Raw genomic sequence first — 54,616 nt, forward strand, 5'->3', positions numbered from 1 at the left:
GTTACATTCCGAACCCGGAAGCTAAGCCTTTCAGCGCCGATGGTACTGCAGGGGGGACCCTGTGGGAGAGTAGGACGCCGCCGAACAATTTTTAGCCTCGGTCCTGGGTATCGAAAGATACCCAGGACCGAGGCATTTTTGCGTTGGGCTCAATCTTCAACCCGTCAGGCCGAAACCAACGATGCGTGCGCGAACCGTACAGCGATGGACAGGCCGCCTTCGGGCCGTGTGCTGGTGGTGAGAGTGGCGTGGTGAGCTTGGGTGACGGCGTTGACGATGGCGAGGCCGAGACCGTAGCCGTCGCGGCGGCCGTTACGGTCGGGCGCTAGCTTCTGGAAGGGCTGAAAGAGGCGTTGGACCTGGTCGTTGGGGATGGCCGGCCCGCTGTTGGTGATCGTAAGGGTCACCTGCGCGCCGGAGGTCTGAGTGGTGATCTCTACGTGCCCGTCCGGGTGGTTGTGGCGGATGGCGTTGTCGATGAGGTTGGCGACGAGGCTTTCGATCAGCCTCGGGTCCCCGGCCGTCATTGCGGGCGTCAGGTGTTCGGCGAGCTCAATACCTCGCTCCGTTGCCTGGCCGCGGCGGGAGGCGAGCACTCCTTCGACGATATGGGCGAGGTCGAGGGTGTCCCGGTGGGAGATTCCGCGCTCGCTGGTGGCGAGGGCGAGCAGTGCCTTGACGAGCCGTTCTTGGTGTCCGCCGAGGGCGAGGGCTTCTTGGCAGGTCGAGCGCAGGGTGTCGGCGTCGGCGTCGGGGTCGGCGAGGGCGACTTCGAGGAGGGTGCGCAGGCCGGCGAGGGGGGTGCGCAGCTCGTGGGAGGCGTTGGCGACGAAGTGGCGTTGGGCGTCGAAGGAGGCTTGAAGGCGGGCGAACAGGTCGTCGAGGGTGTGGCCGAGCTCGGTCAGCTCGTCCGTGGGCTCGCCGAGGTCGAGGCGCCGGTGTAGGTCGCCGGCGGAGATGATCTTGGCGGTGGCGGTGATGGCGCGCAGCGGGCGCAGGAACCGGCCGGCGACGAACCAGCCGAGAGCCAGGGCGACGGGAATCAGAATGACCAGGGCGACGGCGGACCCCGTGAGGAGTTGGGGCAGGCTGATCCCGTTCCCGGTTCCGGTGATCGCACCCGCTGACGGGTGGTCTTTGGGCTTGGTCGACTGGACGCCGGCCAGCGGGACGGCGACGCATACGAGCACGAAGACCCCGGCGGCGTACACGCCTGCCGCGTAGGCGAGCGCCAGCCGCGTCTGCAAGGGCCTTCCGGTGAGCTGCTGGGGGGAGGTCATGACGTTCCGATTCGATAGCCGCCCTCGCGGATGGTCTCGATCACGGGCGGTTCACCGAGCTTGGCCCGCAACCGGTGCATGGTGTGCTTGACGGCGCTGCTGAACGGGTCGGCGGCCTCGTCCCAGACGCGTTCCAGCAACTCCTCGGCGGAGATGACCAGGCCGGGTGTGGCGAGCAGGCATTCGAGGAGGGCGAACTCCTTGGGGCTCAGCTCAAGTCGCCGGCCGGCCCGGAACGCGGTACGGCGGGCCGGATCGAGGGTGATGTCCCCGCAGGCCAGGGTGGGCGGTAGCGGCGGGGTGGCGCGGCGGGCCAGCGCACGGACGCGGGCGACCAGTTCGGCGAACGCGAACGGCTTGGGCAGGTAGTCGTCGGCGCCGAGGCTGAGCCCGTCGACACGGTCCTCGATCGTGTCGGATGCAGTGAGCATCAGTACGCGGGTCTCGCAGCGGCCGTGGGCGAGTTGCCGGCAGATCTCGTCCCCGTGGACGCCGGGCAGGTCGCGGTCGAGGATCACCACCTCGTAGCGGGTGACGGCCAGGCGGTCGAGGGCGGTGGTTCCGTCCAGGACGACGTCGACGGCCATGCCCTCGCGGCGCAGTCCGGTTCCGATGGAGCGGGCGAGGATTTCGAAGTCCTCGGCGACGAGGACCCTCACCGCCACTCACCGCAGGTCGTCGCGTGAGCGGGGCGAACGGAGCGAACAGGGTGAACGGGGCGGACAGGGCTGCTGAACCGGCCGCCGGGTCGAGATGCCATGCGTCGACGATGCCAGATCCCCGGTTGCAGCCAGGTCGCAGCCGCTGCGACCGGGCCGGAACCGGGTGCCGCGTACAACCGTCGGCATGAGTCGATTTCGAACCATGAGTTCGCCGCGATGAGCGCCCCAGGGATCGTCGTCGCCGGACTGCGCAAGCGGTACGGGGCGACCCTGGCCCTCGACGGCATGTCCTTCACTGTCCGACCGGGGCTGGTGACCGGCTTCTTGGGGCCGAACGGGGCCGGGAAGTCCACCACCATGCGGGTGATCCTCGGCCTGGACGCGGTCGAGGCGGGCACCGCGCTCATCGAGGGGAAGCCGTACCACAGCCTTCGGCACCCGCTGAACCATGTCGGTTCTCTGCTGGACGCGGCGGCACTGCACCCCAGCCGCAGCGGGCGTAACCATCTGCTGTGGCTGGCGCACTCGCAGGGCCTGGCCGCGCGACGGGTGGACCAGGTGATCGAGCAGGTCGGCCTGGTCTCGGCGGCCCGGCGCAAGGCCGGCGGCTACTCGCTCGGCATGCGGCAGCGTCTCGGGATCGCCGCGGCCCTGCTGGGCGACCCGCCGATCGTCATGCTCGATGAGCCGTTCAACGGCATGGACCCCGACGGCATCATCTGGATGCGCGGCTTCCTGCGGTCGCTGGCCGCACAGGGCCGCGCCGTGCTGGTCTCCAGCCACCTGATGGGCGAGGTGCAGGACACGGCCGATCATCTCGTCGTGGTCGGGCGCGGCAAGGCCATCGCCGACGCAGGCGTGGCCGAGCTGATCGCGGCCGCGTCCGGGAACCGGGTGGCCCTGCGGACCACGGCCGGGACACACGCGATGACGGTGCTCAGGCATGCCGGCGCGACCGTGGCGGCCACCGGCCGCGACACCATCACGGTCTCCGGCCTGCCGGCGGACCGGATCGTGACGCTGCTCGGCGAGAGCGCGGTGCCGTTCTCCGAGGTATCGGCACACCGCGCCACCCTTGAGGACGTCTACCTGGAACTCACCCGTGACGCCGTCGAGTTCCGCGCCGCGACGCCCACGGAGGTCTCGCGGTGACGCCCACCGTTACGCCGTACCGGTCCGGCCTGCGGGTCGGGCGGGACGGCTTCGTACAGTCGCTGCACGCGGAGTGGACCAAGTTCCGGACGGTCCTGGGCTGGGTGACCGGCGTGGTGGTGGCAGCTCTGATGGTGGTGCTGTTCGCCCTGCTCGCCGGGGTCAGCAGCGATCAGAAGGGCTCACCGCCCGTTCCGATCGGACCGGGCGGTGAGCCGGTCACCGACAGCTTCTACTTCGTGCACCAGCCGCTGGCGGGAAACGGCAGCATCACTGTCTCCGTTTCCGCGCTCAGGAGCCGCATCCCCAAGCGCCCCGGTGACCTGCGGCCCGGCATCGTGCCGTGGGCGAAGGCCGGGATCGTCATCAAGGAGAGCACCCGCCAGGGATCGCCTTACGCAGCGATTATGGTCACCAGCAGCCACGGCGTACGGATGCAGGACAGCTACGTCAACGACACGGCCGGCCTCCCCGGCCCCGTCTCCGCCGGGTCCGTCCGCCGACTGCGGCTGGACCGTTCGGGCGATGCGGTCACCGGCTATGCCTCCGCCGACGGCACGCACTGGACCAAGGTGGGCACCGTGCATGTGAGGGGGCTCGGACCGACCGCGCAAGGCGGGTTGTTCGTCGCCTCGCCGCCTTCCGCGGACGGAATGGGCACGCGCGGCAGTGTGTCCACGGCCGTCTTCGGGGATCTCCGTACCCAGGGGCGCTGGGCCGGTGGCAACTGGACAGGCGACCAGGTGGGGCCCGAATCCCCCAGCTTCTCCGGCTACCCGAAGAACACGTCGGGGTCGTTCACGGAAGCGGGATCCGACGGCAGCTTCACGGTGACCGGCGCCGGCGACATAGCGCCCGCCGTTCGCGACACTCTGCCAACCGGCGGCACTCTCGGAGAAATCCTCACCGGCACGTTCGCCGCGCTGATCGTGGTGATCGTCGTGGGGGCGCTGTTCATCACCACGGAATACCGGAAGAACCTGATCCACGTAACCCTGGCCGCAGGCCCGAGACGCAGCCGGGTGCTGGTGGCCAAGGCGATGGTGCTGGGGGGCGTCACCTTCGTCGCCGGGTTGGCGGGAGCGGTCGTCGCGGTTCCGCTCGGCGAGCGGCTCGCCCGGGCCAACGGCGTGTACATCTTCCCGGTGGCGTCTTCAACCGAACTACGGGTGGAGCTCGGGATCGCGGCGCTGCTCGCGACCGCCTCGGTCCTGGCCCTCTCCGTCGGCGCCATTTTCCGGCACAGTGCCGGCGCGGTCACCACCGTCATCGTGGCCATCGTGCTGCCCTACATCCTGATCGCCATCCCGTTCATACCCGCGAGCGTGTCGAACTGGCTGGCCCGGGTGACGCCGGGTGCGGCCTTCGCCGTCCAGCAGACGCTTGTGCAGTATCACCAGGTCGCCAGCAATTACACGCCCTACTACGGCTATTACCCGCTGGCGCCGTGGGCCGGGTTCGCCGTCCTGGCCGGCTACGCGGTGGCAAGCCTGGCCGTAGCCGCCCTCCTTCTCCGCAGGAGGGACGCATGAGACCGGCCCTGCACGCGGAATGGACGAAGGTACGGACCGTCGCCAGCCCTCTCTGGCTGCTGCTCGGCATGATCGCGGCGACCGTGGCCCTGAGCGCCGCCGCGACCTCGGTGGTGACCTGCGGGTCCGCCGGCTGCGGCGATATGACCAAGCTCAGCCTCATCGGCGTTCAGCTGGGCCAGGCGCTGGTCGTCATCCTGGCCGTACTGGTCATCGCGGGCGAGTACGGCACGGGCATGATCCGCACCACCCTGGCGGCGATGCCGCATCGGACCACCGTCCTCGCGGCCAAAGCCGTCACCCTCACCGGGATCGTGGCCGCGGCCGGGACCGTCGCGGTTCTCGGGTCGCTGGTGGCTGGCCGGCTCCTCCTGCCCGGCCGCGCCTTCACGACCACCCGCGGCCACCCGCCCCTGTCCCTGACCGACGGGCCCACGCTGCGAGCGGCCCTCGGGTCGATCCTCTACCTGACCCTGATCGCCCTGCTCAGCCTCGGTGTCGCCGCCGTCGTGCGGGACTCCGCGGCCAGTATCGGGATCGTCCTCGGTCTGCTCTACCTGGTTCCCGTCCTCTCCCAGATGATCGGCAATCCGCACTGGCAGCGCCTGCTCCAGCGGATCGGCCCGATGAGTGCCGGGCTCGCCATCCAGGCCACCACCGACATCCGCAGCCTGCCCATTGGCCCCTGGGCCGGTCTGGGCGTCACGGCGGGGTGGGCCGCCGCGGCGCTCTTGGCCGGCGGCCTGCTGCTGCGCATGCGCGACACGTAGTACGTCGTCGACGACGACTTGGCCGCGTACGCCCGCAGCCCGCAGCCCTCAGCCGGTCAGGGTGCGGTGCGGCCAGCGTGCGCGGGCCTGCTCCTGGGAGCGCATCAGCGCCAGGGTGGGCAGGCCCTGTGCCGCGCCCTGGGTCACCAGGTCCGGCAGCTGGGGCAGCGGGGCCACGGCCGCGACATCGTCCAGGACGAGGGTGAGTGGTGGGTCGAGCCGACCGGAGGATGACCGTTCGGCCATGCGCCGGCCGTGCTCGACCACGTATGAGGCGAGTGCGGTCAACAAGGGCATCGCACCCGGATGGGTCCGCGGATCCTCAATGGATTCGCCCATCACATACAGCGTTCCCCCTTCGCCGATGAATGACTCCAACGCGAGGGTGTCGGAACGGCCAGGGTTGCAGGCGTCCCTGATGTGGATCGAGGACAGCGCGGCGAGCGCACGGGCCGTCAGTTCCTGGGCCAGGTCCCGGCGTTCGGGGTGCGCGGTGAGCGTGGCCTCCAGCTCGCCGGCCGCGCCCCCCGCCGCCTTGGCATGGGTCCGCAGGATCCGTACCGGCTCATGCGCCGAGTTGCCCTGCGCCCAGCGGTGCACCTGGCGGAACGGGCGGCCGTCCACCGCGGCCGCGTGCAGCCAGCAGCGGAGCATGGTCTCCGCGGCCTCCGCCATGGGCCGGTCCACGGCGTGCAGGGGGCGTACGGGGGCGAGGAGCGCGGTGGCCCGGGCGGCCGCGGCATCGCGGGACTCACAGCCCGCCGCGGGGTTCCAGCGCAGCCGGGCCGGGGTGTCGAGGAGATGGGACGGGTCGAAGACATGGGTCGGGCCGAACTTCGCGCGCGCGTCCTTGGTCGTCGTCCACAGCGCGGCGTCGCTGGTGACGACCAGGACCGGGCCGTCGGCATCCAGAACGGCCTGGGACGCGGCGTCGCCGCGCTGCGAGCCGTAGAGGACGCGGGGGTGCGTCACCTCGGCCCCGGGGAACCCCGGGCCGCCGCCCGGGCCGCCGCCCGGGCCGCCGCCCGGGGTCGGCACCGGCTGGGCCGACGCGGCTGTGGGCTCCGCGGGCGGCTCCGCACGCGCGCCGGCCCATGCGTCTGCCCGCTGCTCGGCGATGTGGTGGGGTGCGGCGGCACGGGCACCAGGCGGCCCGGTGACGGCCGTTGCCTGGTCCGGCTGCCAGTTGGTCTGTCGGTCGGTCTGCCGGTCGGTCTGCGGTTCGGTGGGGACGGGAGCCCCGGATGTCCGCTCGCCGGTGCCCGCTGCGTCGCTGTGGACGCCTCGCTGTGCGGCCTGGACCGTATCGGCGCCATGGCCCGTATCGGCGGCATGGCCCGGGACTCGGCCGTGCGTGGCGTTCCAGGTCGGCGGGGAGCCCGCTGGGGCACCCGCTTCGGGGCTGGGGGCGCCGTACGCGTACGCCGCGGCGCCCGTGGGCAGCGCGCCGGGCAGGCCGTGTTGCGGCGAGCCCGCCGCCGCTCCGAGGGCCGCGGCGTCCTGCCCCGGTCTTCCCTCCGGTGCTTGCGCGGACTGTCGCCCGGTGGGGGCGTCGTCGTGGGCGGTCCGCCGCTTTGCCGCGGCGGCCTCCTGGCGGTTCGCGCGGCGCTGGGCGCGTACGGCGCGGTAGCGGGTGAACGTGCCGATGACGAACACCGTCAGCACGATCAGCACCATCAGCTCGCTTATGAACAGGCCCCAGAACAGCCCGTATCCCGACAGCTGCTCCTTCGGCGTGTCGGGCCATGCCGCGCCGAGGTTGTGGGGTTCCTGGGCGAGCGTGCGCATGGCCAGGGGCGTACGGAGGAAGCGCACGCCGTCCGGCCAGGCTCCGTGGGCGAAGAGCCCGGCCAGCCCGGTCGCGGTCCACACCAGTCCCGTCAGTCCCAGCAGGAAGAGCATGGAGCCGATCAGCAGCCCGTCCGGGATGCCGCCCTGTGAGGCGGCCGGGGGTCTGTCCGGCTCTCCTGCCCCGCCGTGGCCGCCCTGGCCTCCCTGGGCCCGCCCCGCCGCCATGTCAGGCCACCGTCGACCCGTACGAGGGCCCGGCGTACGGGTCCGCCTCGGCGGCCTCGTGGGCGAGCTGCTGCTCCACCGCCATGGCGGCCCGCTCCTCGGCCTCCGCCTCGGCTTCGGCCGCCAGCTGGACGGCCAGCGCGTCCTCCGTCATGGCGCGGTCGGTGTAGACGAGCGGCCGCTCGGCCTCGGTGATCAGGTGCTTGACGACCTGGACATTGCCGTTGACGTCCCAGACCGCGATGCCAGGCGACAGGGTCGGGATGATCTCGACCGCCCAGCGCGGCAGGCCCAGCACCCGTCCCGTTGCCCGGGCCTCGTCGGCCTTCTGGGCGTAGATGGTCCGGGTCGACGCCATTTTGAGTATCGCCGCGGCCTCGCGCGCCGCCGCGCCGTCGACCACGTCGGACAGGTGGTGGACGACGGCGACGAAGGACAGGCCGAGGCGGCGCCCGAACTTGAGCAGCCGCTGGAAGAGCTGCGCGACGAAGGGCGAGTTGATGATGTGCCAGGCTTCTTCGACGAGGAAGATGCGCTTCTTGCGGTCCGGCCGGATCCAGGTGTGCTCCAGCCATACGCCGACGATCGCCATGAGGATGGGCATGGCGATCGAGTTGCGGTCGATGTGGGACAGGTCGAAGACGATGAGGGGCGCGCTCAGGTCGATGCCCGCCGTCGTCGGGCCGTCGAACATGCCGCGCAGGTCGCCGTCCACGAGCCGGTCGAGCACCAGGGCGACGTCCAGGCCCCAGGCCCGTACGTCGTCTATGTCGACGTTCATGGCCTCCGCCGAGTCCGCCTCGGGGTGGCGCAGCTGCTCGACGATGTCGGTCAGCACCGGCTGGCGCTCGACGATGGTCTGGTTGACGTACGCGTGGGCGACCTTGAGGGCGAATCCGGAGCGCTCGTCGAGCCCGTGGCCCATCGCGACCTCGATGATCGTACGGAGCAGGGCCAGCTGCCCCGTCGTGGTGATCGAGGGGTCCAGGGGGTTGAGGCGGATACCGCCGTCCAGGGCGGCCATCGGATCGAGCCGGATGGGGGTGATGCCCAGCTCCTCGGCGATCAGGTTCCACTCGCCGACGCCGTCCTCGCCCTGGGCGTCGAGCACCACGACCTGGCGGTCGCGGAACCGCAGCTGCCGCAAGACATAGGTCTTCTCCAGGGCCGACTTGCCGTTTCCGGACTCGCCGAGCACCAGCCAGTGCGGGGCGGGCAGCTGCTGTCCGTACAGCTGGAACGGGTCGTAGATGTACCCCTTGCCGGAGTACACCTCGCGCCCGATGATCACGCCCGAGTCGCCCAGGCCCGGTGCGGCGGTGGGCAGATAGACGGCCTGTGCCTGCCCCGTGGACGTGCGGACCGGCATCCGGGTCGTCTCCACCTTCCCGAACAGGAAGCTGGTGAACGTCTCGGTGATGGCGCCAATCGGATCGGCCACGGCAGAGCCCCTATCGTCCCAGTCTTCTCTATTGCGCTACCGCGCTACCGCGCTATCGCACTCGCGCTGTCGCTCTATCGCCGGATGCCGGTCGCGAACGGCAATGTGTTCACAAAGGCACGGTGGTGCTCGCGGTCGCACCACTCGAGCTTGAGATAGCTCTTGCCCGCCGAGGCTCTGATGGTCCGCTTGTCGCGGGCGAGCGCCTCGGGGGAGCGGGAGGAGACGGTGATGTAGCCGACGAGGTTGACGCCCGCGGCGCCGCTCGCCAGATCCTCGCCGCGCTGGTCGAGCCGTCCGTGCGCGGCGATATCGCGCGGGTCCACGGTGCGGTTCATCTTGGCGGCGCGGCTGGCCTCCGCCTCGTCGTTGGTCTTCTCCGTCAGCATCCGCTCGATCGCGATCTCGGTCGGCTCCAGGTCCATGCAGACGGCGACCGTACGGATGACATCGGGGGTGTGGACCAGGAGCGGGGCGAGGAAGTTGACCCCGACCGGGGTCATCGGCCACTCCTTCACCCAGGCCGTGGAGTGGCACCAGGGCTCGCGGGTGCTCGACTCGCGGGTCTTGGCTTGCAGGTACGTGGGCTCCATCGCGTCCAGCTCGGCCGGCCAGGCGTTCCGCTGGGTCATGGCCTGGATGTGGTCGATGGGGTGGTCCGGGTCGTACATGGAGTGGATCAGCGAGGCCAGCCGCCCCTGGCCGAGCGGCTGGCGCACCCGGATATCGGCCTCGGCGAGCCGGGCGCAGATGTCGGTCAGCTCGCGCGCCATGACCACGGCCAGGCCCGCGTCCTTGTCGAGCTTGCGGCCGCCGGCGCTGTGGCGGGCGGCGCGCGCGATGGCCTGGGCCTCGGCCGCCAGATCGCGGGTGTAGTGCATACAGGCGACCAGGTAGGCGCGGTGCTGCTCGGAGGAGGTGGAGACCATCGACTGGAGCTGCTCGTAGGAGTCCTTGAGCCAGCCGGGGGCCTCGTCGTCGCCGCGCCGCTCCACGTCCTTGGCGTGGGCGTCGGGGTCGGCGGGGAGGGTGCGGGCCAGCATCTGGATGCGGGTCACGAAGCCGTCGCCGTTGGCCACATGCTTGAGCAGCGTGCCGAACCGGTCGACCAGCGCCTCCTGGTCCTCGCTGTCCCGCAGCCCGACGCCCGGGCCCTCGATCTCGATGGCGGCGGTGACGGTGCGGCGGTCGGCGTGCAGGAGCACCGCGATCTCGTCCGGCCCGAACGGGGCCGCCAGCCAGTTGATCCGGCCGATACCGGGCGGCGGGCCGACCTCGACCTCACGGCCGTCGAAGCGGGTGCCGGCCTCGGCGGCGGCGGAGCGGTAGGTGGCGTTGTTGCGCACGGTGCGCTTGTAGGAGCGGTTGACCTCGAACCACTTGTAGAAGGTGCGGCCGTTGTACGGGACGTAGACGGCGGCCAGCGCGAGCGTCGGGAAGCCCACCAGGGCGCCGATGCGCAGCGTCAGCACGGGGACCAGCAGTCCGCACATCATCCCGATGAACGCACCCCCGATGATCAACGCGATCTCGCCGGTCTCGCGGTTCTTGCCGACAATCGCGCTGGGGCGGGGGCGCCCGATCAGATATGTGCGGCGAGGCGCGATGGGAGACTGGGCCTCGATCGTCACCGCCGGTCACCTCCGGGGTTGTTGCTGGAACCGCGGTCCTGTGCGCGGGCCGCGGAGGCGGCCCCGCCGCCCCCGCCCCCGCCGCTGCTGGGGCGTGCGGCGCCGCCCCCTCCGCCTCCGCCGCCTTGGCCGCCGCCGCGGGAGCTGTGCGCGGCGACGCCGCCGGAGACGGGGTTGGCGGGCTTCGCCTGCGCGGGGCCGGTCGAGCCGCCCCCGCCGCCGTCGCCGCGGGCGCTGTGGGTGTTGATGCCCTGCTTCACCAGGGCGGCCGGGGAGCTGATGATCGCGGCGGCCTGGCGGGACGCCGGGTCCGCGCTGGCACTGCGGGCCTTGACGATCTCGTCGCCGAAGCCGGGCACGAAGCGGTAGATCATCGCGCTCGCGAAGATGGCGAGGATGATGATCGCGAGCCCGGAGACGACGGCTGAGAAGGCGTCAGGTCCCTTGTCGGACGTCGACAGCGCCCCGGCCAGGGCGAGCACTATCACCACCACCGGCTTGACGAGAATCACCGCGATCATGATCCCCGCCCAGCGCCGCACATGCCCCCACATGTTCTTGTCGACCAGGCCCGAGTAGACGGCGGTGCCCAGCAGCGCGCCGACGTAGAGAAGGGCGGCCCGGATGACGAGCTCGAGACAGAGCACGCCCGCGGCGAGGATGGTCACCAGCGATACGACGATGAGCATGATCGGCCCGCCGCCGATGTCCTCGTCCTTCTTCAGGGCCTGGGCGAACGAGCCGAAGAAGGCGTCATGATCCGCGCCGGTGCCCGAGGCGATGGCCTCGGTGACGGCGTCGGTGGCCGTGACGACCGTATAGAGGATCAGCGGCGTGAAGGCGGAGGCCAGAACCGTCAGCCACAGGAAACCTATGGCCTCGGACAGCGCCTCACCGAGCGGCGCCCCGCGGATGGCGCGCTTGGCGACGGCGAGCAGCCAGAGGATGAGGGTGAGGACGGTCGAGGCGGCGAAGACGACGGCGTACTGGCGGAGGAATGCCTCGTTGGTGAAGTCGACGGTCGCGGTCTCTTTGACCAGGTCGGAGAGTTTGCCGACGAGCCAGGAGGCGGCGTTGGCGCAGCCGCGGGCGAGGGAGGCGGCGGGGTCGAGGGGGGAGGTGGGGTCGGATGGATCGGGGCCGGTCTGCTCACGGCCGCAGTTGCCTTTGTTCGGACCGACGATGAGGTCGCAGTTGCCCTTGTCCGACGGACTTGGCGAGGGGCCGGGAGCAGCGGCTGCTCGCGTGGCCAGGAGCACAGCGGCCGTTTGCACGGCTGCCAGGGCACCGGTGACCGTGAGAGCACGGCGGCGCGGGCTAGCGGGCATAGGTGAACCCTCCGTACTCCTCGACCGCCTTGGCGATCTCATCGGCCGTGGAAGCAGTGCGGTCGCTGTTGACGGGCGCCGGGCCGTTCTGCTGGGAGTAGCTCTCGGCCTTCCAGTCGTTGCTTGACCAGCGCAGCTTGAGTGTCATGGTGAACCAGTCGTTGGTGACCGGGTTCTTCGAGCCTTCTCCCGCCGTGCCGAACACACCTGTGCACCAGACCGCGACGGTCGCAGTGCTTTCCGAATACTTAGTCACCTTGGTGCCGATAGGGACGGCGCGTGAGATGTAGGTCAGGCCATCGGCGGCCTTGCCGTTCTCATCAAGCCCGAGCTTCTGCAGAAAATCCGTGGAATAGGCCTTGTCGAGCTTGGTCTGCAGCGGCCCTGCCGCCGCGCCCGTGAAGATCTGCGGCACGATCCCATGGCGTTGTTCCCGGCTGAGCATGTCAGCCGACCCCAGCGCCACCGCGTAATTCGCCGCCGCACTCTGCGCCCCCTGCTCCGTCTTCGCGAACCCCGACGCGATCCCCGTAGCCGCGTCCTTCCCCTCCACCGGTCGCTGCCCCGTCGGGGCCGTCGTCTGGCTCTTCGCGCTGGTGCCGGAGGAGTCGTGGTTGGTGTCGCTGTCCGAGGAGGTCTTGTCGCCGCCGCGGTTGGCGAAGGCGATGGCCGCGATGAGGAGCACGACGACGCCCACCACGGTGACCAGGTTGCGGCTGGGCTTGCCGGGGCGGGTGGTGCCTCGGCGGGGTGGGGCGAAGGGGTCGTCGTCGCCTTCGGGGAGGCGGGTGCGCGTCAGGTGGCCTCTGGGGGACACGCCGCCCGTACGGTTCGGGTCCTGGCCGTAGTCCCCGCCGTATCCGTCATCTCCGCCCAGACTCATCGCACCTACGCCCCTTCAAACGTGACAACTGTGTCAACCCTGTCAACCGAGACAGCCCTGCCCCTATACGACGGTAGCGGCGCGGACTGACGCTGGGGCGCGGCGGTGTGAGTGGACATCAAGCTGACACGACCTCAAGGGGCGATGCGGGCATCAGGAAGCAGCCTCAGTGGGGGAGGTGGACCGGTGGGGGGCTCGGGGGCGGAGGCTTGGGGAACGGGGGGTGCGCCGCGTGTGGGGGGTCGGCTGGGTGAGCGGGTGGTGCGCTAGACGGCCATGCCGTACACGATCGTGAAGACTGTGCCCAGTGAACCGATGATGAACACACCGGTCAGCCCGGCGACGATCAGACCCTTGCCCTGTTCGGCGCTGAAGGTGTCGCGCAGCGCGGTCGCGCCGATCCGCTGCTTGGCCGCGCCCCAGATGGCGATGCCGAAGCAGAGCAGCAGGGCTACGGCCATGACCACCTCGATCATGACGCGGGCCTCGCTGCCCAGGTCGCCGAACGGGCCCCAGTCTGGGGCGATTCCGCCGATGATGGTGTCGATGTCGCCCTTGTCGGCTGCTAGGAACATTTAGAACTCACCGCCCCTTGTGGGTAGTTGTGTGCCGCCGTGCGGCTGGCACATGCCAGGCTCTATCTTCGCTGACGATTCCGCTTCCGCATGTCGACTTGGCGGCATTTCTTGGCGGATCTCGTACGTGTTGTGGGCCACGATGGCCTGACTGGCGTACAAAAGCGTCAACCTAGGGTTCTCTGATCACTGTGTGTATCACGCACATGGGCGCTGGGCAACGATCAGTGGCAGGGCCGGAGCTCGGCGAGCCCCGCGGTTCGCTCCTCCGCTCGCTCCTCCGCTCACTCCTCCGCGAAGTCGTCGAACTCCCCGGCCTTGACCCCCTTGATGAACGCCTCCCACTTCGCCTGGGTCGTCACCACGATGTTGTCGGGGTCGTTGCTCTCGCGCATGTAGATCCGGCCATCGGGGCCCGCGGCCACCTCCAGGTAGGCCTCCTGCTCCCCGTCCTCCGGGGTCGTGGCCCGCTGCCAGTCGAGCTGTGTCATCGCATGGTCCTTAAAGGGGTGTGAGAAGGGGGTGTGAGAAAGGAGTGTGAGGTGCCCGGACGCGCCGGACTTTACGCGCTTCGCGTCCGCACGGGAGGCGGTCCGGGGGCGGGGTCGGCCACGCGGCGGAGCCGCATATAGACGTCTGCCGGGGGCAGGGGCGGGGCGCAGAGGTGGGGGGGCATACGGTGCGGCGGCCCGGCCGCGCCCGTATGGTTTCGGCTGGCGGGCGGCGGATTTTCGCCGTACGTGCGGAAACACGTTCGTATGACGGGCAGATGGGGGAGGATGGGCGGGTGCGTAAGGTCTGGCTGGGCGTCAGTGTCGGTCTCGGGATCTCCTTCTCCTTCGTCGCGCTCCTCGTCGTCGGTACGTACATGGTCGCCGCGGACCTCGCGGGCGGTAACAGCGGTACGACGGTCGGGCTCGCCAGAGGTGCCGTCCCCGCCGCGTATCAGCCACTGGTCCAGAAGTGGGGGAATCTGTGCCCCGCGATCAACCCCGCCCTGCTCGCCGCGCAGCTCTATCAGGAGAGTGGCTGGAACCCGAAGGCGGAGAGCCCGGCGAACGCCAAGGGGATCGCGCAGTTCATCCCGGGCACCTGGGCCAGCCATGGTGTGGACGGCGACAAGGACGGGGACCGGGACATCTGGGACCCGCAGGACGCGATCCCGTCGGCGGCCGCGTACGACTGCTCGCTCGCGAAGTATGTCGAGGACGTCCCGGGCGATCTGACGCACAACATGCTGGCCTCCTACAACGCGGGCGCGTACGCGGTGATCAAGTACTCCGGCGTGCCGCCCTACCGCGAGACCCAGAACTATGTGAAGACCATCACCACCCTGGCCAAGAGCTTCGCGGCGCCCGTCCAGAAGGTGCGGCCCTCGCAGCAGTCGGCCGCGGCGATCTACTTCGCGCAGAAGCAGCTCGGCAAGCCGTATCTGTGGGGCGGTAACGGGACTCCGGAGGACGACGGGCGGTTCGACTGCTCCGGGCTGACGAAGGCGGCGTACAAGACCGTCGGCATCGACCTGCCGCGTGTCGCCAACGATCAGTGGAACGCCGGACCGCACCCCAAGAGGGATGAGCTGCTCCCGGGCGACCTGGTCTTCTTCGCGTACGACCTCAACGATCCGAGATCCATCCACCACGTCGGGATCTACGTCGGGGGCGGGCAGATGATCAACGCCCCGTACACTGGGGCCGTGATCCGGTTCGACAAGATCGACACGCCGGACTACATCGGTGCGACGCGGGTGACCAAAGATGGCGCAAAAGCGTTGCCGACGGCGAACCCCGCATAAAGTCTCCGCGCTGAACTGCGACGATGGGTCACCCTTCGATAACGTCCTGGTGATCGTTGGGTAGACAGCGGAACGCCCCGCTCGATGTGGGCGTTTCCTGGAAGTGGATCGGCAGCGGACACCATCGGCATCGATCGCGTTCACCAACGGGGGCCGGCAGCCGCATGTAGCGACAGGCAAGAGATAAGGGGCCACGGCACATGGCTGGACTCGCACTGGACGGGTCGAACCCTGATGTCAGCCTGCTCTACGACATCAATGGACTCGCCAAGGACGCTCCCCACTGGTTCGACCGCGTCATGGAGTTCGTCGGCGAGTACGGGATCATCATCGGGCTGGGCCTGGTCCTGCTCGGCGCCTGGTGGAGCGTGCGCAAGCGGCCGCAGGACGCGCCGTCCGCCGTCGCCGGGCTGATCTGGGCGCCGCTGGCCGCCGGTCTCGCGCTGCTCGCCAACATCCCGATCCGGGAGTTCGTGCAACGGCCCCGGCCCTTCAAGGACCATCAGGGTCTTGACGTCCTGGTGGCGGGCAAGACCGACTTCTCGTTCGTCAGCGACCACGCGACGCTGACCATGGCGATCGCCGTCGGCGTGTTCATGGCCAGCCGGACCTACGGAGCGGCCGCGATCGGCCTCGCGCTGCTCGAAGGGTTCTGCCGCGTCTACATGGGCGTGCACTACCCGACGGACGTCATCGGCGGGTTCGCGCTCGGCACGGCGGTCGCGCTGCTGCTGGCTCCCCTCGCGATGATGCTGCTGACCCCGCTGACGACCGCCATCGCGGGCTCGCGGGCGGGCCGGCTGGTGCGGGCGGGCACCTCCCCCACGGCCGGGGAGGCCGCGGAGGAGGACGTGCCGGAGTTCCCCGGGTCCCGCTCCTCGGGCAGTGGCAGCGGCGGCGAGCGCCGCAACAAGGACCTGGCGGCCTGAGGGACCCGAGGGCTCCTTACAGCGCCTGCGGGAAGTTGAACAGCCGGTCCGGGTCGTATCGTTTCTTCAGCTTGGTCAGCCGGTCCGCCGCCGACCCGTAATACGCGGTACGCCAGTCCTTGAGGGACGCGTCCGTGTAGTTCTGGTACGCCGCCCCCGACGCATGGCGCCGCATCGCCGTATGTACGCCGTCGAGCCAGGAGAGCTGTGCCGTCCCGGCCCCGCCGGCCGCCCAGGAGGCGCTGTACTGGGCCAGGAAGCGCGAGCGGCGGTGGACGAAGGCGGTGGCCGTGGGCGCGACGCGGTTGACGGCCCCGCCGAGCGCGGTGAGCGCGATGCTGACCGCGCCCCCGCCGCTCGTACGGCGCCCGTACGCCTCCACCTGGCCGAGCATCGCGCGCAGGCCCGCCTCGCTCAGCGAGCGGGCGTAGAAGTCGGAGCGCGCCGCGTATGTCTCGCGCTTGAGGACGCCGGACGAGCTGCGGCCCGGTGTGTCGCCCGGGAGGTGGCACTGGGTGGTGCCGGTGTCGGCGCATCCGGCGTACGCCCGCATCGCCTCCACATAGCCGCGGCGGCGCAGCAGGACTCTCGAGGCGGGGCCGGGCCCGCCCGGGCCGTCGGCGAGCCGGTCGACGGCGTTCTGCAACTCGCCGTAGGTGCCGAGCGAGAAGCAGCTGACCGAGACGGTCGGGGTGCGGCCGGGGGAGGCCTCCAGGTGGAGCGCCGACCAGATCTCGTCCGGCTGGTCCGGGCCCCACTTCTGCCAGGCCCGCAGCACCGTCGCGACCTTGGACCACGGCCAGGTCATATAGCAGGTGACGCCGTCGGCGGCCCGGTGGGTGCGGAAGCGGAGTTCGGTGACGACGCCGAAGTTGCCGTTGCCGGCGCCGCGCAGGGCCCAGAACAGATCGGCCTCGCGGTCCTTGGACACCTGGAGGGTCCGGCCGTCGGCGGTGACGATGCTGGCACCGGTGAGGTTGTCGGAGGTGAGTCCGTACGCCCGGGAGACGACGCCGTGGCCGCCGCCGAGGGTCAGGCCGGAGATGCCCACGGTGGGGCAGGAGCCGCCGGGGACTGTCACGCCCGATGCGCCCAGGGTGGTGTAGACGTCGATGAGCTTGGCGCCCCCGCCGATCCGGGCCTCGCCGGAGGAGGTACGGATCGACTTGAGCGCGGAGACGTCGATGACGAGGCGGCCGTCGCCGCTGGACCAACCGGCGTAGCTGTGGCCGCCGTTGCGAATGGCGACCGGGGTGCCGTGGCGGCGGGCGAAGTCCAGGCACTCGGATATGTCCGAGGTGTTGGCTATATAAGCGACGGCGGCGGGCCGCAGCCGGTCGAAGCGGGTGTTGTAGAGCTGACGGGCGGTGGTGTAGTCGGCGTCGCCGGGGCGTATCAGATCGCCTTGCAGACCCTTGCCCAGCGCGGTCCAGTCCGCGGCCCGCGGCTTGCCGTCGGTGCCGCCGGCGGAGGCCGAGGCGGAAGCGGAGGACGAACGGGCATCGGAGGCGGAAGAGGCGGCGCGGGCGGACGGATCGCCGTCCCCCGCCGCCTGTCCCCCGTTCTTGTCGCACGCCGCGGCCCACGTCCCCGTGGTCCCCAGTGCCGTGCCCGCTGCCAGTAGTGTCCGCCGCTTCATGGCGGCCTCCCGTCCCACTTGACGCTGCTGCCCCACTAGTTGGCCGGGCGGTCGCGCGCAGGCCCGGTCCCCTACTCAGAGGGCGAGGCGGCGCATCCGGTTCCGCCGGCGTGGCCGGCCGCGTCGGTGCGGGCCTTGTCCCGCGAACGGCGGGCGGGGCCGCGCCAGCCGCAGGAGCAGCGGGCGCTGCAGAAGGAGCCCTTTTCCACGGTGGTGGTGCGGTGTTGGTCGGGATCCGAAACGCCAGAGTCGAGCACATGACCACGCTACCCGGCCGTGACGAGCCCTAGGGGCGAGTCGTTAAACGAACAAGTACCAAGGGCGTGGACGAGCGTGGCCAGGGGGTCGACGGTCGATGGAAATCCAGCGGCGTACGGGCGGTGCCCGGACGAGGCGCATGGCGGCCGCTGTGGCGGGCGCACTGCTGGCCGGGCTGATGGCGACCACGACCACGGCGACCCTGACCGGCTGTTCCTCCGAGACGGTCGCCGACGAGCGCCCCGGCGGTGAATCGCACGCCGCCGCGGTCGCCGCGCTGCACCGCGCCGCCGATGTGCTGATCCGGTCGGGCAGTTCACGGGTCCGTACGACGATGGAGACGGCGACGGGCGGCACGCGCGTGTCGATCCGGGGCAGCGGCGCGTACGACTTCGTCAGGCGGTTGGGGCGGCTGCGCCTGGTGCTGCCCAGGGACGCGATGGGGGCCGTCGAGCATGAGCCGATCACCGAACTGCTGGCCTCGGGCGCGCTGTTCATGCGGAACCGGGGCGCGGGCATTCCGCCGGACAAGTGGGTCCGGGTGGATACGACCGGTATCCCGGACGGGAATCTGGTCACCGGCGGGGCGACCGATCCGCTGGCCGCCGCCGAGCTGCTGCGCGGGGCGCGGGCCGTGAGCCTGGTGGGCGAGGAGGGGCTGGACGGGACGGTGGTGCGGCACTATCGCGGGACGACGGACATCGGGCGGGCCGCGCGGGTCGCGTCGCCGGGCGTACGCGGCCCGTTGGCGGCCGCCGCGCGGGGGTTCACCGAGCACGCGGTGCCCTTCGACGCCTATATCGACCGGCAGGGGCGGCTGCGCGAGGTGCGGCACCAGTTCACGGTGACCAGCGGCGAGGTCGGCGGGCAGGACGGGCAGTCTGACCAAGATGGCCAAGGCAGTCAGGGCGGCCAGTCCGGTCAGGGTGGCCAGTCCGGTCAGGGCGATGGAACCGGAACCGGAGGCGGAACCGCGAGCGGAGGCGGGAGTGGCGCCGGGCAACCGGGGCAGGGCGGCGACGCCGCCCAGGGTGCGCCGGGCGGTCGGAGCACCCCCGGCCCCCAGAGCGTACGGCGGACGCTGGGGGTGGCCTCCACCATCGAGCTGTACGACTTCGGAGCACCGGCCGCCGTAACGCTCCCCAAATCATCGGATATTTACACAGGAAGGGTTGGATCCCCCCAGACCTAGCCAGCGCATGCCGTTCAGCCCCGTGAAATGGTCCATCCGTGCCATGCGCGGAGTGTGTACCGATCCCTACGCTGGGAAGCCGCTGCTCGGAAGTGCTCGCAGATGCTCGCAGGAGGAGGTGAAACACGTGGTTGCGCGTCGCGGCTCGTCGGGCCCGGACCCCGTGGCCCTCGTCGAGATCGATCTCTACGGTGAGTTGATGATCGCTGCGTCGAGCGCGGACGAGGAAAGGCTCAGTCCGGACCGTATCGACGAGGTGCTCCAGGTGGCGGAGGACCGATCAAATCCAGCCGAGGGCGAAGGCGAGGGCGCCCGGCCATAGCGCCGGAAGGCCGAGCGGGGGCGGCGGCGCCGTCGGGCCCGCACGTCGGGCCCGCACGTCGGGTCCGCGCGTCAGGTCCGCAGCAGGCGGGCGATGGCGGCGGTGGCCTCGGCGACCTTGGCGTCGACCTCTTCGCCGCCCTTGACGGCGGCCGCCGCCACGCAGTGGCGCAGATGCTCCTCCAGGAGTTGCAGCGCGAAGGACTGGAGCGCCTTGGTGCTCGCCGAGACCTGGGTGAGTATGTCGATGCAGTAGACGTCCTCCTCGACCATCCGCTGCAGGCCCCGGATCTGGCCCTCGATCCGGCGCAGTCGCTTGAGGTGCTGGTCCTTCTGCTTGGCGTAGCCGTGGCCGGTGTGCTCGGCGATGGTGGCCTCCGTCCCGGCCGCCGTCTCGGGCTCGGGCGCCTGGCTCCGCTGCTCGCCCTCGGTGGGGGCGGTGTTGTCGGCTGCCGTGGTGGTCATGGCGCCCTCCCGTTGTTCGCAAATGTCCTGTATACCCCGGCTGGGTATATGGTACCGGGTCTGCCTGGTTGGGCCGGGTCCCTGTGATAAGCACTCTGCCCTATGGGTCACACTGGGGAACGCCGGTTACCGTGGCCGGATGATGCACCTAGCATCAACGAGACAGACCCCGATGCATTCCGAGGATCCCCAGTGCGCTTTCGTCTGACCCCCAGGGAGACGAGCTTCTACGACATGTTCGCCGCTTCCGCGGACAACATCGTTACCGGCTCGAAACTCCTGATGGAACTGCTCGGGGCGGACTCCTCCGCGCGCACCGAGCTCGCCGAACGCATGCGGGCCGCGGAGCACGCGGGGGACGACGCGACCCACGCGATCTTCCACCAGCTGAACTCCTCCTTCATCACGCCGTTCGACCGCGAGGACATCTACTCCCTCGCCTCCTCCCTCGACGACATCATGGACTTCATGGAGGAGGCCGTCGACCTGGTCGTCCTCTACCAGATAGAGGAGCTGCCCAAGGGGGTCGAGCAGCAGATCGAGGTACTGGCGCGGGCCGCGGAGCTGACCGCCGAGGCGATGCCGAACCTGCGCACCATGACGAACCTCACCGAGTACTGGATCGAGGTCAACCGTCTCGAGAACCAGGCGGACCAGATCCACCGCAAGCTGCTGGCGCATCTGTTCAACGGCAAGTACGACGCCATCGAGGTGCTCAAGCTCAAGCAGATCGTGGATGTGCTCGAGGAGGCGGCCGACGCCTTCGAGCACGTGGCCAACACGGTCGAGACCATCGCCGTCAAGGAGTCCTGAGCCTCGGCATGGACACCTTCGCGCTTGTCGTGACCATTGCGGTCGCGCTCTTCTTCACGTACACCAACGGCTTCCATGATTCGGCGAACGCCATCGCCACCTCCGTCTCCACCCGGGCGCTGACCCCGCGGGCGGCGCTCGCGATGGCCGCGGTGATGAATCTCGCGGGCGCCTTCCTGGGCAGCGGGGTCGCCAAGACCGTCAGCGAGGGCCTGATCGCCACCCCGACCGGCGGACAAGGCATGATGATCTTGTTCGCCGCGCTGGTGGGCGCGATCACCTGGAACATGGTGACCTGGTATTTCGGCCTCCCGTCCTCCTCCTCGCACGCCCTGTTCGGCGGTCTGGTGGGCGCGGCACTCGCCGGGTCCAGCACGGTCCACTGGAGCGGGGTGGTGGAGAAGGTCGTCATCCCGATGTTCCTGTCGCCCGTCGTCGGACTGGTGCTGGGCTACTTCGTGATGGTGGCCATCCTGTGGATGTTCCGGAAGGCCAACCCGCACAAGGCAAAGCGCGGCTTCCGGATAGCCCAGACCGTCTCGGCTGCGGCCATGGCGCTCGGCCACGGTCTGCAGGACGCCCAGAAGACCATGGGTGTCGTGGTGATGGCCCTGGTCATCGCCGGTGTGGAGGACGAGGGCGACGCGATTCCGGTGTGGGTGAAGATCGCCTGCGCCGCGATGCTCTCGCTCGGTACGTACGCGGGCGGCTGGCGCATCATGCGCACACTGGGCCGCCGGATCATCGAACTCGACCCGCCGCAGGGATTCGCGGCGGAGACGACGGCGGCCTCGGTCATGTACTCCGCCTCGTTCATGTTCCAGGCGCCCATCTCGACGACCCATGTCATCACCTCGGCGATCATGGGCGTCGGCGCGACCAAGCGGGTGAACGCGGTGCGCTGGGGCGTGGCGAAGAACATCATCCTCGGCTGGTTCATCACCATGCCGGCGGCGGCCGGTGTCGCCGCGCTCAGTTACTGGATCGTCAACCTGGCCTTCGGCTGACGGCGGTACGTACAGGTCGTACGCATACGGGACGCACACGGTACGCATGAAAGCGGCGGGCCCGCCCCCGGGATGATCGGGGGCGGGCCCTTCGTCCTGTGGTGGCACCGCCATGCAGCACCACAGGACGTTCCTCCTCCGCCGTCGGCACGCCGCCGGCGGGAGGCGGGTGCGTCAGCCGAAGCGGCCCGAGATGTAGTCCTCGGTCGCCTGGACGGACGGGTTGGAGAAGATCCGCTCGGTCTCGTCGATCTCGATGAGCTTGCCCGGCTGGCCGACGCCCGCCAGGTTGAAGAAGGCCGTGCGGTCCGAGACGCGCGCCGCCTGCTGCATGTTGTGCGTCACGATGACGATCGTGAAGCGCTCCTTGAGCTCACCGATCAGGTCCTCGATGGCGAGGGTTGAGATCGGGTCGAGCGCCGAGCACGGCTCGTCCATCAGCAGCACCTGCGGCTCGACCGCGATGGCGCGGGCGATGCACAGCCGCTGCTGCTGACCGCCGGAGAGGCCGGCGCCCGGCTTGTTGAGCCGGTCCTTGACCTCGTTCCACAGGTTGGCGCCCTTGAGGGACTTCTCGACGATGCCCTCCAGCTCGCTCTTCTTGTACGAGCCGTTCAGCTTCAGCCCCGCCGCGACGTTCTCGAAGATCGACATCGTGGGGAACGGGTTCGGGCGCTGGAAGACCATGCCGACCGTACGCCGCACGGAGACCGGGTCGACGCCCGTGCCGTACAGGTTCTCGTCGTCCAGCATCACCTTGCCCTCGACCCGGCCACCGGGGGTGACCTCGTGCATCCGGTTCAGGGTGCGCAGGAAGGTGGACTTGCCGCAGCCGGACGGGCCGATGAAGGCCGTCACCGAGCGGGGCTCGACGGTCATCGAGATGTCCTCGATGGCCTTGTGGGTGCCGTAGTAGGCGGTCAGGCCGCTGACGTCGATGCGCTTGGCCATGTGAATCACTTCTCTTCTTCGTGGCGTGGCCTCAGCGGCCGGTCTTCGGTGCCTTCCAGCGGGCTACACCGCGGGCGAGCAGGTTGAGGATCATGACGAAGGCGATCAGGACGAGCGCCGCCGCCCAGGCCCGGTTGTACGAGGCGTCGTTACCGAGCTGCCACTGCTCGTACACGTAGTACGGGAGCGAGGACTGCGCGCCCTCGAAGGGGTTGTTGTTGATCCCCGTAGCACCGAACACCAGCAGCATGATCGGGGCCGACTCACCGGCGATACGGGCGACCGCGAGCATCACACCAGTGATGATCCCGCCGATCGCGGTGGGCAGCACCACCTTGAGGATGGTGCGCCACTTGGGCACGCCCAGTGCGAGTGAGGCCTCGCGCAGCTCGTTCGGGACGAGCTTGAGCATTTCCTCCGTCGAGCGGACGACGATCGGCATCATCAGGATGGCCAGGGCCATCGCGCCTGCGAAGCCGGAGTAGTCGAAGTCCAGGATGATGATCCAGAAGGTGAGGATGAACAGACCGGCGACGATCGAGGGGACACCGGTCATGACGTCCACGAAGAAGGTGACGGCCTTGGCGAGCTGGCCGCGCCCGTATTCCACCAGGTAGACGGCGGTCAGCAGGCCGATCGGGGCCGCGATGGCGGTGGCGATGCCGACCTGCTCCAGCGTGCCGATGATGGCGTGGTACACACCGCCGCCGGGGAGGATCGTCTGCACGCCCTCCATGGAGTGGCCGAGGAAGTAGCCGTCGAGGACCGTGCGGCCCCGGTCGACGGTCTCCCAGATCAGCGAGACCAGCGGGACCACCGCGAGCAGGAAGCAGACCCAGATCAGGCTGGTGGCCAGCTTGTCCTTGGCCTGGCGGGAGCCCTCGACCTTGGCGGTCAGGGCGAAGGAGATGAGCACGAACAGCAGCGCGGCGATCAGACCCCACTGGGTCTTGCTGCTCAGATCGCCCGCGACGCCGATGCCGCAGCCCAGGCCGACCGAGATCAGCGCCAGACCGATCGGGGCCCACTTGGGCAGCCGGGGCTGCTTGAGGCCCGGCCGCGGGGCGTCGCCGGCCACCGCGCTCTTGTCGATGACTGCGTTGCTCATATGCCGCACCTTTCGTTCGCCCCGCTGCGGCAGCAGCTGATGTCACTGTCGCCCGCGCGGCGCAGAGGCGCGGCTATCGCGGTCTTCTGCGGCCCGGCGGCCGCGCGTACGTCGCTCACGCCGCGGCTCCCGAGTACTCCTTGCGGCGGGCGATGATCAGCCGCGCGGCGCCGTTCACCAGCAGCGTGATGACGAACAGCACCAGACCGGAGGCGATCAGCGCGTCACGCGCGGGGCCGTCGGCCTCCTTGAAGTGGCTGGCGATGTTCTGGGCGAAGGTGCCGCCGCCCGGGTCCAGCAGGCTGGTGTCGATCAGGTAGCTCGGGGACAGCACGGTGGCCACGGCCATCGTCTCGCCGAGCGCGCGGCCCAGGCCCAGCATGGAGGCGCTGATGATGCCGGAGCGGCCGAAGGGGAGGACCGACATCCGGATGACTTCCCAGCGGGTCGCGCCGAGGGCCAGCGCGGCCTCCTCGTGCATCTGCGGGACCTGGCGGAAGACCTCTCGGCTGACGCTGGTGACGATCGGGATGATCATGATCGCCAGCAGGATGCCCACGGTGAACAGGGAGCGCGGGGTGCCGTCGTTGTACTCGAAGATCTTGGTCCAGCCCAGGTAGTCGTCGAGCCACTTGTACAGGCCGGTCAGGTGCGGGACGAGGAAGAGCGCCCCCCACAGGCCGTAGACGATGCTGGGGACCGCCGCGAGCAGGTCGATGACGTAGGCGACCGGGGTGGCCAGCCGGCGCGGCGCGTAGTGCGAGATGAACAGCGCGATGCCGACCGCGACCGGGACCGCGATCAGCATCGCGATGATCGAGCTGACGATCGTGCCGTAGACGAGCACGGCGATACCGAAGACCATCGGGCGGCTGCTGGTGTTCCACTCGAAAGTGGTCAGGAAGTTGCCGTGGTCGTCGGAGATGGCGGAAACCGCTCGCACGGTGAGGAAGACCGCGATGGCGGCCATGATCACCAGCAGCAGGATTCCGGACCCTCGGGAGAGGCCGAGGAAGACTTTGTCGCCGATGCGGCCGGTGCCACGAGAGCTGGCCAGGGCAGGCGGTTCTGTGGGGGATGCAGGTTCTATGTCCGTTTTCATGGGTTCTCCGGTCTGAGGAGCCAGGGGGGTGTGGCTCCTTGCGCGGCGGTGCACCGGACGGTGCGGCCGGCTCCGTGGTGTGGGAGCCGGCCGCACTCAGGTCAGGAGAGGCTCGCGACGCTCTCGCGGACCTTCGTGGCGATCTCGGCCGGCAGCGGGGCGTAGCCGAGCTCCTTGAGGGAAGCCTGGCCGTCCTCGCTCGCGACGTAGGTCAGGAACGACTTGGTGGCGGCAAGCGTGTCGGAGTTGTTGCCCTTGTCACAGGCGATCTCGTACGTCACCAGCGTAATCGGGTACGCGCCCTCTGCCTTGGTGTCGTAGGCCAGGTCCAGGGCGAGGTCCTTGCCGGTGCCCTTGATCTTGGCCTCGGAGATGGCCTTGGAGGCGTTGTCGACGGTGGCCTGGACCGGGGCGGAGGCGCCGGTGTTCAGGTCCACGGTCTTGATGCTGCTGGCGGTCGCGTACGACAGCTCGAAGTACGAGATCGCGCCGGAGACCTGCTTCACCTGCGAGGAGACACCGGCGGAGCCGTCCGCGGCCTGGCCGCCCTTGCCCTCCCAGGCCTTGCCCGGCTCGTGCGGCCACGCCGAGGGGGCGGCGGCCTTGAGGTACTTGGTGAAGTTGTCCGTGGTGCCGGAGTCGTCCGAGCGGTGGAACGCCTGGATCTTGAGGTCCGGCAGGTTGACGCCCTTGTTGAGCGCCTTGATGGCGCCGTCGTTCCACTTCGTGATCTTCGAGTCGAAGATCCCGGCGAGGGTCTTGGCGTCCAGGGTCAGCTTGTCCACGCCGGGGACGTTGAAGCCGACCGCGATCGGGCCGCCGACCATCGGCAGGTTGATGCCCTGGCCGCCCTTGCACATCTTCTTGGAGGAGGCGACCTCTTCGGGCTTGAGCGCCGAGTCGGAGCCCGCGAAGGCGGTCTTGCCCTGCAGCCACTCCTGGATGCCCGCGCCGGAGCCGGTGGCCTTGTAGTTGAGCTTGACGTCCTTGCAGGCCGCGCCGTAGTTCTTGACCCACAGGTCCATGGCGTTCTTCTGGGCGGACGACCCGGACGCCAGCAGCTGGCCCTTGCCCTCGCACTTGATGTTGCTGGCGTCGGCCTTGGTGCCGCCGCCACCGCTCGAGGAACCGTTGTTGTCGTCGGAGCCGCAGGCGGTGAGCACCAGGACGCCGGAGACGGCAAGGGCACCGGCGGCGATGGCGCGAAGCCGGTTGTTGCGCTGAAGCTTCACTTTCGGGTTTTCCTTCCAGGAGCCGCCGGTGGGGACGGCGCACGAAGAGGTGGGGTACTGCGCGTTTCTGGTTCTGCTCAGCTGCGCGCCGGTCACGCCATGGGCGCGGCCAGTACGTTTGTAGGGCTGAAATTAGGCAGATCAGGTGAAGCAGCCGATGGGCGTGAGTGAACGGAGGGTGAACCTCGGCCGTCAGGGTGGTGGCCCAGGGAGGCCCTGATTCCGGTTGGGTGGAGGTTATGGCGGAGCCGATCGGCGCGTGACTCTGTCGGATTGCGGTACGGCATGTCACTATCCGTCCCTACGTACCGGTAAGTCAGCTCTGGCACGCGGGTTACGCGACGGCTCGTGGAGGTCCTCGGGTGATGGGGAAGCGGAAGGTGAAGCGGGGCGGCAGGGGAGGGGGCGCGGGCGTCGCCGCGGCCACCGCGTTCGTCTGTGCGGTGGGGATGTCGGCGGTACCGGAGCGGGCGCAGGCCGCGCCGCGTGAGCCCACGCCCGGGGCCGGGGCGGAGTCGGGGACCGGGTCCGAAGGGGCCGCGGGCAACAGCCTGCAAGAGGTGCACAAGAAGGTGCAGAGCCTCTACCGCAAGGCCGAGGCGGCCACGGACGCGTACAACCTGGCGCGCGAGAAGCAGGCCCGCCAGGAGAAGCGGATCGTAAAGATCGCGCAGTCCGTGGTGAAGGCGGAGAAACGGATGGCGGGCCTGCGGAAGCGGGCCGGGGCGGTGGCCCGGGCCCAGTACCGCAACGGCGCAATTCCGCCAGAGGCGCAGCTGCTCCTCGGCGACGACCCGGAGAGCTTTCTCGACAACGTCACCCTGGCGCGCAAGGGCCAGCAGGCGACCCGGGGCCTGATGAGCCAGCTGGAGAAGACGCAGGCCACGCTCGACCGCTATGCGAAGGACGCCACCCGGGAGTGGGAGCGGCTCGACTCCAGCCGCGCGAAGAAGGCCGCGGCCCGCAAGGAGATCCGGGCGAAGCTCGCCGGGGCCAAGCGGTTGGAGTCCCGGCTGAAGGCGAAGGAGCGGGAGCGGCTGCGGCAGCTGGAGGAGGAGCAGCAGCGCCGGGCGCAGACGACCTGGCTGGGCTCCGGGATACTGCGGAAGATCGGCGGAAAGGGCACCTCGCAGGGGGTGCGGGCGGTGGACTTCGCGACCGCCCAGCTCGGCAAGGACTATGTGTGGGGCGCGGAGGGCCCCGACACCTACGACTGTTCGGGGCTGACCCAGAAGGCGTGGGCCGCGGGCGGCCGCTCGATCCCGCGCACCTCGCAGGAGCAGTGGCGGCAGCTGCCGAAGGTGAGCGTCGAGCGGATGCGGCCGGGGGACCTGATCATCTACTTCAAGGACGCGAGTCATGTGGGGATGTATGTAGGGGACGGCGCGATCATCCACGCACCGCGCCCGGGGCGGCAGGTCACGGTCGCCGGGGCCGGCTCGATGCCGATCCTCGGTGTCGTACGCCCGGACGGGGCTGAGGGCTGAGGCCGGGGCCTGAGGGCCGCGGCCGGGTCCAGGAGCTGAGGGGCTATTCGGTCATTTCGCCCCGCGTAGGCGTGATGTTTGTCATCCCACGGCCATCCCCCGGCGCGTCAAGTCCCCTCATGGCTTTGGCATATGACAAAAGTGGCTGTCCGAAGGTCATTCCGCTGGGGCCTGCCCTAGCGCTATGGTCGCCTCTCAGTGTCCGGCGCTGGGTCGTGTGAACGGCCGTTTGAGCGCCGCGCTCTCGGGGGGAGGGAAGGAATCGAGCGATGTCCGTACCCGCGACCGGGCAGCTGGAGGCGCCGGCCACCGAGGCCCTGCCTGCCGCGCCGCCCGACAACGGGCTCACCCTGCTGGTGATCGGGGAAGACCCCGCCGGCTCCTTCACCGTCCCCGAAATGCTGGACACCGAGGGCAACCGGGTCCGTATCCGTACGGCACGCAATCTCACCGAGGCCGAGCGGCTGCTCACCGATGACGTCCAGTGCATCCTGCTGGACCTGGCCCTGCCCGGCCCCTGCAAGAAGGCCGAGGACGAGCTCGACGCCCTGCACGCGGTGCTGCGGCTCGCACCCGCCCACGCGGTCCTCGTACTGACCGCCGTGGAGGACGGGGAGCGCGCCGCCGAGGCCGTACGGGTCGGCGCCCAGGACTTCCTCTTCCGCGACGAGCTGGACGGACGGCTGCTCAGCCGCGCCATCCGCTACGCCGTCGAGCGAAAACGCTCCGACCTCGCCCAGCGCCAGCTGACCGAGTCCCGGCTGCGCGCCCAGGAGAACGCCCGGCTGGAGCGCGGGCTGCTGCCCACCCCGCTGCTCCAGGGCTCGGGGCTGCGCTTCGCCGCCCGCTACCGGCCCGGCCGCAGCCGCGCCCTGCTGGGCGGCGACTTCTACGACACGGTCCGCACCCCGGACGGCACCGTCCACGCGATGATCGGCGACGTCTGCGGACACGGCCCCGACGAGGCCGCCCTCGGCGTCGAGCTGCGCATCGCCTGGCGCGCCCTGACCTTCGCCGGGCTCTGCGGCGATCAGCTGCTCGGCACCCTGCAGCAGGTCCTGGAGAACGAGCGCGCCGACGAAGAGATCTTCGCGACTCTGTGCACCGTCGACATCGCACCGGACGGGCGGCGGGCCGGGGTGTGCCTGGCCGGCCACCCCGCACCGCTGGCGATACGCGCCGGGCGCGCGCCCCGGCTGCTGCCCGCCGACGACAACGGGCCGGCGCTCGGCCTGCTGCCGGGCGCCCGCTGGCCGCGCCGGGAGATCGAGCTCGGCGGCTCCTGGAGCCTGATGATGTACACGGACGGGCTCATCGAGGGGCGCGTCGGGAAGGGCGTACAGCGGCTGGGCCAGGAGGGAATGGTCGACATCGTGGCCCGCGGGCTGACGGCCGGGCTGCGCGGCGAGGAACTGCTGGACAACACCGTCACCGAGGTGCGGGCGCTCAACGGCGGGGAGCTGACGGACGACCTGGCCGTGCTGCTCCTCGACCGGGGCTGACCCCCGGGCGGGGGCGGGGGCGGGGGCGCGCAGGCCGCCCGCCCGCGCGGGCTAGCGGCCGTTGAAGGGGCCGTACGGGCCGTCGGAGCTGGAGCCGCCGCGGCGCGGCCAGTTGCGGCCGCCGCCGGAGACCTGCCGGAGCGCGGGCCGCACATCGACGAAGTACACGATGGTCGCGATGAGCCCGATGATCGGCAGGAAGTCGAAGATGCCCATGAAGAAGTTCACCGCGGCGGCGATGCCCAGGATGATCAGCCAGAAGGGCTTGTTCTGCTTGTCCGCGGCCCGGTAGGCGTCCTCGCGGCGGATCGCGGCGTCGATGAAGGCGCAGAGGCTGAACAGGAGCAGCCCCCAGGAGACCCAGTACATCAGTTGGTTGAAGCCTTGCACCAGCACGCCGTCCACCGCCTAGAAGATATGTATGGGAAGCGTTCCATCGGCCACCGTACCCGCTGCCAGGGCCGGGCACGCAGTGCGTACCCGGCCCTGGGTGTGCTCTTCGGGCAAACGCCCGCCCCTCAGCCCTGAGGCTTCGGCGGGGTCTTCTTCGCGGTGGGGGCGGGAGCCGGGGCCGGCTTGCGGGCCGGGGCCTTCTTGGCGGCGGGCGCAGGCTTGACCGCGGTCTTCGCCGTCGCGTCCTTGGCCGGCTCGGCCGCGACGGTGACCGGCCGCTCCTTGGGCGCGATGGCGTCGGCCGCCTCGCTCATCTCCTCGGCCGCCTCGCCGCGCCAGGTCTTGACGACCTCCTGGCCGTGCTCGGCCACCTCGTCGTACCGCTCCCGCGCCTTGACGGCCAGCTCGGCGGCGCGGCCCACGCCCTGGAGGGCCAGGTCCTGCGCCGTGTCGCGGAGCTTCTTCAGGTCGGTGTCGAGCGTGCCCAGCAGCTCGGTGAGCTTCTCCTGGGCGTCCTTCGCCTGCTGGCTGACCCGGTCCTGAACGGCCTTCGGGTCGGTGTTCCGTACGGCGGCGAAGCGCTCGGGGGCCTCGGCGACGATCTTCTCGACCAGCGACGGGACCTCCTTGAGCTTCTGGGCAGCGAGGTCGGCCGTGCCCGCCACGAAGTACAGGGGGGTCGGGTCGGTGAGCGTCTTACGCACATCGTCGGTGATGGCCATGCTGATGGTCCTCCCGGATCAAATCGAGGGTTCGGCGTCGTCGTCGGCGCTGCCGGAGGGGGTGCCGCCTGCGGCAAGGGCGGCCTTACCGGCGCCCGCGTACGTACCAGCGGGGGTGCCGGCGCCGGTGGGGGCGCCCGAGGGGGTGTCGCCCGCGGCGGGGTCGGGTGCGTTCTCCTTGCGGAACGACTCGTAGATCTGCAGCAGCACCTGCTTCTGCCGCTCGTTGATCAACGGATCGGCCAGTATCACACTGCGCGTCTCCGTCTCGTCCCGATCCCGCGCATCGAGAATCCCGGCCTGCACATAAAGCGTCTCGGCGGATATCCGCAGCGCCTTCGCGAGCTGCTGCAGGATCTCCGCGCTCGGCTTGCGCAGCCCGCGCTCGATCTGGCTCAGATACGGATTGGACACCCCGGCAGCGTCGGCGAGCTGGCGCAGTGAGAGCTGCGCGCCGCGTCTCTGCTCGCGCAGAAACTCGCCGAGGGTGCCGACGTTCAGTGATGCCATGCCCCCATGCTGCCGCACCAGTGCTAACTATTGCAAGCATTTGCTTGCAGCCGTGCCGGGAGTGGGAGGGGTTCCGGGTGGCTTCCGCCGCCCGGAACACCCCTGATGTCCGGATCGTGGGTGGGTTTATCTGACGAGTTCGGATGGTTCGTCCAGCCGCGTCAGCTTCCGCGGATTGCGCACCACATAGATCCGGGTGACCCGCCCGTCCTCCACCGCGAGGCTCACCGCGGCCGGCTCGCCGTCGAACTCGATCCGGCCCGCGGGTGCGCCGTTGAGCCATACGGTCGTCGTCTCGACCCTGGCGACCCGGTTCGCGCGCGCGAGCATCGGCGCCACCACATCGGCCCCGTGGACGGGAGTCAGTACGGCGGGTACGAGCCCTCCACCGTCGGCGATCAGGACCACATCCGGCGCCATGATCTCCATCAGCTCCCGCAGCTGCCCGGTGCGCAGCGCGACCAGGAACCGCTCCACCACGGCCTGCTGCTCCGACCGGCTCACCCGCACCCGCGGCCGCCGGGCCGCCACGTGCTCGCGGGCCCGCCGCGCGATCTGCCGCACCGCGGCCGTGGACTTCCCGATGGCCTCGGCGATCTCGCCGTACGGCATCTCGAAGACCTCGCGGAGCACGAACACCGCCCGCTCCGCCGGCCCGAGCGTTTCCAGCACGGTCAGCATGGCGATCGAGACGCTTTCCGCGAGTTCGATGTCCTCGGCGACATCGGGGCTGGTCAGCAGCGGTTCCGGCAGCCATTCGCCGACGTACTCCTCGCGGCTGCGGGAGAGCGTCCGCAGCCGGTTGAGCGCCTGCCGGGTGACGGTCCGGACGAGATACGCGCGCGGGTCACGCACCTGCGCACGGTCGACGTCGGCCCACCGCAGCCAGGACTCCTGCAGCACATCCTCCGCGTCGGCCGCCGAGCCGAGCATTTCGTAGGCGACCGTGAACAGCAGGCCGCGATGGGTGACGAACGGGTCCTCGGTCATGCCGTCGACGCCGCGCCGGTCTGCTCGGGCCGCTTGGCCAGCGGAATCTCGCACGCCTCGGAGTATCCCTGCGAGGTGATCCCGTTCGCGGTGTTGTTCCGGGTCGACAGGTTGGCGAAGCCGATGAACGCGGTCAGCTCGACCAGCGCCGCCGCGCCGAGCTGGGCGAGCAGACTCGCCGACATCTCATCGGTGACGGTCGTCGGCGTGTTCGTCATGGCCTCGGCGTACTCCAGCACCTCCCGCTCCAGCGGGGTGAACACGTCCGACTCCCGCCAGCGCGGCACCTGGCTCGCCTTGGTCAGGTCCAGATTCGCGTTCAGCGCCGCGAAGTAGTTGATGTCGAGGCACCAGCTGCAGCCGACCTGTGCCGCGACGGCCATGTGCGCGAATGTCTTGAGGCTCGCGTCGGCCGCGTCCCACGCGCCCAGCTTGGCCGAGAACTCCAGACTGGACATGGCGACGTCGGGGTTGTTGAAGCTCACCTCGACGGGCTCGGGCACGGCGCCGAGCTGCTTGATCAGGTTTTCCCTCAGCTCGGTGGGAAGCTCCGCCTTCGGAATGCGCAGCGCCATGGTGTCTCCTTATATGGGTGCCTGCTACGTGTGCTCGTTCGGCATGAAGACACCGCCGGGCCCGCGAGCGTGACACCCCCCGCCTACCGGATCTCGCTCAGCCACGCCTGGAGGGTCAGCAGCTCCGGGTACCGCTCGCGGAGCGCGCCGATGTCGGCCTGGTAGCCCTTCTCGTTGAGCCAGTCGAACATCCTCGCCGCCTGCTCGGCCTGGGCCCGCAGCTCGTCGATCGGCTGCCGCCGGAAACGCGTCGGGACGCCGTCGACCTCGGTGAACACCTCGGCGATCCGCCGTACGGTCAGCTCGTCCCCGGCGATCTCGATCTTCTTGCCGATGAACTCGGCCGGCTTGTCGAAGGCGTCCGCGGCGATCCGGCCGATATCGGCCAGCGCGATCATCTGCAGCGAGGTGCCCGCGTCCAGCGCGAGCGAACCGACCCGCTCCCCGTTCACCGCCTCCGGCACCAGGTACGGCCAGTTCTCCATGAAGAACACCGGCCGCAGCACCGTCGCGGGCACGCCGATGGCGTCGATATACGCCTCGATCTCCGCCTTGGTCTCGAAGTGCGCGACACCGGACCCGCGCTCGGCGCCGCCGACGGAGCTGTAGACCAGGTGCGCGACTCCCGCGGCCCGGGCCGCGTCGGCGACGTTCCTGCCCTGCCGCACCTCGACTTCGGGGCGAGGGTCGGCCATGTCGGAGGGCTGCACGCTGAAGACGCCGTACGCGCCCCGCGCCGCCGCGCGCAGCGACTCCGGGTCGTCCAGATCGCCGGTGACCAAGTCCGCGCCGAGCGCCTTGAGCTCCATGGCCGCCTGTTTGCCCGGGTCACGGACCAGGGCGCGTACCGCCCAGCCGCCGTGGAGGAGGCCGCGGGCGACGGCGCCGCCTTGGCCGCCGGTCGCGCCCGTGACCAGGACCGCCTTCTTGTTCGGCACTGCGAGATCCTTTCCTTTTCCGGTCATGTCCGGGGTGAGATCGAAACGCGGTCGCGTGCGCGGGTGGGCGCGGGAAGCTGCCCCGCGACGATCGCGGCGAGGGAGAGCCCGAACCCCGCGAGCTGGATCAGGCCGAGCGTCTGGTCGAGTACGACGGCCCCGAGCACGGCGGCGACCAGCGGCGAGAGCAGACCGAGCACCGCGACGGAGGTGACGGGCAGGGTGGTGATGCCCTGGAACCACAGGATGTAGGTGATCAGGCCGCCGACCAGCCCCAGCCAGAGATAGCCGAGGGCGGCGGTCGAATCGATCGCGGGAGGCGGTCCCTCGACGAGGAAGGTGACCGGCACCAGGAACAGACCTCCCGCCGTGAGCTGCCAGCCGGCGAACGCGGTGGCACCGACCCCGGCGGGACGTCCCCAGCGCTTGGTGAGCGTCACCCCGAGCGCCATCGTGGCCGCGCCGGCGAGGCCCGCCACGATTCCGACGCCGTCGAGCGCCGCGTCCGGCCCGATCACCACCAGACCGACGCCCACGACGCCCGTCACACCCCACAGGAGGCGCCAGACCGAAAGGCGCTCGCGGAGCACGGTGACCGCCAGGACGGCGACGATCAGCGGCTGGGCCGCCGCCAGCGTGGCGGCGACGCCTCCCGGCAGGCGTTCCGCCGCGACGAACAGCAACGGGAGGAACAGCCCGATGTTCAGCACGCCGAGCGCCGCGGCCTTTCCCCACCAGGCCCCGCGCGGCAGCGTCCGGGTGATCGCCAGCGCGATCAGCCCGGCGGGCAGCGCACGCAGGAGCCCCGCGAACAGGGGGTGCCCCGGGGGCAGAAGTTCGGTGGTGACGACGTAGGTCGTGCCCCAGACCGCGGGAGCGAGCGCCGTCAGGGCGGCGCGCCCGCCGGAAGCTCTCTGTGCTGGTGGACTTGTCATGCTCGCAGTCTCATGCCGCGGCCATCAATGAGTCCAAGACATGTTTTTCACTTCATCGATCTCGATACAAGATAGCTCCATGGAGCTTCAGCAGATGCGGTACGTCATCGCCGTGGCCGAGACCAACAGCTTCACCCGGGCCGCCGAACGATGTCTGGTCGTCCAGTCCGCCCTCAGCCACCAAATCTCCCGCCTGGAGAAGGAGTTGGGCGCGCGGCTCTTCGAACGCACCAGCCGCCGGGTGCGGCTGACCCCGGCCGGAGCGGCGTTCCTCCCCGCCGCCCGCCAGTGTCTGGAAGCCGCCGAGCGCGCGGCCGCCGAGGTGGCCGCGGCCGTCGGAGAGGTACGCGGACGGCTCGCCGTGGGCCTGATCCCCACCGTCGCCGCGGTCGATATCCCGGGCGCGCTGCGCGACTTCCGCCAGCGGTATCCGCAGGTGCGCATCGGGCTGCGCGTGGGCGCGAGCGAAGACCTCGTCGAGCAGGTCAAACAGGGAGCCCTCGACGTGGCCTTCCTCGGGCTGCCGACCACATCGCGGCCTCAGGGCGTCGCCGCCCACGAACTCGCCCGTGACCGGCTCGTCGCCGTGGTCGCGCCCGACCATCCGCTCGCCGACGAACCGGCGGTCGACCTTCGCAGGCTCTCCACCGAGGTGTTCGTGGACCTTCCGGCCGGAACCGCCGGGCGCGCCCAGTCCGACCAGGCATTCTCGGCCGCCGGGCTCGGCCGCGACGTCGCCTTCGAAGTGACCACCGCGGAGTTCATCGGCCGACTGGTCGAGCAGGGCCTGGCCATCGCCATGCTGCCCTCCGCGTACGTACCCCAGCTCACCGGCGTCACCACCATCGAGGTCACCGACGCACCGGCCCGCGTCGAATACGTCATCTGGAGCTCCGTCGGCCGCCCACCCGCGGCCACCGCCTTCCTCGCCATCCTCGACATCCCGGCCACGGAGGGCGCCGGCGGGCGGCCGTGAGTGGCCGTCATCCCGGTTTACGGGCCGGGAGGTGACGGCCCGAGCGGGCGGCGGCCGAGGGTCACGTACCCCGCAGGGCGGCTTCCAGACGGTCGGCCCAACGCAGCGCGGTGGCGGCCAGCTCTTCGGTGCGCGGGGCGAGGCGGACGCGCGGGCCGACGACCTGGAGCGCGGCCACCACCTCGCCGCGGAAGTCGCGGACCGGGGCGGCGACCGAGTACAGACCGGGTTCGGCCTCCTCGTCGACGATCGAGTAGCCCCGCTCGCGGGTGGCGGCGAGCCGGCGGAGGAAGTCGTCGAGCCCGGTGGGGGTGTTCGGGCCGTGGCGTACGAAGTCGGTGCGGGCGAAGACGGCGGCGACTTCCTCGTCGTCGGCGTCGCTGAGCAGCGCCTGCCCGCAGTCGCTGCAGTACGCGGGGTAGGGGCGGCCGATCCACGAGCCGACCTGTTTGCTGCCCGGCGGGACGCGTTCGGCGATCGTCACGGTCGCGTCGCCGGCCAGGACGCCCAGATAGCAGCTCTCGCCGGTCTCGCCGACCATGCCTTCCAGCGCGGTCTGCCCATCCGTACGCAGGCGGTGGGCGGTGAGCTCCTGGGTGTCGGCGTAGAGCCGCCAGTGCAGGGTGAGCGCCTGCGGCGACTGGTTGCGTGCGACGAAGTCCTCTTCGCGCATGGCGGCCAGGCCACGGGACAGCTGGCTGCGATCGCGGGCCAGGTCGCGGGCCAGGTCGGTGGCCGAGGTGCGGCGATGCCCTTCCGCTGTCCTGTGGGCGAGTGCCATCAGCACGTCCAGACCCTTGCCCACGCTCGATTCCATGACCCCTCAGCCACGTCGTCCCGCCGTGCCGCGTGCCGTCCATGCGGCGCGATCAGCTGTCGCGGACACCCTACTGCCGCCCTTTCGCGATGCCACCCCTCGAAAGTTGTGCGTTATTTGCATCTTGTCATGCGGTAGATGCACGCATAGCATCTCGCGCATCGGCTTTCGCCCCGGTCACCCGGGGACATACGAGGCCGGGGATATACGAGAAGGGACAGCGACAGCCATGACGGCGACGATGACGTCCGCGGCCCATGAGCGGGGGCCGTGCCGTACCGAACCGGCGATCAGGCGCCGGTCAGTGCGAGCGATCAAGGTGTACTGGCCCGTCTCGCGGCAGATCCTGGCCACCCTGGCCGCGGGCGATGTCGAGGTGCTGCACCAGGACGAATCCCTGGCCGAGCTCTTCCGCGCCCTGGAGGCCTCGCCGGAGGTCGGGGACTTCGGCCTCTACACCGACGTCTTCGAGGTGGGCATCGGCGCCGAGGGGTTCACCGCGGCGCCCGGGTCCACCCCCACCCTCGGCGCGGTCGGCGCCCGCTCGCTGTCCCCCACCCTCACCTTCACCACCTATGTCGACGCCTCCGCCGCGGATGACGAGGTGTCCCGTGTTCTGACGCGCATCGTGGCCGCCCACCCCTGGGAGGTTCCGGTCGTCGAGCTCTCCGCACCCCTTGAGCTCGTCTCCCGCGCGTAAGCCCTGCGCGTAAATCCTGCGCGCGTAAGCCCTGCGCGTAAATCCTGCGCGCGTAAGCCCTGCGCGTAAGTCCTCCGCCGGTAAATCCTGCGCGGTCCTCCGCGCTCCCCGCCGGACCGCGGCGCGCTGACCCCGCACGCGCCGCGGTCGCCCAAGAGGTGGCATCACCCTCCGCCACGCCGTGTCGTCCCCGTCACCGCCACCCTGAGGAAGTCATGTCATGACCACATCACTGCCGACCGAGAGCACGTCGGCTCCGGAAAGAGCGACCGACCACCCGCCCCAGGGAACGCTGCGCCGTTCCATGACCAGCCGCCACCTCGTGATGATCGCGATGGGCGGGGTCATCGGCTCCGGGCTGTTCCTCAGCTCCGGCTACACCATCTCCCAGGCCGGTCCGCTCGGCGCCGTCCTCTCCTATCTGGTCGGCGCGTTCGTCGTCTATCTCGTCATGACCTGCCTGGGCGAACTCGCCTGCGCCTACCCGGTCTCGGGTGCCTTCCACATCTACGCCTCGCGCTCGATCAACCCGGCCACCGGCTTCACCACCGCCTGGCTGTACTGGCTGACCTGGGCGGTCGCCCTGGGCTCGGAGTTCACCGCCTGCGGGCTGCTGATGCAGCGCTGGTTCCCCTCCGTCAGCGTCTGGGTGTGGTGTGTGGTCTGCGCCGCCGTGGTGTTCTCCGTCAACGCGATCTCCGCGCGCGTCTTCGGCGAGACCGAGTACTGGTTCTCCCTCATCAAGGTCGCCGCGGTCGTCGCCCTCATCGTCCTCGGCGGCGCGGCCATCGGCGGCTTCCATCCGCTGGCCGATCACGGCCAGGCGTTCCCGCGTCTGTTCGAGAACTTCAACACACCCGACGGCCTGTTCCCCCACGGGCCCTCCGGCGTCATGGTCACCGTCCTCGCCGCGTTCTACGCCTTTTCCGGTTCCGAGCTGATCGGCGTCGCCGCGGGCGAGACGGACGAACCGTCCAAGGCGGTCCCCAAGGCGCTGCGGGTGACGGTGGTCCGGCTGCTGGTCTTCTTCGCCGGGGCGATCACCGTGATCGCCGCGATGATCCCGTACGACAAGGTCGGCCTGGACGAGAGCCCCTTCGTGACCGTCTTCACGACCATCGGGATCCCCTACGCCGCCGATGTCATGAACTTCGTGATCATCACGGCGCTGCTGTCCGCCGGCAACAGCGGCCTCTACTCCTGCGCGCGGATGCTGTTCTCGCTCGCCGAGGAGGGCCAGGCCCCGCAGATGCTGCGGCGGCTGAACTCCCGCCAGATCCCGATGGCCGCGCTCGTGGTGAGCATGCTGGGCGGTATCGCGTCACTGCTGAGCAGTGTGGTCGCGGCCCAGACCGTCTATCTCGTCCTGGTGTCGATCGCCGGGTTCGCGGCGGTGGCGGTGTGGATGTCGATCGCGGCCTCGCAGTTCTTCCACCGCCGGGCCTTTCTGCGCGACGGCGGGGATGTGAAGGCGCTGCCCTACCGCACCCCGTTCTATCCGGTCGTGCCCGTCCTGGCGTTCGTACTCTGCCTGGCCGCCCTGGTCGGCGTCGCCCTCGACCCCACCCAGGTCGCGGCCCTGTACTTCGGCATCCCCTTCGTCGCCGCCTGCTACCTCTACTACTACCTGCGGTACAGCCGCAGGCGCAGCGGGACGGCCTCATGACGCCAACGCCCACACCGATGACCATGCCGACGCCGCCCACCTGTCTGCTGCTCGATCTGGACGGCACCCTCGTCGACTCCGCCCCCGGGGTCCTCGCGAGCATCCGCGCCGCGCTGCGCGAGGCCGGCACCCCGGCGCCGGACCCCGACACCCTGCGGACGTTCGTCGGCCCGCCGATGTACGAGTCCTTCCGCCGCCGGCTCGGCCTCGACGAGCCCACCGCGCTACGGGCCCTCGCGGTGTACCGGGCGCACTACGCCGCGCACGGTGCCCTCGACAGCGCGCTGTACGACGGGGTCGCGGACGCGCTGAAGGCGCTGGCCGCCGCGGGCCTGCCGATGGGCGTGGCGACCTCCAAGATCGAGGACCAGGCGCGGCGGGTCGTCGCCCACTACGGCCTGGACCCGTGGTTCGAGGCGGTGTGCGGCATCGACGACCGTACGGGCCGCACCACCAAGCGCCAGGTGATCCGGGAGTGCCTGGTGCGACTGGCCCGGCGCGGCGTCGACGTATCGGCGCCGCTCATGGTCGGCGACCGGTCGTACGACATCACCAGCGCCGCCGCCGAGGGGATCCCGGCCGTCCATGTGCTGTGGGGTTACGGGGACCGGGCGGAGTCGGCGGGCGCGGTCGCGGCCGTCGCGGGGCCCGCGGAACTGACTGACCTGCTGGTCGCGGCCCGCGACCATGGCCGTTGAACATCCACTGACGTGAAAACACCGGAACTGATGACGGGAAAGAGAACCAGCACATGAGCGACAGCGGCCCGCAGCACACCACCCCCGGCACCCCCTCTCCCACCACCCCCGCCCTGTGGTCGGCCTACCGTGAGCTGATCGGGAGGGCGACGTACACGGACCTCACCCACGCCTTCCACCCCGGGCAGCCGCACTTCCCGGCGTTCCCGGACGAGCGGCGCGAGATGGTCTTCGACATGGACCGCGGGGACGGCTTCAACGTCCACCAGTACACGATCGTGGGCCAGTGGGGCACACACGTCGACCCGCCCGTGCACTTCGTCGCCGGGGCGCGCACGCTGGACCACATCCCGGTGGCGGAGATGGTCCTGCCGCTGGTGGTGCTCGACATCAGCGAGCGGGTGGCGGCCGACCCGGACGCGACCCCGACCCTGGACGACGTGGCGGCCTGGGAAGCGCGCCACGGCGCCGTCCCCGCCGGATCGTTCGTGGCGCTGCGTACGGGCTGGAGCCGGCGCTGGCCGGACCGGGACGCGATGGCCAACAAGGACGCGGCGGGGGTCAGCCACGCCCCCGGCTGGTCCGCCGAGGTCCTGCGCCATCTGTTCGAGGAGGCGGGGGTCACCGCGATCGGCCATGAGCAGACCGACACCGACCCGGGGTCGGCCACCTCGGCGGGGGACTTCAGCCTGGAGCGGTATGTCCTCGCGCGTGACCGGTGGCAGATAGAGCTGATGGCCAACCTCGACCAGGTCCCGGAGGCGGGCGCGCTCATCGTCGCCACCTGGCCCAAGCCCCAGGGCGGCTCCGGGTTCCCGGCCCGCGTCTTCGCCCTGTGCCCGAACGACATGAATGACTGATTGCTCGAACGGCTGGCGTACCGAGCCCCGGCGGACCCGAGTCCGCCGGGGTGTCGCCATGTGAAGCGCCATGCGAAGAGCCATGTGGAGAACGGATACCGCGATGGACCGACCGGCCCTGGACGCGATCGACGAGAAGATCATCGCCGAACTCACCCGCAACGCCCGCCTGTCGCACGCCGAGCTCGGGCAGCGGGTGCTGCTGTCGCGGAACGCCGTACGGCAGCGGATCGACCGGCTGGAGCGGCAGGGGCATATCCGCGGCTACACACTGGTGCGCGGCGGCCACGAGGACGAGGACATCGCCTCGGCGCTGGTCCTGGTCTACCGCGAGGACCGGCTGCGCGGCGGCGAGGTGCTGGCGGCGCTCAAGCGCATCCCGGAGGTCGTCATCTGCGATGTGCTCAGCGGGGAGTTCGACCTGATGGTGCGGATCGAGGCCAGGTCCCTGGAACGCGTACAGGGCATCTGGGAGCAGATCGCCCAGATGCCCGGTGTACGCGATACGGTCACGGCGCTGACGCTCGCGCGCGTGGTCAGCCGCCCGCGAGGTTGACGCATACGACCTTCGGCTGCGTCATGTCCTCGTAGGCGAACCGCACGCCCTCGCGGCCCATGCTGCCGTACTTGAACCCGCCGAACGGCATGGCGTCGAACCGGTAGTCGGAGGAGTCGTTGACCATCACCCCGCCCGCCTCCAGCCGCCGGGCGGCCGCCATCGCCTGGTCCAGGCTCGCGGTGAAGACACCCGCGTGGAGGCTGAAGTCGATCTCGTTGGCGCGCGCCACCGCCTCCTCGAAGGAGCCGACCGGCTGCAGCGCGACGAGCGGCGCGAACGCCTCCTGCTGCCACAGGGCGCTGTCGGCCGGGACGCCCTCCAGCACGGTGGGGCTGTAGAGGCTGCCGTCGAGGTCATTGCCGCACAGCAGCACCGCGCCGCGCGCGATGGCCTGATCGGCCTTCGCCTTCGCGGCCCGGGCGGCCATGGGCGTGATCATCGGGCCGACGTCCGTGTGCTCATCGCGGGGGTCGCCGGTGCGCAGCGCCCTCGTCCTGGCGACGAAGGCCGTACGGAACTCCTCGTACACCTCCTGGGCGATCAGGATGCGCTGGGTGCCGATGCAGTTCTGGCCCGCGGCCCAGAACGCGCCGGACACACACGCCTTCACGGCGAGGTCGAGATCCGCGTCGGCGAGGACGAGGACGGGCGCGTTGCCGCCGAGGTCCATGGCGAGCTTCTTCAGCCCGGCCTGGCGGGCGATGGCCTCCCCGGTCGCGAAACCGCCGGTGAACGAGACCATGCGCACCTCGGGGGCGGCGACGATCGCGGCGCCGACGTCGGCACCGCCGTTGACCACCGTGATCACCTCGTCCGGCAGCCCGGCCTCGACGAGGGTGTCGACCAGCCGCAGCGCGGACAGCGGGGTGAGGTCGGAGGGTTTCAGGATGACGGCGTTGCCGCCGGCCACGGCGGGGCCGAGCTTGTGGGCGACGAGGTTGAGCGGGTCGTTGTACGGGGTGATCGCGGCGATGATGCCCAGCGGCTCCCGGGTGAACCAGCCCTGGCGGTCCTCGGATCCCTCGTACGCGTCGAAGGGCACCACCTCGCCCGCGTTGCGGCGGGCCTCGGCGGCCGACAGGGCCAGGGTGTTGACCGCGCGGGCGGTCTCCTTGCGGGCCTGGGCGATGGTCTTGCCCGCCTCGGCCACGATCAACCGGGCGAAGGACTCGGCGCGTTCGTCGACCAGCCGGGCCGCGCGGTCCAGCACCGCGGCGCGGGCGGCCCGCGAGAGGGCCCGGGCGGTGGCGCGCCCGCGGCGGGCGCGGGCCATGATCTCGTCGGCCGACTCCGCCGTCGTGGCGCAGACCGAGCCGATGACCTCGCCCGTGTACGGGTTGTGCACGGCGACGAAGCCCTGGCCGTCACGCGAGAGGGCGGCGAGGGTGGTGTCAGTCACGGAAGGCCTCCTGGAGGACGCGCCCGGCGGGGACGGCGGCGGGGGTGGCGTGGTGCCGTTCGTGGATGGCGATGATGTCCGACAGCAGCGCGTACGCCGTCTCGGTGCGCCCGGCGCCGGGGCCGGAGACGGTGACGGTGCCGAGCAGATCGGTGTGGAAGGCCACGGCGTTCACCGGGCCGCCGACCGAGGCGAGCGGGTGTTCGAGGGGCAGCGCGACCGGCGCCACGCGCGCGTCGACGCTGCCGTCCTCGCGGCGGCTCACCGAGCCGATCAGCTTCCACCGCAGCCCCCGGGCGGCGGCGTCGCGCATATCCGCCGGTGTGAGCCGCGAGATCCCCTCCCGGGCGACGTCGTCGCAGGACAGCGTGGCGCCCAGGACCTCATGGGCCAGGATCGCGACCTTCAGCTGTACGTCGAAGCCCTCGACGTCCGCTGTGGGGTCGGCCTCGGCGTAGCCCGCGTCCTGGGCTTCCCTGACGGCGTCGGAGAAGTCCACGCCCTCTTCGAGCCGGCCGAGGATGTAGTTCGAGGTGCCGTTCATGATGCCCTCGACACCGGTGACGCGGGCGCCCGCGAGCAGCCGGTCCGCGGTGCGCAGCACGGGCGTACCGCTGAGCACGGTGCCCTCGAACTCGAAGCTGACGCCGTGCTCGGCCGCGAGCCGCTTGAGCGCGTGGCCGTGCAGGGCGACCGGGCCCTTGTTGGTGGTGCATACGTGCTTGCCCGCCCGCAGCGCCCAGCGCACATGGGACAGCGCGGGCTCGCCGTCGGCCGGATTGGTGAACGTGGCCTCGGCGACGATATCGGCGGGCACCTCCCGGATCACCCACTCGTTGCGCGGATCGCCGCTGCCGCCCGCCATCCCGGAGAAGTCGAGCTCCCCCGGCGCCGTCGCGAGCAGCGGAGCGAGGTCGATGCCGCAGGGCAGCACCAGCGAACCGGCCCGCAGGTCGGTGATCGCGACCACGCGCAGGGCGAAGCCCAGCTCCTCGGACAGCTCGTCGCCGTGCTCGGCGATCAGTTCGGCGAGCGCCCGGTTGACGCCACCGAAGCCGATCAGGGCGAGGTCGTACCGGGTCATCTGCTTCATCAGGGTCATCAGGGTTCCCTTCGCGTTGTGACCTCGCCCAGCGTCACCTCCGCGCTTGTCAGCGCGGCCATGCCGAAGCGCTCGGCGGCGCTGCCGATGTGCACCGTCCCGTGAGCGGTTGTCCTGCGGCAGCCGCGGATCGCGTTGGGGTCGCGTTGGGATCACGTTGCTAAAGTGAGGCCGTGACAGCGAACCCGCCGAAGGCCCAGGCGGCGTCCTCGCTGCGTACCGGCCTCCAGATCATCAACGCGGTGCTGGAGCGGGAGACCTCCGGGCGCACCGGGTTCAATGTCGCCCGGCTCGCCCAGGAGATCGGCATCGACCCCAGCAAGGCATCCCGGATGACCCAGGAGCTGTGCGACCGGGGCTTTCTGGAGCGCCGTGAGGACTCCACACTCCGCGTCGCCGCCGGGTTCCACGAACTGGCCCGGGCCCTGAACCACGGCCTGCCGGGCGCGTCCCGCCCGGTCCTGCGCCGCCTGGCCATCGCACACGGCGCCGGCGCCCGGCTCTCGGTGCGCGACGGCGTCCTCGTCCGGCTGCTGCGTTCGGAGGCGGCGGCCGAGCCATGGCCGGCCAGGGCCGGTCTGGTCACCCCCTGCTGGTGCACCGGGGCCGGCCGCGCGCTGCTGCTCGACCACTCAGGCGACGAGATCGCGGCGCTGCTCGAGGGCTACGAACTGATCGGCGTCGGCGGGCCGGGCGCCGCGCACTCCGCCGAGGAGCTGACCGCGGCCAACGACCGCGACCGGCCGGGCGGGATGGTCGCCGCGCACGAGGAGTTCGAGCACGGCATCACGGAGTACGCGGTGCCGGTCAGGGACGCCGAAGGCCGGATCTTCGCGGCGCTCGCGGTCCTCGGTAGACAGACGGACCTCAGGCCGCGGGAAGAGGCGATCCGCGCCGATCTGACCGCCGCGGCGCTCTCCTTCGGGCGGCTCATCGACGCGGACGCGCCATAGCCGACGGGCAGTGAGGGGCGTCGGCCGAGCCCGGCTGGGCAGCATGGCCCGGATGAGCGGCCGGGTCCGGCTGAGCGACAGGGTTCGGCTGGAACTTGCGGAGGTCGGCCAGCCGGTCCAGGAGCTGGTCGCGGATCTCGACGAGGTCGTTGATGCGCTGCTGGAGCAGGCTCAGGCGCTGCTCGAAGATCTCGATCTTGGGGGTGGCGTCGTCGCATACGTGGTCGCCGGTCAGCTCGTCGCGCAGACAGCCGTCCACGAGCCGCAGATCGTCGGTGGTCAGCCCGGCGGCCAGCAGGAGCCTGATGTTCTCGACGACGCGTACGGCGTCGTCGTCGTAGCTGCGGTAGCCGTTGGTGGACCGGTCCGGGCGCAGCAGGCCCTGCTCCTCGTAGTAGCGCAGCGCCCGGGTCGTGGTGCCGGTGGCGTGCGCGAGTTCCCCGATGCGCATGATGCTCCCTCCAGTTCCGGAGGGAGCCTAAACCTTTCCGTGGACGTGAAGGTCAAGCCGAGGGGCGGGCGCGGCTGTCGGCGAGGGCGAGGGCCAGGGCGCACACGGTGACGAGCCCGCCCGCCACCGGCACCCAGCGCATCGAGGCCCCGCTGGCGATCACTTCGCCGCCGAGCCAGCCCCCCAGTGCGATGCCCAGGTTGAACGCCGAACTCTGCACGGTCAGCGCGAAGTTCCGGGCCCGCGCGGGGGCCACATTCATCAGGCGGGTGTTCACCGCCGGGATGACGCCGTAGTAGGCGGCGCCGAAGAGGAAGAGGAACACGACGGCGAGCGGCTTGACAGTGGCCGTCGCGCCCAGCAGCGGCAGCGCGGCGGCGAGGGCGGCCACCCCGGTGCACACCGCCGCCATCACCGAACGGTCCGCCAGCCTGCCGCCCACCAGGTTGCCGACCGTGCCGCCGATGCCGAAGAGCAGCAGCAGAACGGTGGTGGCGGAGGCGCTGAACCCGGTGGTGTCGGTCAGCAGGGGCGTGATGTAGGTGTACGCGGTGAAGGCCCCGGCGGCGCTGAGCGCGGTCACGGCGATCACGGCCCGCACCCTGCGCTCGCTCAGGACCCGCAGCTCAGCCAGGCGGCCGACCCGCTTCCCGTCCCCGACCGCGGTCCCGCCCCCGACCGCGGTCCCGTCCTCGGCTTCGGCCCCGGCTTCGGTCCGGGTGGGCTCGTACGGCTTGCGGGCCAGGGCCACCACGGGCCCGGCCGCCGCGAGCGCGAGCAGCGCCACGGCCCAGAACGTGAGCCGCCAGCTGAGCCAGTGGCCGATCGCGGTGCCGAGGGGCAGTCCCACGATCGTGGCGAGGCTGAACCCCAGCGAGACCCGGGCCACCGCCGTGCCCCGCCGCCGCGGCGGCACGGCGTCGGCCGCCAGGCCGAAGAACAGCGGCATCAGCGCCGAGTGCGCGAGCGCCGCGATGACCCGGCCGCCCGCGATGACCGGGAAGGACGAGGTCAGGGCCGACATCGCGGTCCCCGTGACGAACAGGGCGAAGAGGGCGACGAGCAGCCGCCCGCGGCCCATGACGGAGGTGGTCAGGGCCAGCACCGGCCCGCCCACCACGACGGTCGCCGCGAAGACGCTGACCAGCAGTCCGGCCGTGGACAGCGACACGCCGGCGTCCGCCGCGATGTCCGGCAGCAGCCCGGCGATCATGATCTCCCCGGTGCCGAGCGTGAACGCGCACAAGGTCAGGACGGCCAGTGCCGCGGTGCCCGAGTGTGCGGCTGTAGCCGAGTCCATGGCTGTGTCCGTGACTGACCTGGGGGATTCGGCGGAAGGGGCGGAGGTGGCGGATGCGTCCATGGGCGCCACCCTCGTCCTTCACGCCGGGGTGAAGGTCAAGGCGGACGGGGGTAGACCTTCGCCTGTTGACCTTGCCGTTGGGGGAGGCCCCAGCATCGGGGGACCGGGCGAGGCGCCCGGGATGAGGAGGGGCGGGCATGGGGCTGCTGACCATCGGAGCGTTCGCGAAGGCGTCCCGGCTGTCGCCGAAGGCGCTGCGGCTCTACGACGAGCTGGGGCTGCTTGCCCCGGCCCGCGTCGACCCGGTGACGGGCTATCGGCTCTACGCACCGGAGCAGCTTGAACGGGCCCGGCTGGTGGCCTGGTTGCGCCGTCTGGGCATGCCGCTGGCCCGTATCGGCGAGGTCTGCGACCTCTGCGAGTCGGACGCCGCCGCGGCGGCGCGGGAGGTCCGGGCCTTCTGGGCCCGGGCCGAGGCCGAGACCGCCGCCCGGCGGGACCTGGCCGCCTTCCTCATCGACCATCTGTCATGGAAGGACCCCGACATGTCTCCGACGTCCTCGACCGTCGAGCCCTTGGACATCCGTTACGCCGCGCTGTCCGACACCGGACTGGTCCGCGAGAGCAACCAGGACACCGCCTACGCCGGGCCGCGCCTGCTCGCCGTCGCCGACGGCTTCGGCACGGGCGGCGGCCCGGCCGGGGAGGCCGCCGTCCAAGTGCTCAAACGGCTGGGTGCCGAGGCCGTCGCCGAGGCCGTCGCCGAGGGCGTTCCGGCGGGTGAGCTGCTCAACGCGCTGGAGGACGCCGTCGAGCGGGCGGGCCTGGCGGTGCGCGATATCGCCGGAGCCGACGCCGCGCCCCATGAGGTGGGCACGACGCTCACCGCGATGCTGTGGACCGGCTCCCGGCTCGCCCTGGTGCACATCGGTGACTCCCGGGCCTATCTGCTGCGGGACGGCGAGCTCTTCCAGATCACCCACGACCACACCCTCGTCCAGTCGATGGTCGACGAGGGGCGCCTCAGCCCGGAGGAGGCCACCTCCCATCCACAGCGCTCGCTGCTGCTGCGCGCCCTGACCGGAGGGGCTGGAGGGGCTGGAGGGGCAGGGGGTGCTGGAGGGGCGGCTGACATACGGCTGCACGACGCCCGGCCGGGGGACCGCTATCTGCTCTGCTCCGACGGGCTGTCCTCCGTCGTACCGACCGACGACGTACGCCACGTCCTCACCGTGGCCCGCGACCCCGAGCAGGCGGTACGTGAGCTGATCGCCCTGGCCAACGGCGCGGGCGGCCCCGACAACGTCAGCTGCGTGGTCGCCGACGTCCTGGCGCCCGAGCCCGGCCGCCAGCCGTAAGGTCAGGCCGCCGCCCGGGCGCCGAGGGCGTCCAGGGCGGTGGCCACCGTGGCCTCCAGGGCCTGGGCGTCGGCTCCGGCGCGGGAGCGCAGGTTCACCCCGTACGCGAGCAGGGCCAGGACGTCGGCGGCGGCGCCGGGGTCGGTGCCGGGGGCGAGCTGGCCCTGGGCCTCGGCGCCGGTGAGCGCCGTGTGCATGGCGTCCCGCAGCTGCTGGTGGTGGCGGTCCAGGAGGGCTTGTACGTCGGGGTCGGTGTTCTCGGCGCCCGCGTGCGCGTTGGCGACCATGCAGCCCCACCGCGCGTACTCTCCCGCACACCGCACCGCGATCAGCCCGCCGAAGAACTCGGCGATGGCGGGCAGACCGCGCCCGTCCTCGGCGAGGTTCCGGAACGCCGGCTGGGACCACTGCTCCACATAGCGGCGCAGCGCGGCCCGGTACAGCTCCTGCTTGCCGCCGAAGGTGGCGTACAGGCTGGAGCGGTTGAGCCCGGTCGCGGTCACCACGTCCTGGATCCCGGTCGCGGCCACGCCCTGCCGCCAGAACAGCCGCACCACTGTCGCCAGTGCCGCGTCGGGGTCGAAGTGCTTGATGTCCGGCATGTTCGCCCGTCCTGCCGTGGTGATCCAGTCATCTTGAAATGAGAATTCCAAGATAGCGCGGCCCGGTCATGGACGTGAGGTCGCGCCCGCGGCTATCTTGAAACGAGCATTCCAAGATTGATTTGACGGAGGAACAGCCGCGATGAGTCTCAACGCCGAACTGCGTGCCTTCTACGAGGCCCGGTACCCGCAGATCCCCGCCGAGGCGCGGAAGATCATGGAGCGGGCCGGCCAGGAGCTCGCCGACTCCGGACAGGCCGCCGGTGCCCTGTCCGTGGGGGACCGGGCGCCCCGCTTCGAACTGCCCGCGGCGACCGGGGGGACGGTGACCTTGGAGGACCTGCTCGCCGACGGCCCGGTCGTCCTCACCTTCTACCGCGGCGCCTGGTGCCCGTACTGCAACATCGCCCTGCGGGCCCTGCAGAGCCACCACGACGAGATCACCGCGCGGGGCGCGCGCCTGGTGGCCGTATCGCCGCAGGTCCCCGACGAGTCCCTGTCGCTGACCGAGAAGCATGAGCTGGCCTTCGACGTCCTCAGCGACCTCGGCTCCGACACCGCCAAGCAGTACGGGCTCGCCTTCGACCTGCCCGACGACCTCGCCGCCGTCTACGACACGTTCGGCTTCGACCTCCAGCGCGTCAACGGCGGCCATCCGCGCACCCTGCCGCTGCCCGCCACGTACGTCATCGACCGCGACGGGATGATCCGGTGGGCCTTCGTCGACACCGACTACACGGCGCGCGCCGAACCGGCCGACATCCTCGCCGCCCTGGCCGCGCTGTAGGGACCATCGGCAGGTCAGTCCGGAAGACCGCGCAGCGCGGCGGCGACGGTGTCCCAGTCCGCGGGCACGGTCGGGTGGGCGCGGGCGGCGGTGGCGCTGTCCTTGAAGCCGCTGGAGGTGGTGACGCACACCACGGGACCCGAGGCGTCGCCCGGACGGGCGGGGTCCTCCCGGTGGGCGCGCAGCCCGGCCAGCCCCGCCGCGGAGGACAGCTCGACCCACATGCCCTGGCCGGCGAGTTCGTCGCGGGCGGCGGCCATCCGCTCATCGGTGACCGTCAGCGCCGCGCCGCGGCTCTCGCGTACGGCCACCACCCCGCGGTAGCCGCCCACGGCGCAGGAGATCCCGTACGCTTCGGTCGGCCCGACCGGGACCTGGGCGGCGGGGCGGCCGGTGCGGATCGCGGTGGTCAGCGCGCCCGCGGCGGCGGGTTCGCAGGCGTACAGCCGCGGGGTGCGGTCGGCCAGGCCGAGCAGGGTCAGCTCGTGGAAGCCCTTCCAGACGCCGAAGAGCAGTTCGCCGTAGCCGGTGGGCACGTACACCGCCTCGGGCGGCTCGCCGAGGTCCAGGAAGATCTCGTACGCGATGGTCTTGTAGCCCTCGGGGCCGAAGGGGTGGCCGGTGTGGGCGGTGCTGGTCAGGCTGGAGACCGGCTGATAGCCGAACTCCTCCACGATCCGCCGCGTCAGCGGTTTCCACGACTCGTGGGGCCCGGTGACCACCAGCGCCCCGTAGGCGCGTACGAAGGAGGCCACGGCGGGCGGGGCGGACGGGGAAGCGATCACGACGCACGGCAGCCCGGCGCGGGCCGCGTAGGCCGCCGCCGCGGCGCCGTGGTTGCCGGAGGAGGCCACCACGACGCCGCGCGCCCCGCTCGCCTTCGCGGCGCTGACGGCGACGCGGTTGAGCCGGTCCTTGTGGCTCCAGGTGGGGTTGCGCGACTCGTCCTTGACGTAGACGCCGTCGGGCAGTTGGACCAGGGGCGTGTTCCCCTCGCCAAGACCGGGGGCGGCCAGCGGCGGGAGCAGCGGGGCCCAGCGTTCGAGGCCGTGTGTGGCGGGGCGGCCGAACAGGTCGGCGGGCACCCGGTCGTACGCGTAGTCGACCTCCAGCGGGTACGCGACGGCGTCGGTGGAGGTACGCGGGCAGCCGTTGATGAGCGGCGGCCACAGGGAGTAGTGGACCGCCGGATCCCCCAGGGACCGCTGACCGGTCGCGAGCGACTGCGACCGCGGCCGCGGCCGCGGCCCCTGCTCGGGGCCGAGGTCGGGGCGTGTGGCGTTGGACCGTGGGGGACGGGACGTGGGCTGGCCTGACCGGGAGTTGGGGCGCTGCATGACCTGGATCATGCCAGGTCGGGCGTGATCTGGATCATGCCAGGTCCGGCGTGATCAGCCCCGGTACGGGCGGGCGGCCCGGGCCTCGCGCAGCGCCCGCGCCCACCACGTCAGCTGGTCGAGCAGGGCCGTGGCGGCGGCCTCCGGGCCCTTGGGCTCCTTCAGCGTGCCGTCCGCGCCGAAGAGCTCCCCGGCGTTGTGGAAGCTCACCGTCTCGCGGACGGTGACCGCGTGCAGCTCGGCGAAGACCGGCCGCAGATGCTCGACCGCCCGCAGCCCGCCGGATACCCCGCCGTACGAGACGAAGCCGACGGGTTTGGCCTGCCAGGGCGTGTAGTGCCAGTCGATGGCGTTCTTGAGGGAGGCCGGGTAGCTGTGGTTGTACTCGGGAGTGATCACGACGTACGCGTCGGCGGCCTCCAGCCGGGGCGTCACGGCCGCCAGGGCCTTGGCCTCTTCGGGGCCCGGACGGTGGCTGAGGCTGCTGGGCAGCGGGGTGTCGGCCAGGTCGATCACATCGGTGCGCAGGTCGGCGTGGAGCGCGGTGCGGCTGGTGAACCAGTCGGCGACCTTCGGGCCGAAGCGGCCCTCGCGGGTGCTGGCGAGGATGACCGCGAGGCGGACGGGGGTGGTGGCGGCCGTGTCGGTGGCCGGAGAAGCACTCGGGGCGGTGGCTGTGTCGGTAACCATGACCCCAGGCTCGGACTTAAACATTGGTTGAAGTCAAGCTAGTCTCGTTTCTCATGAGCCAGATGTCGTGGAAGACCCATGAACTCACGGTCGGTGACCTGTCCCAGCGCAGCGGCGTCCCCGCCTCCGCGCTGCGCTTCTACGAGCGCGAAGGGCTCATCCACAGCCGCCGCACCACCGGGAACCAGCGCCGCTACACCCGCGACACGCTGCGCCGGGTCGCCTTCGTACGCTCCTCGCAGCGCGTCGGCATCCCGCTGGCCAGGATCCGGGGGGTCCTCTCGCTCTTCCCCGAGGACCATGTCCTCACCAAGGCGGACTGGGCCCAGATCTCGGAGTGCTGGCGCGACGACCTCAGCGCGCGGATCGAGCAACTGCTGACCCTGCGCGACAGCCTCACCGACTGCATCGGCTGCGGCTGTCTGTCGATCGACAAGTGCGCGCTGGTGAACCGGCACGACAGACTCGGCGAGCAGGGCCCGGGCGCGCGCCGACTGCTGAAGTCCTGCTCCGATGCGGACGGGCCCGGGACCTGTGGAGTCGTCGATCAGGACGCGGTGGACGCGGCCAGCTCGGCCAACAAGGCGAGCGTGCGGGACTGTTCCTCGGACGTGCCGACCGGGGAGGCGATGAGCTCGGTCGCCCCCGCGTCGACCAGCTCCCGCAGCGCCTGCTCGACGGTGGACTCGTCGCCCAGTACCGCGGTGTCCTGCGGGCCCGCCGAGCCGTCGCGGTCCAGTACGGCCCGGTAGTGCGGGATCTGGTCGACCTGGCTGAACTGCTCGGCCATCGTGGCGCGGCGGGCCTCCGGGTCCGCGGTGACGCCCACGGCCTTGAAGACGACGACGCGCGGCGCGGGTCGCCCCGCGCGGGTCGCCGCTCGGGTGATCGTTGGCACGATGTGGTCCGCGAGCGCGGCCCTGCCCGCCCAGACGGTGATGGTGCCGTCGGCCAGCTCGCCCGCCACCTTGAGCATCGCCGGGCCGAGCGCGCCGACCAGCAGCGCGGGCGGTTCGGCGCCGGGCGTGGTGACCGCGCCGGCGGCCTTGATGGTCTCGCCCTCGTACGCCACGCTCTCGCCGCGCAGCAAGGGCGCCAATACGGACAGGTATTCCCGCAGATGGCGGGCGGGCCGGTCGTAGGAGTGGCCGAACTGCCCCTCGATGACGTGCCGGTGGCTCACCCCGACGCCGAGCGTGAAGCGGTTGCCGGTGGCCGCCTGGGCGGTCAGCGCCTGGGCGGCGAGCGTCAGCGGGTGGCGCGGATACGTCGGGACCACGGAGGTGCCCAGGGCGAGCCCGGGTACCCGGGGGCCGATGGCGGCGGCCGCGGTCAGGGCGTCCCAGGCGCCCATCTCGGGCAGCCAGGCGGTGCCGAGACCGGACGTGGCGATGTCGCGCGCCTGCTCGACGACCGCGTCGAGCGGAGTGCCGAGGACGTTCAGGAGAAGTCCGATGCGCATGGGGCTCCTTTCACCGTGTCGTAGCGGGGGCGGGGGCCGCGGGCTTCGCGCTCGCGGCGGGGCCGATGTCGAGTACGGCCTTGCCCGGTACCCGCCGCCCGAGCAGCGCGTCGGCCGCGTCCGTGACCCGCTCCCAGGAGCCGCGCCAGCCGATCTCCGGTGACAGTTCGCCGCGCGCCACGAGCGCGAGCAGCGTGGCGGTATCGGGGCCGGGGCGGGTGATGTCGCCGAAGGAGTTGAGCGACTTGGCCTCGGCCAGCGCGATCGTGCTGTTCACCGGGAAGAGCGCGGCCTCGCCGGACGCCCAGCCGATGCTCTGCAGATTGCCGCCGGGCGCGAGCAGGTTCCAGGCGGCTACGAGCTGAGGCCCGCCGACGTTCTCCAGGACCACGTCCACGGGCTGCTCGACCGGCTCCAGGCCGACCACGACCTCGTCCGCGCCGAGTTCCCTGAGCCCCGCGCCGCGCGCGGGTGAGCCCACCGAGGCGATGACGTACGCCCCGGCCCGCCGCGCCAGCTGGACGGCTGTCCGCCCGACCCCGCCCGAGGCGCCGGTGATCAGCACCCGCTTGCCCAGGACGTTCCCGGCCGCGCGCAGTGTCCGCAGGGCGGTGACGCCGACGACCGGGAGGGCTGCGGCGGCCGCGAGGTCCACGGGGTCGGGGACGGCGGCGAGGTTGTCGGTGGGCACCGCGACGCGTTCGGCCCAGCTGCCCACGGCCAGGCCCGCCACCCGGGTGCCCGTCACCGGTCCGGAGCCGTCGGCCGCGGCGCGGAGCACCACGCCGGACGCGTCGAAGCCCATGACCGTGCCGGGCGGCCGACCGGTGCCGTTGCGTATTTCGCCGAGGTTCAGTGACGCGTGCCGCACCTCGACCAGGGCCTCGCCGGGCCCCGGTTCGGGCTCCGGTACGTCCGCGAAGCGCAGGGACCCCGGCGCCTCGGGATCGACGGTCAGCGCGCGCATGGTGGCCGCTGTGCCGCTGCTCATGGCTGCCTCCTCAGGGCTGCCCTCCTCAGGGCAGACGAGTGAACCGGACTGTCAGTCCGGTTGTGCTGGGATGGATACTATGAGGACCAGTAGTCCGGTTACAACCGCCGACTGTCCGGATGCAGAGGAGGCGAGGCGCGGTGAGCGAGGCCACGGCAGAGCGGGGCGCCGCACGGCGCGGCGAGCGCGCCGACGCCGCGCGCAATCGGCGCGCGATCCTGCGCGCCGCCGAGGAGTTGCTGACGGAGTGCGGCGCCGAGCATGTGTCCCTCGACCGGGTCGCGGCCGCCGCGGGCGTCGGCAAGGGCACCGTCTTCCGCCGCTTCGGCAGTCGTACCGGCCTGTTCCAGGCGCTGCTGGCCGACCGCGCGGCCCGGCTGCGGGAGGCGATCGATGAGGAGGCGGCTCCGCTGGGCACCGACGGGGCCCCGTGCGAGCGGCTGCCGGCCTTCCTCGACGCGCTGGCGGACCTCGCCGAGCGCCATCTGTCCCTGATCGCCGCGCATGAACGCGCCTGTGGCGACGACAAGTTCGACGATCCCACCTATCGGGGGTGGCACGCCCACGTCTCCGCGCTGGTCCGGGAACTCAGACCGGGCCTCGACGCCGAGTTCGTGGCCCATATGCTGCTCGCCGCGTTCGACGGCGAGCTGGTGCGGCGGCTGACGGCGGACGGGGACTGGACGCGGTTCCGTCAGTCGGTCAGGGACCTGGCCGACCTGCTGGTCGGCCAGGGGAAGTAACGGCGCGGGCGCGCGGCGGAGGGCCCGGCCGGAATCAGAAGATGTCCGGGCACCAGGGGCGGCGCGGCGTACGCAGCAGGAGATCCGCCAGCGCCGCGGCGCCCTCGCGCTCCTCGGTGATCCGCCCCAGCGCGGCCAGCCGGACCGCGGACTCATCCCCCAGCCACAGCGTCCCCAACTCCGCGATGTCCATGGTCAGATCGGCGGACCGGGTGGTCGGCGCGCAGCCGGCGCCGTCGGGCCCGGCGTCCAGCAGATAGCGCCCGCCGGCCAGGCCCGCGCGGTCGGACAGCTCCAGGACCAGCGAGCCGGCGACCGGGTACGTACGGGCCTCGAGCAGCCGGGGGACGTCCAGCGGCCGCAGCCACAGGAAGTCGGCGTACGTCATGACCTGGGCCGCCCGCGGGTCGCCGAGCAGCAGCGGCAGCGCGTCGTCCGGCGGGCGGTAGCCGGTGGTGACGTGGGTGACCCAGTCGACGGAGAACAGGAAGTGCCACAGCGCGCGTTCGGCGGCCGGGGTGACCGCGAGCATCCCGAGCACCTTGGCGGTGTCGTGGGGGCGCTTGCCCTCCCACTTGTCGTCGCTGATGTAGGCGAGCAGACCGTCCACGGAGCCGTCGGGGGAGCGGTAGACGACGTAGAACGGCTCCGTCCACTGGTGGAAGGGGTAGGTCAGCAGGCCGGTGTTCATCCGCCACCACAGCTCGCGGCGGTCGATCGCACCGTGCTGCCGGGCGCGCAGCCGATCGTGCAGCGCGGGGCCGAGCTCCCGTACCTCGGCGCCGTCCGCGAAGTCCACCCGGCCGCCGCACGCGGGCCCGGAGTAGCGCGCGTCGAGCCCGGCGCGGGCGACGTCCACCCGCCACAGGGTGGCCCAGGTGGCCGGGCCGAACCCGTACCGCCCGTAGATCGGGTACTCGGCGGCGATCAGCGACGCCACCAGCTCGCCGCGCTCCTTGGCCGCGCGCAGATCGCGGTCCATCATCCGGCTGAGCAGCCCCTGGCGGCGGTGGGTGGGCGAGACCGAG

General features: G+C 71.0%; 55 protein-coding genes, 1 rRNA gene and 1 pseudogene (1 of these 57 cut by a window edge). 23 read left to right on the forward strand and 34 right to left on the reverse strand.

Going from position 1 to position 54,616, the window contains the following annotated elements:
• Positions 1–86: ribosomal RNA gene (gene rrf / locus ACFV2X_RS45500) — 5S ribosomal RNA — on the forward strand; the annotation flags it as partial.
• A 78-nt stretch (positions 87–164) separates the two neighbouring features.
• On the opposite strand, the gene ACFV2X_RS45505 is transcribed toward rrf, so the two are convergent.
• Positions 165–1,280: a sensor histidine kinase gene (locus ACFV2X_RS45505; protein WP_385627854.1), complete on the reverse strand. Its 1,116-nt coding sequence runs from the start codon at positions 1,278–1,280 to the stop codon at positions 165–167.
• Positions 1,277–1,939 (reverse strand): response regulator transcription factor, encoded by a 663-nt coding sequence (locus ACFV2X_RS45510; protein ID WP_385627953.1) that lies wholly within the window; start codon positions 1,937–1,939, stop codon positions 1,277–1,279. The genes ACFV2X_RS45505 and ACFV2X_RS45510 overlap by 4 nt, the downstream gene beginning before the upstream one ends.
• Positions 1,940–2,158: 219 nt before the next feature.
• Between ACFV2X_RS45510 and ACFV2X_RS45515 the strand changes: the two genes are divergently transcribed.
• From ACFV2X_RS45515 to ACFV2X_RS45525, 3 genes are read left to right on the forward strand one after another with little or no spacing between them, the layout of a single operon-like run.
• On the forward strand, positions 2,159–3,094 hold the full coding sequence (locus ACFV2X_RS45515; RefSeq protein ID WP_385627856.1) for an ATP-binding cassette domain-containing protein: 936 nt from the start codon (positions 2,159–2,161) through the stop codon (positions 3,092–3,094).
• Positions 3,091–4,626, forward strand: a complete 1,536-nt coding sequence (locus ACFV2X_RS45520) for an ABC transporter permease subunit (protein WP_385627857.1) — start codon at positions 3,091–3,093, stop codon at positions 4,624–4,626. The genes ACFV2X_RS45515 and ACFV2X_RS45520 overlap by 4 nt, the downstream gene beginning before the upstream one ends.
• Positions 4,623–5,396, forward strand: coding sequence for an ABC transporter permease (locus tag ACFV2X_RS45525; RefSeq protein WP_385627859.1), 774 nt, complete (start codon positions 4,623–4,625; stop codon positions 5,394–5,396). The genes ACFV2X_RS45520 and ACFV2X_RS45525 overlap by 4 nt, the downstream gene beginning before the upstream one ends.
• A 48-nt stretch (positions 5,397–5,444) precedes the next feature.
• Here the strand turns inward: ACFV2X_RS45525 and ACFV2X_RS45530 are convergent, their stop codons facing one another.
• From ACFV2X_RS45530 to ACFV2X_RS45560, 7 genes are all read right to left on the reverse strand, one after another.
• Complete coding sequence (locus ACFV2X_RS45530; protein ID WP_385627860.1) at positions 5,445–7,412, reverse strand: hypothetical protein; 1,968 nt, start codon at positions 7,410–7,412, stop codon at positions 5,445–5,447.
• A 1-nt stretch (position 7,413) separates the two neighbouring features.
• Positions 7,414–8,853: an ATP-binding protein gene (locus ACFV2X_RS45535; RefSeq protein ID WP_385627863.1), complete on the reverse strand. Its 1,440-nt coding sequence runs from the start codon at positions 8,851–8,853 to the stop codon at positions 7,414–7,416.
• A gap of 74 nt (positions 8,854–8,927) precedes the next feature.
• Positions 8,928–10,478, reverse strand: a complete 1,551-nt coding sequence (locus ACFV2X_RS45540) for an SCO6880 family protein (RefSeq protein WP_385627956.1) — start codon at positions 10,476–10,478, stop codon at positions 8,928–8,930.
• Positions 10,479–10,480: 2 nt separating this feature from the next.
• The gene (locus tag ACFV2X_RS45545) at positions 10,481–11,812 is read right to left on the reverse strand and encodes a hypothetical protein (protein ID WP_385627864.1); all 1,332 of its coding nucleotides are present in this window, start codon (positions 11,810–11,812) and stop codon (positions 10,481–10,483) included.
• Positions 11,802–12,695: a hypothetical protein gene (locus tag ACFV2X_RS45550; RefSeq protein WP_385627866.1), complete on the reverse strand. Its 894-nt coding sequence runs from the start codon at positions 12,693–12,695 to the stop codon at positions 11,802–11,804. Before ACFV2X_RS45550 ends, ACFV2X_RS45545 begins: the two co-directional genes overlap by 11 nt.
• A 266-nt stretch (positions 12,696–12,961) precedes the next feature.
• The gene (locus ACFV2X_RS45555; RefSeq protein ID WP_089512523.1) at positions 12,962–13,270 is read right to left on the reverse strand and encodes a hypothetical protein; all 309 of its coding nucleotides are present in this window, start codon (positions 13,268–13,270) and stop codon (positions 12,962–12,964) included.
• A gap of 284 nt (positions 13,271–13,554) precedes the next feature.
• Entirely contained in the window at positions 13,555–13,761 is a 207-nt protein-coding gene (locus ACFV2X_RS45560) for a DUF397 domain-containing protein (protein WP_014177694.1), read from the reverse strand.
• A gap of 296 nt (positions 13,762–14,057) precedes the next feature.
• Here ACFV2X_RS45560 and ACFV2X_RS45565 point away from each other — a divergent pair, with 296 nt between their 5' ends.
• Positions 14,058–15,065, forward strand: coding sequence for a bifunctional lytic transglycosylase/C40 family peptidase (locus ACFV2X_RS45565; protein ID WP_089512522.1), 1,008 nt, complete (start codon positions 14,058–14,060; stop codon positions 15,063–15,065).
• 200 nt (positions 15,066–15,265) lie between these two features.
• Positions 15,266–15,994, forward strand: a complete 729-nt coding sequence (locus tag ACFV2X_RS45570) for a phosphatase PAP2 family protein (RefSeq protein ID WP_385627871.1) — start codon at positions 15,266–15,268, stop codon at positions 15,992–15,994.
• Between the two features lie 16 nt (positions 15,995–16,010).
• Here the strand turns inward: ACFV2X_RS45570 and ACFV2X_RS45575 are convergent, their stop codons facing one another.
• Positions 16,011–17,633 (reverse strand): FAD-binding oxidoreductase, encoded by a 1,623-nt coding sequence (locus ACFV2X_RS45575; RefSeq protein WP_385627872.1) that lies wholly within the window; start codon positions 17,631–17,633, stop codon positions 16,011–16,013.
• 71 nt (positions 17,634–17,704) lie between these two features.
• Complete coding sequence (locus ACFV2X_RS45580; RefSeq protein ID WP_078610535.1) at positions 17,705–17,890, reverse strand: hypothetical protein; 186 nt, start codon at positions 17,888–17,890, stop codon at positions 17,705–17,707.
• A gap of 140 nt (positions 17,891–18,030) precedes the next feature.
• Between ACFV2X_RS45580 and ACFV2X_RS45585 the strand changes: the two genes are divergently transcribed.
• Both ACFV2X_RS45585 and ACFV2X_RS45590 read left to right on the forward strand, forming a co-directional pair.
• Positions 18,031–19,083 (forward strand): hypothetical protein, encoded by a 1,053-nt coding sequence (locus tag ACFV2X_RS45585; protein WP_385627873.1) that lies wholly within the window; start codon positions 18,031–18,033, stop codon positions 19,081–19,083.
• Between the two features lie 118 nt (positions 19,084–19,201).
• Positions 19,202–19,405, forward strand: coding sequence for a hypothetical protein (locus tag ACFV2X_RS45590; RefSeq protein ID WP_370656770.1), 204 nt, complete (start codon positions 19,202–19,204; stop codon positions 19,403–19,405).
• A gap of 71 nt (positions 19,406–19,476) precedes the next feature.
• Here the strand turns inward: ACFV2X_RS45590 and ACFV2X_RS45595 are convergent, their stop codons facing one another.
• On the reverse strand, positions 19,477–19,869 hold the full coding sequence (locus ACFV2X_RS45595; protein ID WP_385627874.1) for a metal-sensitive transcriptional regulator: 393 nt from the start codon (positions 19,867–19,869) through the stop codon (positions 19,477–19,479).
• A 192-nt stretch (positions 19,870–20,061) separates the two neighbouring features.
• On the opposite strand from ACFV2X_RS45595, the gene ACFV2X_RS45600 reads away from it, so the two are divergent.
• Both ACFV2X_RS45600 and ACFV2X_RS45605 read left to right on the forward strand, forming a co-directional pair.
• Complete coding sequence (locus tag ACFV2X_RS45600) at positions 20,062–20,682, forward strand: DUF47 domain-containing protein (protein WP_014177687.1); 621 nt, start codon at positions 20,062–20,064, stop codon at positions 20,680–20,682.
• 8 nt (positions 20,683–20,690) lie between these two features.
• The gene (locus ACFV2X_RS45605; protein WP_385627876.1) at positions 20,691–21,689 is read left to right on the forward strand and encodes an anion permease; all 999 of its coding nucleotides are present in this window, start codon (positions 20,691–20,693) and stop codon (positions 21,687–21,689) included.
• Between the two features lie 174 nt (positions 21,690–21,863).
• Here ACFV2X_RS45605 and pstB read toward each other — a convergent pair whose 3' ends face one another.
• From pstB to pstS, 4 genes are all read right to left on the reverse strand, one after another.
• A complete protein-coding gene (pstB, locus tag ACFV2X_RS45610) occupies positions 21,864–22,640 on the reverse strand; it encodes a phosphate ABC transporter ATP-binding protein PstB (RefSeq protein WP_089512516.1) in 777 nt (258 codons plus the stop codon).
• 31 nt (positions 22,641–22,671) lie between these two features.
• The gene (gene pstA / locus ACFV2X_RS45615) at positions 22,672–23,748 is read right to left on the reverse strand and encodes a phosphate ABC transporter permease PstA (RefSeq protein ID WP_385627878.1); all 1,077 of its coding nucleotides are present in this window, start codon (positions 23,746–23,748) and stop codon (positions 22,672–22,674) included.
• 115 nt (positions 23,749–23,863) lie between these two features.
• Entirely contained in the window at positions 23,864–24,850 is a 987-nt protein-coding gene (gene pstC, locus ACFV2X_RS45620) for a phosphate ABC transporter permease subunit PstC (protein WP_385627881.1), read from the reverse strand.
• Positions 24,851–24,951: 101 nt separating this feature from the next.
• A complete protein-coding gene (gene pstS, locus ACFV2X_RS45625) occupies positions 24,952–26,082 on the reverse strand; it encodes a phosphate ABC transporter substrate-binding protein PstS (protein ID WP_385627884.1) in 1,131 nt (376 codons plus the stop codon).
• Positions 26,083–26,447: 365 nt separating this feature from the next.
• On the opposite strand from pstS, the gene ACFV2X_RS45630 reads away from it, so the two are divergent.
• Together ACFV2X_RS45630 and ACFV2X_RS45635 are read left to right on the forward strand one after the other, a co-directional pair.
• Positions 26,448–27,569, forward strand: coding sequence for an NlpC/P60 family protein (locus ACFV2X_RS45630; RefSeq protein ID WP_385627886.1), 1,122 nt, complete (start codon positions 26,448–26,450; stop codon positions 27,567–27,569).
• A gap of 269 nt (positions 27,570–27,838) precedes the next feature.
• Positions 27,839–29,071: a PP2C family protein-serine/threonine phosphatase gene (locus ACFV2X_RS45635; RefSeq protein WP_089512511.1), complete on the forward strand. Its 1,233-nt coding sequence runs from the start codon at positions 27,839–27,841 to the stop codon at positions 29,069–29,071.
• A 51-nt stretch (positions 29,072–29,122) separates the two neighbouring features.
• On the opposite strand, the gene ACFV2X_RS45640 is transcribed toward ACFV2X_RS45635, so the two are convergent.
• From ACFV2X_RS45640 to ACFV2X_RS45670, 7 genes are all read right to left on the reverse strand, one after another.
• Complete coding sequence (locus tag ACFV2X_RS45640; RefSeq protein WP_385627958.1) at positions 29,123–29,440, reverse strand: DUF2516 family protein; 318 nt, start codon at positions 29,438–29,440, stop codon at positions 29,123–29,125.
• A 149-nt stretch (positions 29,441–29,589) separates the two neighbouring features.
• Positions 29,590–30,186 carry a hypothetical protein gene (locus ACFV2X_RS45645; RefSeq protein WP_385627889.1) on the reverse strand — a complete coding sequence of 199 codons (597 nt, stop codon included), beginning with the start codon at positions 30,184–30,186 and terminating at the stop codon, positions 29,590–29,592.
• An 18-nt stretch (positions 30,187–30,204) separates the two neighbouring features.
• Positions 30,205–30,696 (reverse strand): helix-turn-helix domain-containing protein, encoded by a 492-nt coding sequence (locus tag ACFV2X_RS45650; RefSeq protein ID WP_385627891.1) that lies wholly within the window; start codon positions 30,694–30,696, stop codon positions 30,205–30,207.
• A 126-nt stretch (positions 30,697–30,822) separates the two neighbouring features.
• Positions 30,823–31,686 carry an RNA polymerase sigma-70 factor gene (locus ACFV2X_RS45655; RefSeq protein ID WP_385627961.1) on the reverse strand — a complete coding sequence of 288 codons (864 nt, stop codon included), beginning with the start codon at positions 31,684–31,686 and terminating at the stop codon, positions 30,823–30,825.
• Positions 31,683–32,261 (reverse strand): carboxymuconolactone decarboxylase family protein, encoded by a 579-nt coding sequence (locus ACFV2X_RS45660; RefSeq protein WP_385627894.1) that lies wholly within the window; start codon positions 32,259–32,261, stop codon positions 31,683–31,685. The genes ACFV2X_RS45655 and ACFV2X_RS45660 overlap by 4 nt, the downstream gene beginning before the upstream one ends.
• 83 nt (positions 32,262–32,344) lie before the next feature.
• Positions 32,345–33,199: an NmrA/HSCARG family protein gene (locus ACFV2X_RS45665; protein WP_385627896.1), complete on the reverse strand. Its 855-nt coding sequence runs from the start codon at positions 33,197–33,199 to the stop codon at positions 32,345–32,347.
• A 23-nt stretch (positions 33,200–33,222) separates the two neighbouring features.
• Complete coding sequence (locus ACFV2X_RS45670) at positions 33,223–34,134, reverse strand: EamA family transporter (RefSeq protein WP_385627898.1); 912 nt, start codon at positions 34,132–34,134, stop codon at positions 33,223–33,225.
• A gap of 79 nt (positions 34,135–34,213) precedes the next feature.
• Here ACFV2X_RS45670 and ACFV2X_RS45675 point away from each other — a divergent pair, with 79 nt between their 5' ends.
• Positions 34,214–35,110: a LysR family transcriptional regulator gene (locus tag ACFV2X_RS45675; protein ID WP_385627900.1), complete on the forward strand. Its 897-nt coding sequence runs from the start codon at positions 34,214–34,216 to the stop codon at positions 35,108–35,110.
• 61 nt (positions 35,111–35,171) lie between these two features.
• On the opposite strand, the gene ACFV2X_RS45680 is transcribed toward ACFV2X_RS45675, so the two are convergent.
• The gene (locus ACFV2X_RS45680; protein ID WP_385627903.1) at positions 35,172–35,927 is read right to left on the reverse strand and encodes an IclR family transcriptional regulator; all 756 of its coding nucleotides are present in this window, start codon (positions 35,925–35,927) and stop codon (positions 35,172–35,174) included.
• 304 nt (positions 35,928–36,231) lie between these two features.
• Here ACFV2X_RS45680 and ACFV2X_RS45685 point away from each other — a divergent pair, with 304 nt between their 5' ends.
• The 5 genes from ACFV2X_RS45685 to ACFV2X_RS45705 all read left to right on the forward strand — a co-directional run bounded on the left by ACFV2X_RS45685 (position 36,232) and on the right by ACFV2X_RS45705 (position 40,407).
• Positions 36,232–36,627: a hypothetical protein gene (locus ACFV2X_RS45685; RefSeq protein WP_385627905.1), complete on the forward strand. Its 396-nt coding sequence runs from the start codon at positions 36,232–36,234 to the stop codon at positions 36,625–36,627.
• Between the two features lie 220 nt (positions 36,628–36,847).
• Positions 36,848–38,293: an amino acid permease gene (locus tag ACFV2X_RS45690; RefSeq protein WP_385627908.1), complete on the forward strand. Its 1,446-nt coding sequence runs from the start codon at positions 36,848–36,850 to the stop codon at positions 38,291–38,293.
• Between the two features lie 17 nt (positions 38,294–38,310).
• The gene (locus ACFV2X_RS45695) at positions 38,311–38,991 is read left to right on the forward strand and encodes an HAD hydrolase-like protein (RefSeq protein WP_385627910.1); all 681 of its coding nucleotides are present in this window, start codon (positions 38,311–38,313) and stop codon (positions 38,989–38,991) included.
• Between the two features lie 53 nt (positions 38,992–39,044).
• Positions 39,045–39,851 (forward strand): cyclase family protein, encoded by an 807-nt coding sequence (locus ACFV2X_RS45700; RefSeq protein ID WP_385627913.1) that lies wholly within the window; start codon positions 39,045–39,047, stop codon positions 39,849–39,851.
• A gap of 103 nt (positions 39,852–39,954) precedes the next feature.
• A complete protein-coding gene (locus tag ACFV2X_RS45705; RefSeq protein WP_014177666.1) occupies positions 39,955–40,407 on the forward strand; it encodes an Lrp/AsnC family transcriptional regulator in 453 nt (150 codons plus the stop codon).
• Here ACFV2X_RS45705 and ACFV2X_RS45710 read toward each other — a convergent pair.
• Both ACFV2X_RS45710 and ACFV2X_RS45715 read right to left on the reverse strand, forming a co-directional pair.
• The gene (locus ACFV2X_RS45710; RefSeq protein ID WP_385627915.1) at positions 40,388–41,809 is read right to left on the reverse strand and encodes an aldehyde dehydrogenase family protein; all 1,422 of its coding nucleotides are present in this window, start codon (positions 41,807–41,809) and stop codon (positions 40,388–40,390) included. The genes ACFV2X_RS45705 and ACFV2X_RS45710 overlap by 20 nt on opposite strands.
• Entirely contained in the window at positions 41,802–42,911 is a 1,110-nt protein-coding gene (locus ACFV2X_RS45715) for a homoserine dehydrogenase (protein WP_385627918.1), read from the reverse strand. The genes ACFV2X_RS45710 and ACFV2X_RS45715 overlap by 8 nt, the downstream gene beginning before the upstream one ends.
• A gap of 173 nt (positions 42,912–43,084) precedes the next feature.
• On the opposite strand from ACFV2X_RS45715, the gene ACFV2X_RS45720 reads away from it, so the two are divergent.
• The gene (locus tag ACFV2X_RS45720; protein ID WP_385627920.1) at positions 43,085–43,864 is read left to right on the forward strand and encodes an IclR family transcriptional regulator; all 780 of its coding nucleotides are present in this window, start codon (positions 43,085–43,087) and stop codon (positions 43,862–43,864) included.
• Here ACFV2X_RS45720 and ACFV2X_RS45725 read toward each other — a convergent pair.
• Entirely contained in the window at positions 43,842–44,315 is a 474-nt protein-coding gene (locus ACFV2X_RS45725; protein WP_385627921.1) for a MerR family transcriptional regulator, read from the reverse strand. The two genes, ACFV2X_RS45720 and ACFV2X_RS45725, sit on opposite strands and share 23 nt — an antisense overlap.
• 52 nt (positions 44,316–44,367) lie before the next feature.
• Entirely contained in the window at positions 44,368–45,615 is a 1,248-nt protein-coding gene (locus ACFV2X_RS45730) for an MFS transporter (RefSeq protein WP_385627922.1), read from the reverse strand.
• 200 nt (positions 45,616–45,815) lie between these two features.
• Between ACFV2X_RS45730 and ACFV2X_RS45735 the strand changes: the two genes are divergently transcribed.
• A complete protein-coding gene (locus ACFV2X_RS45735; protein WP_385627923.1) occupies positions 45,816–46,976 on the forward strand; it encodes a MerR family transcriptional regulator in 1,161 nt (386 codons plus the stop codon).
• A 2-nt stretch (positions 46,977–46,978) separates the two neighbouring features.
• On the opposite strand, the gene ACFV2X_RS45740 is transcribed toward ACFV2X_RS45735, so the two are convergent.
• Positions 46,979–47,578, reverse strand: a complete 600-nt coding sequence (locus ACFV2X_RS45740) for a TetR/AcrR family transcriptional regulator (protein ID WP_385627925.1) — start codon at positions 47,576–47,578, stop codon at positions 46,979–46,981.
• Between the two features lie 142 nt (positions 47,579–47,720).
• On the opposite strand from ACFV2X_RS45740, the gene ACFV2X_RS45745 reads away from it, so the two are divergent.
• Entirely contained in the window at positions 47,721–48,365 is a 645-nt protein-coding gene (locus ACFV2X_RS45745; protein WP_385627927.1) for a peroxiredoxin-like family protein, read from the forward strand.
• A gap of 14 nt (positions 48,366–48,379) precedes the next feature.
• On the opposite strand, the gene ACFV2X_RS45750 is transcribed toward ACFV2X_RS45745, so the two are convergent.
• Together ACFV2X_RS45750 and ACFV2X_RS45755 are read right to left on the reverse strand one after the other, a co-directional pair.
• Positions 48,380–49,702 (reverse strand): pyridoxal-phosphate dependent enzyme, encoded by a 1,323-nt coding sequence (locus tag ACFV2X_RS45750; protein WP_385627930.1) that lies wholly within the window; start codon positions 49,700–49,702, stop codon positions 48,380–48,382.
• Between the two features lie 54 nt (positions 49,703–49,756).
• On the reverse strand, positions 49,757–50,392 hold the full coding sequence (locus tag ACFV2X_RS45755; RefSeq protein ID WP_385627933.1) for an NADPH-dependent FMN reductase: 636 nt from the start codon (positions 50,390–50,392) through the stop codon (positions 49,757–49,759).
• Positions 50,393–50,445: 53 nt separating this feature from the next.
• On the opposite strand from ACFV2X_RS45755, the gene soxR reads away from it, so the two are divergent.
• A complete protein-coding gene (soxR, locus tag ACFV2X_RS45760) occupies positions 50,446–51,144 on the forward strand; it encodes a redox-sensitive transcriptional activator SoxR (RefSeq protein ID WP_385627935.1) in 699 nt (232 codons plus the stop codon).
• Here the strand turns inward: soxR and ACFV2X_RS45765 are convergent.
• Positions 51,048–51,854 (reverse strand): annotated as a pseudogene (locus ACFV2X_RS45765) (TIGR03564 family F420-dependent LLM class oxidoreductase); the annotation flags it as partial. The gene soxR and the pseudogene ACFV2X_RS45765 sit on opposite strands and share 97 nt — an antisense overlap.
• Positions 51,855–51,864: 10 nt before the next feature.
• Positions 51,865–52,845, reverse strand: coding sequence for a zinc-binding dehydrogenase (locus ACFV2X_RS45770; RefSeq protein WP_385627937.1), 981 nt, complete (start codon positions 52,843–52,845; stop codon positions 51,865–51,867).
• 140 nt (positions 52,846–52,985) lie between these two features.
• On the opposite strand from ACFV2X_RS45770, the gene ACFV2X_RS45775 reads away from it, so the two are divergent.
• Complete coding sequence (locus ACFV2X_RS45775) at positions 52,986–53,588, forward strand: TetR/AcrR family transcriptional regulator (protein WP_385627938.1); 603 nt, start codon at positions 52,986–52,988, stop codon at positions 53,586–53,588.
• A 34-nt stretch (positions 53,589–53,622) separates the two neighbouring features.
• Here the strand turns inward: ACFV2X_RS45775 and ACFV2X_RS45780 are convergent, their stop codons facing one another.
• On the reverse strand, positions 53,623–54,616 hold the 3' portion of the coding sequence (locus ACFV2X_RS45780; RefSeq protein WP_385627940.1) for a GNAT family N-acetyltransferase. It continues 254 nt past the right edge of the window; 994 of the gene's 1,248 nt are visible here — the last part of the coding sequence; its start codon lies beyond the right edge, outside the window — the gene reads right to left on this strand; the stop codon is at positions 53,623–53,625.

The organism is Streptomyces sp. NPDC059679, from assembly GCF_042734105.1.
In the GTDB taxonomy this organism is placed as follows: domain Bacteria; phylum Actinomycetota; class Actinomycetes; order Streptomycetales; family Streptomycetaceae; genus Streptomyces.

Bases quoted from the DNA above. Each gene is read 5' to 3' on its own strand.
- ACFV2X_RS45730 (WP_385627922.1), bottom strand. From the start codon at position 45,615: ATGGACTCGGCTACAGCCGCACACTCGGGCACCGCGGCACTGGCCGTC.
- ACFV2X_RS45570 (WP_385627871.1), top strand. From the start codon at position 15,266: ATGGCTGGACTCGCACTGGACGGGTCGAACCCTGATGTCAGCCTGCTC.
- ACFV2X_RS45515 (WP_385627856.1), top strand. From the start codon at position 2,159: ATGAGCGCCCCAGGGATCGTCGTCGCCGGACTGCGCAAGCGGTACGGG.
- ACFV2X_RS45605 (WP_385627876.1), top strand. From the start codon at position 20,691: ATGGACACCTTCGCGCTTGTCGTGACCATTGCGGTCGCGCTCTTCTTC.
- ACFV2X_RS45700 (WP_385627913.1), top strand. From the start codon at position 39,045: ATGAGCGACAGCGGCCCGCAGCACACCACCCCCGGCACCCCCTCTCCC.
- ACFV2X_RS45680 (WP_385627903.1), bottom strand. From the start codon at position 35,927: ATGGAATCGAGCGTGGGCAAGGGTCTGGACGTGCTGATGGCACTCGCC.
- ACFV2X_RS45740 (WP_385627925.1), bottom strand. From the start codon at position 47,578: ATGCCGGACATCAAGCACTTCGACCCCGACGCGGCACTGGCGACAGTG.
- ACFV2X_RS45755 (WP_385627933.1), bottom strand. From the start codon at position 50,392: ATGGTTACCGACACAGCCACCGCCCCGAGTGCTTCTCCGGCCACCGAC.
- pstB (WP_089512516.1), bottom strand. From the start codon at position 22,640: ATGGCCAAGCGCATCGACGTCAGCGGCCTGACCGCCTACTACGGCACC.
- ACFV2X_RS45575 (WP_385627872.1), bottom strand. From the start codon at position 17,633: ATGAAGCGGCGGACACTACTGGCAGCGGGCACGGCACTGGGGACCACG.
- ACFV2X_RS45630 (WP_385627886.1), top strand. From the start codon at position 26,448: ATGGGGAAGCGGAAGGTGAAGCGGGGCGGCAGGGGAGGGGGCGCGGGC.
- ACFV2X_RS45635 (WP_089512511.1), top strand. From the start codon at position 27,839: ATGTCCGTACCCGCGACCGGGCAGCTGGAGGCGCCGGCCACCGAGGCC.
- ACFV2X_RS45715 (WP_385627918.1), bottom strand. From the start codon at position 42,911: ATGACCCTGATGAAGCAGATGACCCGGTACGACCTCGCCCTGATCGGC.
- ACFV2X_RS45745 (WP_385627927.1), top strand. From the start codon at position 47,721: ATGAGTCTCAACGCCGAACTGCGTGCCTTCTACGAGGCCCGGTACCCG.
- pstA (WP_385627878.1), bottom strand. From the start codon at position 23,748: ATGAGCAACGCAGTCATCGACAAGAGCGCGGTGGCCGGCGACGCCCCG.
- ACFV2X_RS45735 (WP_385627923.1), top strand. From the start codon at position 45,816: ATGGGGCTGCTGACCATCGGAGCGTTCGCGAAGGCGTCCCGGCTGTCG.
- ACFV2X_RS45555 (WP_089512523.1), bottom strand. From the start codon at position 13,270: ATGTTCCTAGCAGCCGACAAGGGCGACATCGACACCATCATCGGCGGA.
- ACFV2X_RS45550 (WP_385627866.1), bottom strand. From the start codon at position 12,695: ATGAGTCTGGGCGGAGATGACGGATACGGCGGGGACTACGGCCAGGAC.
- ACFV2X_RS45655 (WP_385627961.1), bottom strand. From the start codon at position 31,686: ATGACCGAGGACCCGTTCGTCACCCATCGCGGCCTGCTGTTCACGGTC.
- ACFV2X_RS45650 (WP_385627891.1), bottom strand. From the start codon at position 30,696: ATGGCATCACTGAACGTCGGCACCCTCGGCGAGTTTCTGCGCGAGCAG.
- ACFV2X_RS45525 (WP_385627859.1), top strand. From the start codon at position 4,623: ATGAGACCGGCCCTGCACGCGGAATGGACGAAGGTACGGACCGTCGCC.
- ACFV2X_RS45725 (WP_385627921.1), bottom strand. From the start codon at position 44,315: ATGCGCATCGGGGAACTCGCGCACGCCACCGGCACCACGACCCGGGCG.
- soxR (WP_385627935.1), top strand. From the start codon at position 50,446: ATGAGCCAGATGTCGTGGAAGACCCATGAACTCACGGTCGGTGACCTG.
- ACFV2X_RS45675 (WP_385627900.1), top strand. From the start codon at position 34,214: ATGGAGCTTCAGCAGATGCGGTACGTCATCGCCGTGGCCGAGACCAAC.
- ACFV2X_RS45660 (WP_385627894.1), bottom strand. From the start codon at position 32,261: ATGGCGCTGCGCATTCCGAAGGCGGAGCTTCCCACCGAGCTGAGGGAA.
- ACFV2X_RS45530 (WP_385627860.1), bottom strand. From the start codon at position 7,412: ATGGCGGCGGGGCGGGCCCAGGGAGGCCAGGGCGGCCACGGCGGGGCA.
- ACFV2X_RS45595 (WP_385627874.1), bottom strand. From the start codon at position 19,869: ATGACCACCACGGCAGCCGACAACACCGCCCCCACCGAGGGCGAGCAG.
- ACFV2X_RS45545 (WP_385627864.1), bottom strand. From the start codon at position 11,812: ATGCCCGCTAGCCCGCGCCGCCGTGCTCTCACGGTCACCGGTGCCCTG.
- ACFV2X_RS45670 (WP_385627898.1), bottom strand. From the start codon at position 34,134: ATGACAAGTCCACCAGCACAGAGAGCTTCCGGCGGGCGCGCCGCCCTG.
- ACFV2X_RS45695 (WP_385627910.1), top strand. From the start codon at position 38,311: ATGACCATGCCGACGCCGCCCACCTGTCTGCTGCTCGATCTGGACGGC.
- ACFV2X_RS45585 (WP_385627873.1), top strand. From the start codon at position 18,031: ATGGCGGCCGCTGTGGCGGGCGCACTGCTGGCCGGGCTGATGGCGACC.
- ACFV2X_RS45560 (WP_014177694.1), bottom strand. From the start codon at position 13,761: ATGACACAGCTCGACTGGCAGCGGGCCACGACCCCGGAGGACGGGGAG.
- pstC (WP_385627881.1), bottom strand. From the start codon at position 24,850: ATGAAAACGGACATAGAACCTGCATCCCCCACAGAACCGCCTGCCCTG.
- ACFV2X_RS45645 (WP_385627889.1), bottom strand. From the start codon at position 30,186: ATGGCCATCACCGACGATGTGCGTAAGACGCTCACCGACCCGACCCCC.
- ACFV2X_RS45705 (WP_014177666.1), top strand. From the start codon at position 39,955: ATGGACCGACCGGCCCTGGACGCGATCGACGAGAAGATCATCGCCGAA.
- ACFV2X_RS45750 (WP_385627930.1), bottom strand. From the start codon at position 49,702: ATGCAGCGCCCCAACTCCCGGTCAGGCCAGCCCACGTCCCGTCCCCCA.
- ACFV2X_RS45690 (WP_385627908.1), top strand. From the start codon at position 36,848: ATGACCACATCACTGCCGACCGAGAGCACGTCGGCTCCGGAAAGAGCG.
- ACFV2X_RS45770 (WP_385627937.1), bottom strand. From the start codon at position 52,845: ATGAGCAGCGGCACAGCGGCCACCATGCGCGCGCTGACCGTCGATCCC.
- ACFV2X_RS45505 (WP_385627854.1), bottom strand. From the start codon at position 1,280: ATGACCTCCCCCCAGCAGCTCACCGGAAGGCCCTTGCAGACGCGGCTG.
- ACFV2X_RS45640 (WP_385627958.1), bottom strand. From the start codon at position 29,440: ATGTACTGGGTCTCCTGGGGGCTGCTCCTGTTCAGCCTCTGCGCCTTC.